This is a genomic window from Dubosiella muris (assembly GCF_004793885.1).
Classification (GTDB): Bacteria; Bacillota_I; Bacilli_A; order Erysipelotrichales; family Erysipelotrichaceae; genus Dubosiella; species Dubosiella muris.
In genome coordinates this window covers 1-52260 of record NZ_SRYG01000021.1, presented here as the reverse complement: position 1 = coordinate 52260, position 52260 = coordinate 1, and the positions used below count along the sequence as shown (strand labels likewise).

Here is a 52260-nt window from a genome sequence, read left to right as displayed (position 1 = left end):
GGTACACTTTAAAATGTATCCTCTAAGACTGCCATTTCTTAACTAAATGACATTGCGCTGCTCGGCTCTTTTTTTTATTTGGCAAACAAAAAGGTGAAGCGTTATTTTGCTTCACCTTTTTTGCATGAAAGAGCGGAAATAAAAAAGCCGATGGGAACCCATCAGCTCATAGAGATTTCCAGCACGTGTTTTGACCATTGCTCAAGACTTTCTTTCGTATCGGGCCAGACAATCAATCCGGTTTCCTCGCACAAATCAAAAAAATCTTGCGAATGCTGGTTGAAGTTGACTAGAACCGCTTGCACGCCCGAAGCGTGAAGCTGATCCACGACTTGAGCCAAATCCTCGAAATTTGCCTCCTTGTCCGCTGTTTTTCCATCCGCCGGCAGTTTTAAGCCTTTTAAAGCCGTTGGCTGACCATTCAAAAACACTCCGAGATCCGGATGGAACGATAGATCCTTGATTCCAATCGTCGCTTCTTTGGCGGCGATCACGTTGCCGCCTTCCACCAGTCTCGCTTCCACGATATATAAATAAGGGTCGGCGATCCCGTTCCATAAATTTGGACGCTCGAGAGTCAGCGACAGCTTTGGCGACGCGCTGCACACGCTTGACACAATGCGGTTTTCATCGTCAAACAAGCGGACTTCGATCATGTGGTTTGACGTGTTGGCTGTCCACCCTGTTTCAATGGATAAAACCGCGTGATCCCCTTGCAAAACAGATGAAACTTCAAGACGGTTATTTTTCATACTCTTAAGAACTCCTTAATTAATCTAAAAACCATTGTAGAGGAAGCGGAGAGGATTCGACATTGCGAAAATTGAGATAGAGATTGTTGAAATTGCTATTCAGATAGAAAAATAACATCTTTTCACACAGTTTTGATTCTTTCTAAATCTTGCTTTAGCTTATAATAAAGAGGAATGGGGAATCGCGTTTTTATCAAAGCGACTTTCGCAAAAAACGCAATGTTCTCCACAAATTAAACAATTTTAAGAAATTGGCTTGCGACCTATACTAACAGTGTAATGAAAGCGCAACCAACAGGAGGTTTAAAAAGAATATTATGGAAATGACATTAAGATGGTATGGACCTGGACACGACACGATTTCGCTGGAGCAAATTCGACAGATTCCAGGCGTAACGGGCGTTATCACAACGCTGTATGATAAAATGCCAGGTGAACTGTGGACGCAAGAAGAAATTCACGACTTGAAACGTTATGTAGAAGAGCATGGACTGAATTTGTCAGGAATTGAATCGGTCAACGTGCATGATTCAATCAAAACCGGCGCACCGGACCGCGATAAATACATCGACGCCTACATTGAAACGTTGGAAAACTTAGGAAAAGAAGACATTCATTTGGTTTGCTACAACTTTATGCCTGTTTTCGACTGGACGCGTACCGAGCTTGCCCGGGTGTTGCCGGACGGTTCGACGGCGCTGGCCTATAACCAGACGACGGTTGACAACATGGATCCAGCCAACATGTTTGACTCGATTGCCGGGGATATGAATGGAACGGTTATGCCAGGATGGGAACCGGAACGGATGGAGAAAATCAAGGAACTCTTTGAAATGTACAAAGACATCGACGAGGAAAAACTGTTTGAAAATCTCGTTTACTTCCTTGAACGCATCATGCCGGTTTGCGACAAATACGACATCAACATGGCGATCCACCCGGATGATCCAGCTTGGCCGGTATTCGGACTGCCACGCATCATCACGAGCAAGGAAAAAATTCTTCGCGTGATGAAGGCGGTCGACAACAAGCACAACGGTGTGACATTCTGCGCGGGCTCGTACGGAACGAACATCAAAAACGATTTGCCGGAAATGATTCGCGCGCTCCCTGGCCGTATTCACTTCGCACACGTGCGCAACTTGAAATTCAACAGCTTCTCGCCGCTTGATTTCGAAGAAGCACCGCACCCAAGCCAATGCGGAACGTTCGACATGTATGAAATCGTCAAAGCGCTGCATGACATCAACTTTGACGGTCCGATCCGTCCAGACCATGGACGCATGATCTGGGGCGAAGTCGGCATGCCAGGATACGGATTGTACGACCGGGCGCTGGGCGCGACGTACATTCTCGGATTGTGGGAAGCCATTGAAAAAAACCAGAAATAATTGATCAAAAGCATTGAGTAAGAAAGAAGGCAAAATACGATGAAATTATCAAATACAGGATTAAAAGACCGTCAGCCTTGGATCGAAGCCGGATACGATCTTCCGACTTACGACCGCGAAGCGATGATCGCCAAAACAAAAGCGGAGCCAACCTGGATTCATTTTGGCGCCGGAAACTTGTTTAAAGCCTACCAGGCCAACGTAGTGGAAACCCTTTTGAACGAAGGCGTTTTGGACCGCGGACTGATCGCGGTGGAAGGATTTGACGAAGCGATTCTGCAAAACTTCCGCGACCACGACACGCTCGCGCTGCTCGCCACGCTCAAATCCGATGGAAACGTGCAAAAGACGGTCATCGGCTCGATTGCCGAGTCCGTTTTCCTCGATCCGAAAAACGAGGCGGAATTCGCCCGGATGAAGGAAATCTTCCGCGCTCCAAGCTTGCAGATGGCGTCGTTCACGATTACGGAAAAAGGCTACGCCCTCACCAACGCGGCAGGCGAAACGCTCGAACCAGTCAAAACCGATTTCGAGCAAGGACCAGCCATGCCGGTTTCCTACCTGGGAAAAGTGTGCGCTCTGCTTCTGGAACGCTACAACAACGGCAAGCTGCCAATCGCGATGGTCAGCATGGACAACTGCTCGCACAATGGCGAGAAACTGAAAAACGCGATCATGGCTTACGTCAAAGCATGGAACGAAAACGGCTTTGTCTCCGATGAATTCGTACAATATGTCGACGACGAGAACCAGGTAAGCTTCCCATGGTCGATGATTGACAAAATCACGCCTAGACCGGATGACAAAGTGAGCGAAATCTTCAAAAAAGACGGAGTCGAGGACATGGATCCAGTCAAGACATCGCGCGGATCATTTGTCGCGCCGTTTGTCAACGCGGAAGAAACCGAATACCTCGTCATCGAAGACCAGTTCCCGAACGGTCGTCCGGCGCTCGAAAAAGGCGGGCTGATTTTCACGGATCGCGAAACCGTCAACAAAGTGGAAACGATGAAAGTCACGACATGCTTGAATCCGCTGCATACGGCTCTGGCCGTGTTTGGATGCCTGCTCGACTACACGCTCATCAGCGCGGAAATGCAGGACGCCGATCTGGTTGGCTTGATCAAAGCCATCGGCTACAAAGAAGGACTGCCGGTTGTCATCAACCCGGGCATCCTGGATCCAAAAGAATTTATCGACACAGTCATCAACGTGCGGTTCCCGAACCCGTTCATGCCGGACGCTCCACAGCGAATCGCAACCGACACGTCGCAGAAATTAAGCGTTCGCTTTGGTGAAACAATCAAATCGTACGCGCAGGACGAAACGCTCGATCCAGCGAACCTGGAAGCCATTCCACTGGTGTTTGCGGGCTGGCTGCGCTACCTGATGCAAATCAACGACAACGGAAACCGGTTCGAAGCCAGCGTGGATCCGCTGCTTGACGAGCTGTATCCACTCGTATCCGGCATCCAGCTTGGCGATGTGGTCACCGTCGAAGATCTCAAGCCGATTTTGACGAACGCCAAAGTGTTTGGCATCGACTTGATCGAATACGGCATGGCCGACAAAGTCGTTGCACTGTTCAATCAAATGAACGCAAAAGAAGGCGCGATTCGTTCGACGCTCCACGAAGTGGTGGAAAAGGTGAGCAAATAATGAATAAAACTTTACAGCGATTCAACGAAATCGGGATCATCCCGGTCGTCGTTCTCGACCATAAGGAAGACGCCGCGCCACTAGCCAACGCCCTGTGCGAAGGCGGTCTTCCCGCCGCGGAAGTGACATTCCGCACCCGTGAAGCCGCCGCCTGCATCGAGGCGATGAAAGCCGCCCGTCCCGACATGCTCGTCGGCGCAGGTACGGTTTTGACGACAAAACAAGTCGACGAAGCCATCAACGCGGGCGCGCAGTTCATCGTTTCCCCCGGATTCGATGAGGAAGTTGTCAAATACTGCATCGAAAAAGACATTCCGGTCACACCGGGAACGTGCACGCCAACCGATGTCCAAAGAGCGTACCGCCTTGGACTCGATGTCGTGAAGTTCTTCCCGGCCGAGCCGGCAGGCGGTCTGGCGATGATCAAAGCGATCGCGGCGCCTTACAACATGATGAAATTCATGCCGACCGGCGGCATTTCCGAAAAGAACATGGATGCCTATTTGAAAGAGGACATCATTCTTTGCATCGGCGGCAGCTGGATGGTAAAGAAAGACTTGATCGAGGCGAAAGCGTTCGACCAGATCGAGGAAATGACGCGGCAGGCAGTCAAAAAATTGAATGAGGTAAGAGGATAAAATGAAAAAAGTCATTACATTCGGAGAATTGATGCTCCGGCTCGCGCCGGCAGGCTACACGCGGTTCGTGCAGGCCGACAGCTTTGGCGCGACCTACGGCGGCGGCGAAGCCAACGTCGCGGTATCGCTGGCCAACTACGGCCACGACGCGCATTTCGTCAGCAAACTGCCAGCCCATGAAATCGGGCAGGCGGCGCTGAACTCGCTGCGCAAATACGGCGTGAATACAAGCGACATCGTGCGCGGCGGCGAGCGTGTCGGCATTTACTACTTGGAAAAAGGCGCTAGCCAGCGTCCAAGCAAGGTCATCTACGACCGCAAGGACAGCGCGATCGCGAAAGCAAGCCCGGAAGACTTCGACTGGGATCAAATTTTGGACGGGGCTGAATGGTTCCATACGACAGGGATCACGCCGGCGCTCAACGACGAGGTGGCGGACATCACGTTGGAAGCGATGAAGAAATGCCATGAAAAAGGCATTCCGGTATCGTGCGACTTGAACTACCGCAACAAGCTGTGGAGCAAGGAAAAAGCCAACAAAGTGATGAGCGAGCTGGCGAAGTACATCGACGTGTGCATCGCCAACGAAGAGGACGCTAAAGACGTGTTTGGCATCGAAGCGGCGAACACAGACATCCATGGCGGCCAAATCAACCACGAAGGCTACAAAGACGTGGCGAAACAACTGATGGACACGTTCGGCTTCCAGAAAGTGGCGATCACGCTGCGGGAAAGCATTAGCGCCAACCGCAACTTGTGGAGCGCGATGCTGTATGACGGCAACGAGTACTGCTTCTCGAAGAAATACGATTTGAACATCGTGGACCGCGTAGGCGGCGGGGACTCGTTTGGCGGCGGATTGATCCACGCCTTGATGGAAGGCAAAAACAGCCAGGACGCAATCGAGTTTGCGGTGGCGGCCAGCGCGCTGAAGCACTCGGTGGAAGGCGACTACAACCTGGTGTCGGTGGACGAGGTCGAAAAGCTCGCCCAGGGCGATGGTTCGGGACGCGTTCAGCGATAAGAAAACCGAAAAAAAACAAAAATACCAGCTCTAACGAGCTGGTTCTATTCTATGTTTTTCCCGGAACTCTTTCGGGGACATTCCATATTCTTTCACAAAGGCCCGGTAAAAGTTGGAGTAGTTTTTAAAACCGGCCTGTTCGCATGCTTTAGTGATGTCGGTGTCGGAAAGAATGGCGCCACACACTAAATCCAATCGTTTCTTAATGATATACTGATGAACCGACATCCCCACGTGGGACTTGAATAAATGCGAGATGTAGTATTTTGAAATATAAAAGGTTTGCGCCAGCGACTCGAGCGAGATGTCTTCGTCGATGTGCATTTTAATGTAGTTGAACAAGCTTTCCGCCAAACTTTGTCCTTCTTTTAATTCATAAGGATGGTCTTGTTCGTACAGCATTTGATTGATGGTGAGCAGCACGTCGCAGCAGCAAAGACGCTCCTGCACATGTTTGCCGAACTCGTCGTAATGCATGCTTTCCAAAAGGCGCAAGATCTTGGACTGGATGTTGTACGAAGTGATTCGGTCGAGGTGGTAATGGTAGCGTTTCTCGTGAACGACCGGTTTTTCCAAATAGCCAAAGCTTTGATCCAAGCCGACCATGCGTTTAAAAAACGGCTCGGAAATCCAAAGCGTGAAGCGACGATACGGGGTTTTGCTCGTGTCGATGTGGGAATAATGGAAAATTCCGGGAGGGACGATGACCAAATCCCCCGGCTCGAGTCGATACGTCGAATCGCCGACAACGGTCGTTACGCTCCCTTCCAGAAAAAAAAGAATCTCGTAATAATCATGTTTATGCGTGCTAACCCGGTGAAGATTGTTGTCCGTATAGTAATACAATTCAAAATCCGGCTCGATCATATTTTGCCGCTGGTTAAATTCAGTTCGAAGTTTTTCTTTCATAACCCTATCTTATCAAAAAGACGGGATGAATATCATTAAGGTGCACACATGAGGTAAAAAAGTGAAAAAAGCAAGTGAAGAAATCAAAATATACCACAACGAGAACGGGCCGACGATCACGACGGTCGACCAGCCGGTTCTTGAAGCCGACGGGTTGTTTTTTAAAGACCTGGACGGCAGCGGCGAGTTAAAAGTCTTTTCCGACTGGCGCAAAAGCCCGGAAGAAAGAGCGCAGGCGCTCGTTGACGACATGTCCGTAGAGGAAAAGATCGGCCAGTTGTTCGTGACGAGCCGCAACCCGTTCACAAAGGAAATCGGCCAGCTGGAAAAAAGAATGGCCAAAGAAAAAGGCGTTGATCCGGAAAGCATCGTGAAGGTATCCGATGAAACAGGTCTGCTTGATGAGAACACGCTGGAAAACGCGTCGATTTTCGCCGGATACACGATTCCGGGCACGACGCAGTCGATCCGGGAAGACAAGATGCGCAACTACATTTTGCGTGACAACCCGCAGCCGGACCACTTGACGGACTGGTTGAACGAGCTGCAAAAAACAGCCGAAAACAACGGGCATTTCATCCCGGTTATGGTAACGACCAACTCCCGTAACGAAAACGGAAAAGTCGTGTTCGGTATGAACGACGCGGTTGGCGTGTTCCCGGCATGGCCTGGCACGCTTGGTATCGCGGCGGCGGTGCTTGGCGCCAACGACACGGGCATCGTCAAGGAATTTGGCGAGGCAATCCGCCACGAATGGAACGCGGCCGGTTTGCGTAAAGGCTACATGTACATGGCCGATGTTGTGACGGACCCAAGATGGCAGCGAATTTACGGTACATTTGGCGAAAATCCGGAACTGATCGCGAAGATTTTCGAAGCCCTTGTACCAGCGGTGCAGGGCGGCGAGAACGGCGTGACGACGGATGGCGTGGCGCTGACGGTAAAACACTGGCCGGGTGGCGGCGCGCGTGAAAACGGCTTCGACCCGCACTACAAAGAAGGGCAGTGGAACGTGTACGCGACGGAAGACTCGCTGACAAACTACCACACGAAAGGGTTCATTCCGGCCATCGCGCACAACGTGGCGTCGATCATGCCATACTACGCGAAGCCGTGCAAGGAGAAATCGGCGGCGCAGCATGGATTGAACGGCGAGGAGATCACATGGACTCCGGTTGGATTCGCGTTCAACCACTATATGATCCAGGAGCTTTTGCGCGATCAGTTTGGTTTCAAAGGCTACATCAACTCGGATTCGGGTATCATTGACAACATGAGCTGGGGCGTGGAAGCGCTCGACCGGCCGGAGCGGGTGGCGCTGGCCATCAACAACGGCGTCGACTTGATTTCGGAATCATATGGTGTTGAACTGGCAAAAGAGGCATACGCCCGCCGCACAAACGGCTACTACGACACGCACGCCATTCCGGAAGGCTACACGCTCAAGCAAATCACGCTGGATGACGCGGCTATTTCCAGAGCGGCAAAGCGCACGCTGACGGAGAAGTTCGCGTTGGGCATGTTCGAAGATTCGTACCGCGATCCGAAAGAGTCGAAGGCGGCCATTTCGGAAAGCGAGGACTGGGAAAAGGCGATGGAAGTACACCGCCAGTCGGTTGTCCTTCTGAAAAACAACGGCGTCCTGCCGCTGGAAACGGAAGGCAAGAGCGTCTATGTCGAAGGCTTCGACCAGACGGAAAAAGCGAGCGAGGCGTGGACGAAGGCTCTGCGCGAAGAGCTGGCCAAGGAAAACGTGACGCTGACAGACGACTATACGAAAGCGGACGTGGCGATCCTTATGGTTTCGCCACAGTCCGGAAACTACTTTACGGCGACGAAAGGCTTGCTGGAAATCGACCTTTGCGAAAACAAAGTCGTAGCCGACTTTAGCGAGGAAGGTTTGCCTCTGGAAACGACGCACGAGGAAACGACGGCGGCCGGCATCGGACGCGTGAAGGAAATCAGCGAGAACATCCACGCGCGCGGCGGAAAAGTCGTGGGAACGATCAACATCACGATGCCTTGGATCGTACAAAACCTCGAGCCGTATTGCGATGTGCTGATGGCTGGTTTCGACACGTACACGAAAGCGTACTACGACGTGCTGTTCGGCCGGTTCGCGCCGGTTGGCAAGCTGCCGATGACGCTGCCGAAAAACGACGAAGTCATCGCGGTCAATGAAAAAGGCGTATGCATCACGCCAAACGACTTGCCAGGCTACGAGAAGGACAAGTACCTTCCGGATGCCTTGAAAGACGAAAACGGCAAAGGCTACGCCTACAAGGACGCGGCCGGAAACTACTACGAGTACGGTTTCGGTTTGACGCTGTAGTCGATACAATACAACAAAATAAGCAAAGAAATGGTGGATAGACAATCCACCTTTTTTTGTTAATTAGCCACAGTTATATACTGATGCAATAATCGTTGCAAATTTATGACATATATAAAAAGTTAAAAAAGAATTGACAAAATAAAACAAAGACAGTTAAAATTACGGTATAAAATTAAATGAATTGTAGGAAACCTACAATCAGAAAGGAAAATTGAGTATGGGAAACATGAAAAAACTGACCGGCGCGGCCCTGGCGCTGACGATGTTGTTGGGAGGCACGCCGATCTGGGCGCAGACCGATGACAGCTCGACAAGTACGGATGTGGACAAATCCCCGACCATTACCGATTTGAAGCAGAACACGCCATACGGAACCGGAACTACAGTAGTGGATGCCGATGGAATGGAAACAACGACTCTTTTATTCAAAAAAGATGTTTCTGAAAAGATGTATGAGGAGTTACAAAAGCCAAACGCGGTAAGAGACATTATCGAAAAGGCGGGATTTGATGTCCCGAAAGACGCGAATGTCGTTTTGCTTGGCGCCGGAGACTATGAGAGTTATGTTCAGAAACTTCCTGCAAATCGTCCTGTCGGCGTTGGATCGACCAGTGCCGAAAAAGTGGATCTTCCGGAAGGCGGCATGGACTTCGAGTTTAACGTATGGCCGCAATACCAGGAACTTTGGAAAGGCTTGAAGGCCGGTGACACCATTTATGTCATGCACCAGTTGAAAAACGGCGCCTGGGAAGTGATGGAAGCCACGCTGGAAGAAACTGAAGGAGAAGCGGCCATTGGTACGCAAAAAGGCTTGAAGTTCAAACTTCATTTAGACAGCCTGTCCCCAATCGCGTTCGTCAAAGTCATGTCCGATGGCACCGTTGTGAAACTAGACAAAGAGGAAGTGGAAAAACCAGCGGATTCGTTGGCCGGTTCCACGAAACCTACGAGTGCCAAAAAACTTGTTTCTGTGAAGAAATCGCCAAATACCGGTTTCTAAAATCAATGTTCGAAATCATCTACCGTTAAGACCTTGGTTGTCGTCAAGGTCTTTTTGGTTGCTTGTTGTGTAAAGAAAGAAAGGGAAGAGAACGATGTTGTTTCCAAGTGAGATTTTTTTGTTTCTTTTTCTGCCGCTTGTTCTCGTCCTGTACTTTGGACCGTTGCGAAACAAGCCGCAAGGAAAGAACTGGCTTTTGTTGGCGGCCAGTTTGTTGTTTTACGCGTACGGCGAACCCGTGTTCGTGCTGTTGATGCTCGTCATGATCGGGATTCATTACACGGCCGGATGGCTCGTATGGAAGATCCGGGCCCGACGGTTGAATCTTTCACCGCGTCTTGTCATCTTTTTGACCGTGGTGCTCGACCTGCTTATTTTAGGCTACTTCAAATACGCCGATTTTCTCATCAGCAATTTGAACAACATGCTTGGATGGAATTTGGAATTGATCGGCAACCGCATTCCGGTCGGAATCTCTTTTTTCACGTTCCAAGCCATTTCGTTTGTCGTGGATATGGCAAGGGATCCAAAGCCGAAAAAGCCGCTCATTCAAGATACGGCGCTGTACATCTCGTTTTTTCCTCAGCTCATCGCCGGGCCGATCGTGCGCTACAACACGGTCGCCGAAGAAATTCGCGAACGCCATGAAAACCTCGACGACTTCGCCCGCGGCGTGAACCGCTTCATCATCGGTTTGGGGAAAAAGGTGCTGCTCGCCAACCAGTTCGCCGTCGTCGCCGACGCCGCGTTCGCTACCAACGCCGTCAATTCCGTTTTAATGTTTTGGCTAGGCGCGTTTTCCTATACTCTCCAAATCTTTTACGACTTCGCCGGGTATTCGGACATGGCCATCGGTTTGGGCTGGATGTTTGGATTCCACTTTGAGGAAAATTTCAACTATCCGTACTTGTCCCGCTCGGTTTCGGAGTTCTGGCGCCGCTGGCACATGTCGCTTCAGACGTGGTTTCGCGACTACGTGTACATTCCGCTGGGCGGCTCGCGCGTCAAGACCCGTTCCCAGCTCGTGTTCAACTTGTTTGTCGTCTGGCTGCTCACCGGCATCTGGCATGGCGCCAACTGGACCTTCATTTGCTGGGGACTCATGTACTTCCTGCTTTTGCTGCTGGAACGCTTTACGAGCATCCAGCAACGACTCGGCAAGTTTTCCTGGCTGTACACGTTTTTGTTCGTCATGCTCGGCTGGGTGCTTTTTCGAAGCGACTCCATCACCCAGGCCATCCATTATTTGGGCGGAATGGCCGGCCTCGGCGCGAAAGGCTTTATGGGGGAGGCGTTCGTGCAGTATTTGCGCCAGTACGGCATTTGGTACGTGGCCGGCATCGTGTGCTGCTGTCCGGTCTTTCCCGTCATTGAACGAATGTTCCGCAAAAAGCCGGCCTACCAGCTCGTCGCCGGACTGGCCACGCTGGCCATTTTCGCAGCCAGTGTCCTGTACATCTTTTCCAACGCGTACAACCCGTTTATTTACTTTAACTTTTAGAAGGGAAAACAGAAAATGAATCCAACGAAGAAAAAGAAACTCCGTAAACGAAGCACACCGGGCGAGCGCATCGTCAGCCTTTGTTTTTGCGTGTCCATCGTGTCGCTTGGCGCGTTCACCCTCGTCAGGCAGGGCCTTTCCATCTTCTCGCCTGCGGCGGAAAAGAGCGCGGTCGTCGCCGGCCATGAGATAGAACAAGCCAAACAGGAAGAAGAAAAGGGAGAAGGCGCCAACGGCATGCAAAAGTTTTTAAACGGCTTTTCCGAAAACATTCCCGGCAAGGAGGAGGGCGCCAAATTCACGACCAAGCTGACGAACGCCTTTTCCGGCAACACGTTCATCGAATCGACCCGCGTACTCCTTGGCAAGGATGGCTGGCTCTTTTACAAAGCGACCGACGACGGCGATCCGGTTTCGGATTTTCAAGGCGTCAACCGGTATGCCGAAAGCGATATGGCCGCCATCGCCGCCAAGTTGTGCGCCGAACGCGACGTCATCGAAGCCAAAGGCGTGCAGTTCGGCATCCTGTCCATTCCGAACAAAGCCAATGTGTACCCGGAACTCATGCCGGCAACGATCACGCGCGACAACGACGTCTCGCGCACCGACGAGCTGTTCGACTATTTGGCGAAAAACACCGACTTGCGCGTCGTCAACGCCAAAAACTCGCTGATGGATGAACGACAAAACCATCAGCTCTACTACTCGACCGACACGCATTTCAACGCCATTGGCGAGTTTGTGACCGCCATGGACGTCCTGAACTTGTTCGGGCAGCCCGCCGACTCGCTCAAAAATGTGAAGTTCAACGAGCTCTACAACAACTACGCCGGGGATCTCGCCCTGCTTTGCGACATGCAGTCCGAATTCGCCCAGGATACGTTTTACGAGCTCGATCCGTCCAGTGAAAATCCCGAAGCCAAGTCCACGAAAAACGTTTTGATTATCGGGGACTCGTTTGGCGAACGGCTTGTCAACACGCTCGACGAGTATTATGGCGACGCGACGTACGTGAACATTTGGTCGTTCACCCCGGACATGATTGACGAGCTACATCCCGACATCGTGCTGTGGGAGTGTGCCGAACGCTACACCGACCGCCTGAACTGGGTATCGCTAATATAGAATCCGAATATGGTGGATACGCTCCGCCATTTTTTATTTGAAGCCTTTTTTGATAGGATGAGTGATACTTATATCACAGTAGTTGTTCGGTTTATTATTTCTATAAAAAGTCAAAAAAGTATTGACAAAATCAACGGGGGGGGGGGGTAAAATTTTTTTATCGAAAACAGAATTGTATCGCGCATACAATCAGAAAGGAAAAGTGAATATGGGAAGCATGAAAAAACTGACCAGCACTGCGCTGGCGCTCATGATGCTGCTTGGAGGCACGCCGATCTGGGCGCAAACCGACGACAGCTCGACAAGTTCGGATGTGGATAAGTCGCCAACGATCACAGACTTGGCGCAAAACGCGCCATTTGGTGAAAGCAACAAAGTCGTCGATGAAAACGGGCAGGGAACGGTCACGGTTGTGGACAGCGTCGCCATTTCCGAAAAGACGTACGAGGAACTCACAAAACCGGACGCGATGAAAAACATCATCGAGAAAGCCGGGTTCGACGTGCCAAAAGACGCGAATGTCGTCCTGCTGGGCGCGGGTGATTATTCCGCGAAGGAATACTTTTGTTCCGGGAACACGTATTACGGGTATGGAGAGCCAGTCGAAATTCCGGAAGGTGGAATGGACATTGAATTTCGAGCGTATCCGGAGTATGACGAACTTTGGAAAGGTCTGCAAGACGGCGACTCCATCTACGTGCTCCACCAGTTGAAAAACGGTACGTGGGAAGTCGTGGAGACGACGGTGCAGCTAAACCAGGACGGGGTAACGGACGAATTGTCCTTTACCATTCGTTTGGACAGCCTCTCGCCAATCGCGTTTGTCAAAGTGATGTCGGATGGCACGGTAGTCAAACTCGACAAAGAGGAAGTGGAACAAACGGGCACAACGTTGAAGCCGGGCTCCAGCTCTGCTGTGAAAAATATGAGCACGACAAAGCAACAGCTTTCTGTGAAGAAATCACCGAATACCGGTTTCTAAAAAATATTCTAAATCATCTACCGATTCGATCCTGGTTTGCCGCCAGGATCTTTTTTCTTTTTCGAGAATGTGAATATAATGTTATACTGAAAGGCAAGAAAGAAAGTTTCACCCATAGAAAGAGAGAAATCAGAGATGAGAGTGATGCCTTATTCTTTATACGACCGCCTGCTTCCATGTTTGACGCGAAACGCCGACTCCAACCAGGCCATCGCGATGTATGTGCTCAAGCATTTGTCCGAAATTCCGACGTGCTCGATTTTTCAGCTTGCCAAACAAAGCCACGTGTCGCCATCGTCCGTATCGCGGTTCGTGCAAAAGATTGGCTTTGAGGACTACACCGAATTTCGCGACTACGTGGAAGAGGAACTTGGCCGCAACGACGTCTACAGCTTCAGCCATCCTGTCGAGAACCGGCCGTTTTCGCCTCCCTATTCGCGAGAACAGCTCACCGCGTTTTTTCAAACGCTTCCCGCCATGCTGGAACACGCGTTTTCCACCCAAACGTGCCGGATGATCGAAACATTGTGTCAGACGATGAAAGCGAAGCCAAACGTGTACTTTCTTGGCTTGCGCAGCATGCGGATGGTCATGGAGCACATCGCCAACGAGCTCATGCCCTTCGGGCTGGTCGCCACGATGATTGGCGAACCCAAGGAAATCACGACGCCAAGGGAAACGAACGCGCTCGTGCTCTTCTCGATGCATGGCCACTATTTCCGGCTCAAACCGCCCCAAAAGAAACAAGAGCTAGTCGAAAAAAGCGACGCGGTCTTTGTGATCTCGCAAACCGGAAACGCCCAGGGGCTGCCGCTCATCCGGCTTGGCAAGTGCGCCACGTCGTGGGCGGACTCGATTGTCTGGACTCTACTTGCCGAACAAGTCGTTTACACGTATAAATTTCTGGCATAATATTCAATTTCAACTTATGAAACATGGCTGATTTTCCGCTTTTTTCCTCTATAATGAAGGCGTGAAAGCGCTAACACATAAAAGGGAGAAAGAGGATAAAACTATGAATGCTCGATTTTTTAAGCTGCTGGCAAGCGCCGCGCTGGCCTTGTCTTTGACGGCTTGTTCGAACACGACCGAAACGCCGAAAGAGGAAGCGCCAAAAGCCGAGGAGCTTGTGCGCGCCACCGAGTACGGCAAGGTCAAAGGCGTCGAGGAAAACGGCGTCGAAGCGTATTACGGCATCCCGTATGGAAAGGAACCAGTCGGCGACTTGCGATGGAAAGCGCCACAGGATCCGGACAAATGGGACGATGTGAAAGACGCGACGCAGAAAGAGGAGGTGGCGATGCAGTCGACCTCCACGACCAACGAAAAGGGAGAAACCGTTGTGGAGGCGACCGGCTCGACCGACTGCCTGAATTTGGATGTCTACACTACAGAAGACGCCAAAGACAAGCCAGTACTCGTATACATCCATGGCGGCAACAACCAGACGGGCAGCTCGTTTGAGATTCCGGGCTTCGACATGGTCGAAACCGACGATCTTGTGTATGTTTCCGTCAACTACCGGCTTGGATTGCTTGGCTTCAACAACTTGCCGGCGCTGCTGGACGACGAAAACAACACCGGCAACTTCACGATGCTCGATTTGGCCAAAGCGCTGGCATGGGTCAAGGACAACATCGCCAACTTTGGCGGCGATCCAAACAACGTCACCGTGTCGGGATTTAGCGCGGGCGGCCGCGACGTCATGGCCATGCTCGTCTCGCCAACGTTCGAAGGTTTGTTCGACAAAGCCATCGCGTTCTCGGGCGGCATGACGATTGCCGAGGAAGACGCGTCCATCCAAAAAATCGCCGAAACGATTGCGCCGCTCGTTGTCGAAGATAAGGAAGCGGACAACGAGGAAGAGGCCGCAAAGTGGCTCATGAGCGACGACGAGAAAGTCCGCGACTACTTGTATTCGATTGATTCCGAACGGCTCGTGAAGCTGTTCCCGAACGCGGGCATCCGCATGGCGAAGTTCCCGCACTTGTACAACGACGGCGTCGTCATTCCGAAGGAAGGCTTCGACAGCGACTACGTCAACGACGTGCCGGTCATGATGGTTACCGGTTCCGAGGAGTTCACGATGTTTGGCGGCTTCGATCCATCCATTGAAAAGATGAAGGATCCGGATGCGGCGCGTGCGTTTATCGCGCAGTATGGCGGCGACTTCTACCGGATTTTCAACACGCAGCTGTCGGCTGAAAAGATGAGCGATACCTACAAGTCGAACATCTACTTGTGCCAGATCAACTATGGCGACCGCAACTCCGACCATCCGATCGAGGCGCTTGGCTCGTTCCACGGCATTTTCGTGCCGGCCATTTCGCCAACTCAAAACAACTACGCGGAAAGCTACGATTTCACCGAAGCGGGCTATGTGGCGATGGCCAAGGACTTCAACGAGTATTTGGCAAGCTTCGTCAAAGACGGCACGCCGGTGAGCGCAGACGCGGGCGTGGAATGGACGCCATGGACCGCCAAAGATCCGATGACGCTCGTGCTGGACGCCAAAGACGACAAAGCGGTTGTGAAGATGGAAGACGTGTCGACGACAAACGAAGCCATTATCGAGGCGATCGAGAGCGACAAGCTGGATGACGCCGACAAACAAACAATCGTTTCCACGATTATGAACGGTCGCTGGTTCTCGAGCGATCTCGACGAACATTTTAAAACACCAAGTCTTTGGTAAATCAAATTTGTGTTAGCGCGAAAGATGCCGAAAGGCGTCTTTTTTCTTATAATGAGAAAAAACGGAGGAGATCTATGCATTTCATAACGATTATGGGCCTGTTGTGGCTCGTCTCCATCGGGGTGTTTTGGGGTGTCATGAAATACAAGCCCCGAACATTGTGGAGCGGTTTTTCCTTTTTCTGGATGCTCGTTTTTAGCGGGCTGCTCGTGGTGACCATCGGATTCCAGTATTCGGATTGGATCGTACGCCATCAGGCGCTGTTTATGGCGTTGAGCGTTTTGCTTGGCGTCGTCGTGCTCGGGCTGCTGTTTTTTCCATTCGCGGTCATTCTCACCTTTTTTGTCCAAGGCATCCGTATTTTGTTTAAAGAAGGGTTTCGATGGAGCAACTTTCTATCGTTGGCGTTCGCGTTCGGACTTCTTGTTTACGTCGTCGCGTTTCCATTGGCTTTTTCCGGCGCGAGCAGTCCGGTTGGCGTCCTGGTTTACGGGGCGGTTGGCATGGCGGTCACGTATTTGCTCAGCGTGCTGACGATTTTTTGTTTTTCCGCGATGCTCAATCTCATCCATTGGAAAAAGCGGCACGATCTGGATGCGATCATCGTGCTTGGCGCGGGCATTTTGCAGGAAAAAGTGACGCCGCTGTTAGCGAGCCGCATCGACCTGGGCATCAAGCTGCTTTACGAAAATCCCCATGCCGTTTTGATTTTGTCGGGCGGCCAGGGCGAGGGGGAAACGATTTCCGAAAGCGAAGCGATGTATGCATATTGCGTGGAACGAGGCGTCGATCCCAACCGGATGCGCCAGGAGTCGAATTCCAGAAACACCGAACAAAATCTGGCGTTTTCCTACGCCCTTCTCGACGATCCGAAGGCGAACATTGCGATTGTGACAACCCGCTACCATGTGTTCCGCGCCCTCGCCCTCGCCCGCAGAGCCGGTGTCGACTGCGTGGGATACGGTTCGAAGACGAAGTGGTATTTTACGTTGAACGCCTTGCTTCGCGAATTCGTCGGGTATTTGGCCCTGACGTGGCGCAGCCATTTGCGCATGCTGGCCGTTTTGGAAATCCCGTTTCTTCTTGTGTTTTTGATGGCGGGACTCTTCAACTGAGCCGCACAAGAGATTTCGCTCCAACGAGGGGATCTCTTTTTTTTTGCGTCAATTTTTGCACATTATAAAAATTGTTTTATAATCGCTTAACTAAATAGGCAAAAGCCGCTTTAAACCGCTTACATTGCGTTTATGTATGTACTTATATTGCAAAACATGTGCACAATTTTTGCAATATGCATAACAAAAAACGCAGTATTCAATTCGGACGAATTCTAGTATTGTATCTCATGTGCTCGTCGTGTTAGCGCTTTCAAAAGAGACGCGAAGTCTGGCTTTCTTTTGAAGACGTTAACCAAAGCGGGCCGGGAAACATAGAAAAGGAGATTCAAAATATGATCAATGTTTCAGATGCGAAAGCAAAAGCGGCGCTTCGTCAGGAAGAAGAGCGCGCCGCGCATAGACCTTTTGGCTGGAAAGATAAAATCGCCTACATGTGCGGGGATTTCGGAAACGATTTCTTCTTCATTTTGGCATCCAGCTTCTTGATGGTGTTTTATACAAACGTTCTTGGAATTCCGGGCGCTTTAGTCGGTACGCTGTTTTTGGTGAGCCGCTGCGTGGACGCCTTCACCGACATCGGGATGGGACGGATCGTGGACCGCAGCCAGCCAACGGCCGCAGGGCGTTACCGTCCATGGATCAAACGGATGATGATTCCTGTCGTGACGGCCGGTGTTTTGATGTTCGTGCCTTGGGTGGCCAACCTGCCTTACGGCGTGCGTGTCGCCTACATCTTTATTACTTACATTCTTTGGGGAAGTTTCTGCTATACGGGTATCAACATTCCGTACGGCTCGATGGCTTCGGCCATTACCGACAAGCCGGGCGAGCGCGCGATGCTTTCGACATTCCGTTCGATTGGCGCGTCCCTGGCGGGTATGTTTGTCGGATCGCTGACGCCGTTGTTCGTGTATACGACAGATGCGGCGGGCAACCAGGTGCTGCAAGGAAACCGCGTCTTCATCGTGGCGTGCGTATTCGCCCTTCTGGCACTCATCTGCTATACGATTTGCTATAAATGGTCGACCGAGCGCATTGTCGTGGACAATTCGAGTCAGAAACAGCTGTCCGCAAAAGACCTTGTGAAGGCTCTCGCGACCAACCGCGCCCTGCTTTCCATGATCGCGGCTGCCATCGTTTCGCTGCTTTCCATGCTTTTGGCGCAGTCGATGAATATGTACTTGTACATGGATTACTTTAAAAACATCGGCGCGATGTCCGTTGCCGGTATGATGATGACGGTTTGCACGCTTTTGCTTGCGCCATTCTCCGGAAAGATCGCCGCGAAATTTGGCAAGAAGGAAGCGTCCGCGGTCGGACTGCTGTTCTCGGCTGCCATTTACGCCTTCTTGTTTATCGCCCGCATTCAAAACGCGTGGGTATATTGTGGAATTCTGCTGTTCGCCAATTTGGGATCGGGAATTTTCAACTTGATGTTGTGGGCGTTCATTTCCGACGTCATCGACTACCAGACGGTGCAGACAGGTTCTTGCGATGGCGGAACGGTGTATGGCGTGTACTCGTTCTCGCGTAAGATCGGCCAGGCGCTTGCCGGCGGATTGGGCGGTTTCGTGATCAGCGCGATTGGCTATCAGGTAAGCACAGGACAAGCCATCGTGCAAAGCGCCTCGGTAACGAACGCGATTTACTCGGTCACGACGGGTGTTCCGGCCATTGGCTTTGTGATCATTGCGCTGATTTTGATCTTCTGGTACCCGCTTTCGAAAAAGAAAATGGCGGAAATCAAAACTAAGCTTGACGCGATGAATAAGGAAGTTTAAGGAAGTCATTTATAAATACCGCGGATCCTCATACAAGGGTCCGCTTTTTTTACAGATTGTTAAAATTGTTTTAGATCACTTAAAGTAAAAAGTTAAACAAATATAAAAACCACGAAGAAAAGGCAGGATTCAGAGTATAAGTATATATATTTAATAATTACTTAATGAACAAGAAATGCAAACAGAATCGCAAGAAACGTAGTATGTTTAAAGTTTCACAAGTGATATTCTAAATGTGTTAACGATGTTAGGGCTTTCACAAAGAGAAAGAGGGGTTCCTTTGTGAATTTGCTTCAATTAAAAATGAAAAGGAGAATATAAATTATGCTGAATGTTTCAGATGCGAAAACAAAAGCCGTGCTCCAGCAGGAAGAAGAGGCGGCTCAAAAGCCATTCGGATTGAAAGACAAAATCGCCTACATGTGTGGAGATTTCGGAAACGATTTCTTCTTCATTATGGCGTCCAGCTTTTTGATGGTATTTTACACTAACGTATTGGGAATTCCGGGCGCGCTGGTCGGAACGCTGTTTTTAGTAAGCCGGTGCGTGGACGCGTTCACCGACATCGGTATGGGTCGTATCGTCGACCGCAGCAAGCCGACAGCGGAAGGACGCTACCGTCCGTGGATCAAGCGCATGATGCTGCCAGTCGTGGCGGCGGGCGTGCTTCTGTTCGTGCCTTGGGTGGCGGAACTGCCATATGGCGTGCGCGTAGCGTACATCTTCATCACATACATTCTTTGGGGAAGCTTCTGCTATACAGGCATCAACATTCCGTATGGTTCGATGGCTTCGGCAATCACCGACAAGCCGGCAGAGCGTACAATGCTTTCGACATTCCGCTCGATTGGAGCCGCGCTGGCCGGCATGATCGTCGGTTCGGTGACGCCGCTCTTTATTTACACGACAGATGCGGCTGGCAACCAGATCCTGCAAGGCGACCGCGTGTTCATGGTGGCTTGCGTATTTGCCATCCTGGCGCTGATCTGCTACACGATTTGCTACAAGTGGTCGACTGAGCGGATCATCGTGGACAACGCGGATCAAAAACAGCTGTCCGCGAAAGAGCTTGTGAAGGCGCTTGCGACAAACCGCGCGCTCGTTTCGATTATCGTGGCGGCGATCGCGTTGCTGCTCGCGATGCTCATGACGCAGTCGATGAACATGTACTTGTACATGGACTACTTCAAAAACATTGGCGCGATGTCCGTTGCCGGCTTGCTCGGAACGGCTTGCACGCTGCTGCTCGCCCCATTCTCCGGCTGGATCACGGTAAAATTTGGCAAGAAGGAAGCGTCCGCAGCCGGACTGCTGTTCTCGGCCGCGATTTACGCCATCTTGTTTTTCTCGAAAATCACGAACGCCTGGGTATACTGCGCGTTCCTGCTGCTGGCCAACTTGGGCTCCGGTTTGTTCAACCTGATGATTTGGGCGTTCATCTCCGACATCATCGACTACCAGACGGTACAGACCGGCTCTTGCGATGGCGGTACGATTTACGGTGTATACTCGTTCTCGCGTAAAATCGGTCAGGCGCTTGCCGGCGGACTGGGCGGATTTGTAATCAGCGCCATCGGCTATCAGGTCAGCACGGGCGGACAGGCTATCGTGCAAACCAAGGAAGTCACAGACGCGATCTACGCCGTGACAACCGGTGTGCCAGCCGTTGGATACGCTTTGATCGCATTGATTTTGATCTTCTGGTACCCGCTTTCGAAAAAGAAAGTGGCTGAAGTCAAAGCGAAACTCGACGAAATGAACAAGGAAGTCGAAGAAAGCCTTTCTTAATCCAAATGAATTGTAAGCACCCGCTTCGGCGGGTGTTTTTATTATATATACTTATAATATTTATGGATAAAAGCAAAAAAGAAAACAATCATTCTGTATTTATGGTATGATTGTTTCAACAAGGAAGAGATAGGAGGGGATTCTTTATGAACAAACACAAACCAAGCCGGAACAGGATGAGGAAAGGACGGGATGAATGATGGCATTTCCGTTTGCGGCAACATCAAGACCATCCTTTATCCGGGAGGATGTGGTATTGTATGGATGGAAGAAAAACTCGCTTTCCGAAAGTTTGGATAGCACCGAGTACCGGGCGGCGTACGACGCGGCGTGCAAGCGGCTGTTGTCGGAAAAATCGGTTTTGGCCCGGATCGTGAAAGCGTGTATTCCGGAATTTAAGGATATCGACGTCGAGGACATCGAGTCGTTCTATATCGAAGGGACGCCGTATGTGAGCGCCGTCCCTTTGCATCGGGACACGTCGCGGATCGTTGGGATGAACACGGAAGACGCGAGCGTTTTGGAAGGAACGACCGCTTTCGACATTTTGTTTCATGTGCTGCTTCCAAAAAGCCGAGAGAGAGTCAAGGTTTTTGTCGATCTGGAAGCGCAAAACAAGTTTTATCCGGGCTATCCGCTGGAATCGCGGATGGTGTACAACATGTGCCGGATGGTTTCGCGCCAGTATGGAACGGAGTTCAAAAACTCGCGCTATGGAGAGATCAAAAAGTGCTATTCGATTTGGATTTGCAACGATCCGGCGCAGGAATGCGCGAACAGTATGAACCATTACCATATCACGGAAGAACGCGTGGCGGGGAACATGAAAAGAAACCCGGAAAACTACGATTTGATTTCGGGGATCCTGATCACGCTGGGCGATGAAAAACAGGAAAGATACGAAGGGATTTTCAAGATGCTGGATGTTTTATTGTCGAACACGATGGAAGCGGCCGACAAGAAAAGGATCCTGGAGGAAGAGTACAAGATCCCAATGACGGAGAAATTCAATAAGGAGGTAGAGGATATGTGCAATTTGAGCATGGGCGTGTATGAATCCGGACATGTGGATGGGTATGAAGATGGATATGAGAAAGCTATGTTCGCCACGGCTCGCCGGATGTTAAAGCGCAATCGGTTGACGATTGAAGAAATCGCGGAAGATACCGGGCTTTCAATCGAAGATGTGCAGGCTTTGAAGAAAGAAATGGAGCAATCGGAATATCACAGCAAAGTGATCCAATAAGAAGGGGAAAGATATGTGCAATTTGAGCATGGGCGTGTATGAGTCCGGCTATGAGAAAGCTGTGTTCGCCACAGCTCGCCGGATGCTGGATCTAAAGCAATTTACTGTTGAGGTCATTGCGAAAGTAACCGGGCTTTCAGTCGAGAAGGTCCAGGCTTTGAAGAAGGAAATGGAATCTTTGCGTTAAATAGGATGGAGTATCGAATCGCTCGTCGCTTGGCGGGCGATTTTTTACGTCATCAAAAAAGACCGTCGTTTTAACGGTCTTATCGCCGGGGTGGTTGTGGATTTCCAAAACCACCTTGCGGTCCCGGTCCTTCCTGCACGTTTCCAATCGTGTTGACGCCTTGCGACAACGTCACCGATTCGCCAAGCACCGAAAGCGAGTCGCCCGTCTGGAACTGTCCATCGTATACGAGCAGCACTTCGAAAGCGTGCGTCGGGGTAAACGAAAGCAGGGATTTTCCGTTTTGCTCAATTTGCACGTTCGAACCAGCGCTTTGCGGCAAGCCGGCCATCAGCGAAGGGAATTCGCTATCCAGTGTTTCCACCATCCCCGCATATCCGCTCGCGACCAGCGTGCCGCCCGTAAACGTGCCTTCCTGGTCGAAGTCGAGCGCGAAATCGCCGCCGCTTTCCGGGCCATACACGAAGGTCGTGCCACCCGATACCCGCAGCGAGCCATTTGAATCCAGCCCATCGCCATTGGCCGTCACGCTCGTCTGCCCGCCCGTGATCTCAATGAGACAATCCGAAGACGACTGGGAAAACGGATCCATGCCGTCTGTATCTTTTCCGTCTGGATCGCTGGCGTTGATGCCGTCGTCTGCGGCCGTGATCGTCGTGTTCCCGCCATGGATCGCCACTGTCTGGCCTTCGATGCCTTCCTGCGCGCTGTCAATCGTCAGCGTGCCACCATTTACGACGACCGGGCCAGTCGCGTGCAAGCCGTCACCTTGCGCGTTCAGCGTCAGCGTCCCGCCCTCGATCGAGATGGAGCCAAGCTCGCCATCCTTGTTTTTCGTGGACGCGATGGCGTGGTCGCCCGATTCCACGTTGATCGCGCCATTCTGGATCGTTACGCCATCCTTTCCCTTGATGCCGTCATTGGCGCACGAAATGGCGTACGTTCCCGACTCAATCGTGATCGTGTCTTTGGAAAACACGCCATGGTCGGCCGCGCCCTCGATCGTCAACGATCCTTCTCCCTTCAACACAAGCGGGCAGTCGGCATAGATGGCCGCCTTCGCGTCCTCCTCTGAACTGGATCCGCCCGTCGCGGAACGCACGATCGAATCGCCCTTTAAAACGATGGTCGCGCTTTTCGCGTTTTGGATCATAATCGAATCCACATCCGCGTCCTCCAGCGTGACCGTCACATCGCCCTCGCTGTCGATAACGACCGGTTCTTCCACGGTGCCGGAAAGGGTGCGGCTGTTCGCGGATGCGGTTTCGTTCGATGGGGTTTGTTCCGTTGTTGTCTGGCTTCCGGTTGCCGGCGCGGCGCATCCAGCCAGGGCGAGCAGCGCGATCAACCCGAACTTTTTCATAGCGATTCCTCCATCGCCACGGCGGTGTACAAGGAAATCGGCAGGTTGCCGTTGCATATGCGCAAGTCGTCGATCAGCGCCTTGGACGCCACGTTCTTTTTTAAATCGACTTCGTATTCCGCCTCGAACAACGAGCCCAGGTTGCTCGTCTTCAGGCGCCGCAAGGAAAACGACGTCGTGTACTCGCGCAGCACCGAATCGAACACGTCCACCGACTCGATCGTTTCCGGCATCGTGATTTTCAGCGTTTTGCGCCTTGCCGGCGTTTCGCCAAAGCGGGAAAGGTGGAGGACAACGGACAGCGCGCTCATCGCGGCCGTAAAAAACAAGGCGAAGCCGATTTGCCCCATACCGGTCGCCAGGCCAACCGCCATCGCTAAAAAGATCGTCGACATTTCCTTGCTCGTGCCCGGGGTGCTGCGAAAGCGGACAAGCGAGAACGCCCCCATGATCGCGACACCCGTGCCAAGATTTCCATTGACGAGCAGAATAATCGTCTGGATGATGGCCGGCAGCAGGACGATGGACGAAATGAAACTTTTTGAATACGTGTTTTTAATCGTATACGCGCCGGCAATCACGAAGCCGCAAAACAAAGACGCGGCCAGACACGTTGCGAACTGTGTGACCGTCAGCGCGTTGGAATCAATGAAACTGGTGAACATACACCCTCCTTTGCTAAATAACGGGAATAAATCATGCCATATTTGGAGCATGAACATGGAAAGATTTTCAGCGCGCTTAAAATTTGGCCAAGCCACACCGGAATGGCGTTTTTTGTTTTGATTTCCATAATGATTTCTTCCTGTTCAAACAAAAGCCGTTCCGTGTCGTGAGGAAGAAAATCAAACGTGTCGCATTGAAACCGGACACGAGCGTCGAACGTGATGCGCAAATCGGGATCGTCCGCTGAAACGAACGCCTGCCGGTCGTAGCTGATCGCGACTTTTGGAAGCGCGTGCGTGGTGTTTAAAAACCACTCAATCTCGCGCTTGATTTGCCGGATGGGCGCGTGCGTAAGCATCCGCCGCTTGTACACGGTTTTTCCCACTTTCTTTTTCAGTTCGATGAATACGTACGGCGAGCCCTCGTATTGGCGCATTCGCAGCTTTTCCTTGTAGCCAGGCTTGGATAAGGAACGGCGGATCATCGCGAAGTCATCCGTATCGTAATACACGTTGCGGACGACATAGCGTCCGTACCGGTCTTCTTGCAGGCGGCCGCGCAAAGCGTGCATGAGCTGCTGAAAGGCGTTTGGAGAAAGAATGTATTTTTGCTCATAGCGCTGAAAAATCGTTTCCATACCTGTACTGTAAGCCAAAAACCTTAAACGGAACTGAAAAAAGCGCCAGTTTTTAAAATTACTGGCGCGTGGAATTGACGATTTTGCGGATCCGGGTAAAGTACTCCGGATTCGAATCGGTTTTGATGGCGTACAACGTGAACAGCGTGTCAATAAGCATGAGATGGGAAATGCTGCTCGAAATGGCTTCCGGCCGGTATTTCGTCTCCTCGCTGACGCAAAAGAGGAACACGTCGCATTTACGGGTGAGCGGCGCCGAGGCGCTGCTCGTCACGACGATCGTCGGCACTTTGTTTTCGCGCAAAATATCCGCGATCCGCAAAATATCCTTGTTGCGCCCCGTATGGGAAATGACAAGCGCGCAGTCTTGCGGCGTCAACGTGCCCGACAGCATCAGCTGCATGTGGTAGTCGGCGAAAAAGCGGGTATCGAGCGATGTGCGCAAAAAACGCTGGCACGCCGCCTCGCCCATGATTTTGGAGGCGCCCAGTCCGAAGATGCCGCATTTTCTCGCGTTCGTCAAGATGGCGAGCGCCCGCGTCAAAGAGTCCTCGTTCAAAATGGCCAGCGTCGACGACAAAGAGCTGATGCCGTTTTGAAACGACGCCTTGGCGATGTTCATGATCGAGTCGGTTTCGTCGATTTCAGGAAAAAACACCTCTTTCGTATTTTCCTGCGTGTCGGCGAGCATCAGCCGCATTTCCTGATAGCTGTTGAAGCCGACGCGCTTGGTGAAACGCGAGATGGCGGAAGGGGAAACGTCGATGGCTTTGGCGAGCTCCTGAATGCTTAAATAGCACGTGTTGGCGTCGGCGTCTTTTAAATAGTCCGCGATTTTCCGCTCGGTCGGGGACATGTCTGGATAGATGGAATCGAGACGGCTGTAAAATTCTTTATTCATGATTTTGACTTCCTTTTCCGTTTTGAAAATTTTTTTCTTTTTTTTAATTCCATTGAATTATATTTTCGTCTTTTCATCGCAAAACGTTGAATATCTGAAAATAATTTTTATATTAGAATTTTAACCCGAAAAACCCGTTTCGTCTATCAAAATAATTGAAAAAAATTTTTAGTCATATGAGTATACAACATAAAAACTTTTTTTATAATAAACAGTGTAAGCGGTACCACTGAATGAATGAAGGAGGGAGATCAATCATGAAAGTACGAATGATCGGTCTTGGAAAAATGGGGCTGAACATCAGCCGGAACATGTTGGAACACGGCATCGACGTCGTCGGATTCGATATCGACGCCCATTCGCGCGACGAAGCGAAAAAAGACGGGATTGCCGTGGCGGAAAGTGTCGAGGCGCTGCTGGACGGCAGCGAAAGAAACATCGTCTGGTCCATGCTGCCAGCCGGTGAAATCACCGACGACATGATGCGCAAGCTGGCCGAACTTTTGAAGCCGGGCGATATCGTCATCGACGGCGGCAATTCCAACTACAAGGATTCGCTAAAACATTACGATTTGCTGAAGGAGCACGGCATCTATTTCCTGGACGCCGGGACTTCGGGCGGCATGAGCGGGGCGCGCTATGGCGCCAACTACATGATCGGCGGCGATCCGGAAGCGTTTGAAGTGGTGGAAGACGTTTTCCGAAAGACCGCGGCGCCCGATGGCTACTTGTACACGGGCAAGCCGGGCAGCGGACATTATTTGAAAATGGTGCACAACGGCATCGAATACGGCATGATGCAAGCCATCGCGGAAGGCTTCGACGTGCTCGAGCACTCGCGATACGACTATGACAACGCCAAAGTGGCGAAACTGTGGAACCACGGCTCGGTCATCCGAAGCTGGCTCGTCGAGCTCATGGAAGAAGCGTTCCAGGAAGATCCGAATCTGGAAAGCGTCAAAGGCGTCATGTTCTCCAGCGGCGAAGGCCAGTGGACGATCGAGGAGGCGCTGGATTTGAAAGTGCCGGTTCCTGTCATCGCGATGGCGCAAATGATGCGCAACCGCAGTTTGGAAGACGACACGTTCACCGGCAAAGTCGTCGCGTCCATGCGCAAAGGATTTGGCGGGCATTCCATCGTCAAAGAGGAAAAGTGACATGACGAAGCCTCATAAAATCGCGCTCGTCAACTCGAGCAGCTTTGGACGAATCTTTCCCGAACATGTGAAGCGGCTGGAAAAAATTGGCGAAGTCAAGCGGTTCACCGTTGATCAAAACATTCCCGGCGAAGAACTGGCGCGGCTGCTGGACGGATACGACTTGATCATTTCCAGCGTCACCCCGTTTTTCGACAAGACGTTTTTCGAAAACAAGGACAAGCTGCTGTTGATTTCCCGTCACGGCATTGGCTACAACAACATCGACTTGGAGGCGGCCAAAGCCCACGACACGCTCGTTTCGATTGTTTCTGCCTTGGTCGAGCGGGACGCGGTCGCGGAAAACAACGTCGCCAACTTGCTGGCGCTGATGCGCAAGACGTGGCAGTCCGCCACCGCCGCCCGAAACGACCGCTGGAAAGAGCGGGCCCAATACGTCGGCCACTCGCTGCTCCATAAAAAAGCCGGCCTGATCGGAATCGGCAACACCGGCAGTCTGGTGGCGCAAATCTTGCGCGGCGGATTTTTGTGTGAGGTGTGCGCGTACGATCCCAACGTGGACCAGCTGACGATGGACACCTACGGCGTGAAAAAAGTGGAACTGGATGAATTGCTTCGAACAAGCGACGTCATTTGCCTGTGCGCCAGCTTGAACGAAGACAACTATCATATGCTTTCTTTTGAAGAAGTGGAAAAAATGAAAAACGGCGTGTACATCTCCAACAGTGCCAGGGGGGCGCTTGTGGATGAACAAGCCGTCGTAGAAGGGTTGGAATCAGGAAAGATCGCGGGATTCGCGACGGATGTCCTCGAAGTGGAACCGGGACATGCCGACCATCCGTATTTGCGTTTCGACAATGTGATCGTGACGCCCCACACGTCTGCCTATACGATGGAGTGTCTGGAAAACATGGGCCTGAAATGCGTGGATGACATCGAAAAAGCGGTAAGGGGCGAATGCCCGGACCGCGCGGTCCAGCCTGTAAGCTCTTCTGTACTCCCACTATAGCATATTCATCGAAGAAACCCATCATAAAGAACCAAAGAAGGAAAAAAATATGCTGAACAATATGAAAATCAAATGCGGCCCTGAATACTACATGTATTGCGACAAGGCGATCGAAAACGAAGTGCCAAGTCTGCTGAAAGAACATCAGGCCAAAAACGTGCTCATCGTGCACGGAACGCGCTCCTGGCAAGTCGCCAAGCCGTTTCTCACCTTTTTGAACGATCCGAATTATCGTTTCGTCTATCACACCTACAGCGGCGAATGCAGCTACCAGGAAGCGGGCGTCCTCGACCAAATCATCCAAGACAACAACATCGACTTCGTCATCGGAGTCGGGGGCGGCAAGCTGTGCGACCTCGTCGGCGTCACCGGCCATCTGTCCAACGTGACGTATGGCGTCATCCCGACGCTGGCCAGCAACTGCGCGCCATGGACGCCGTTGTCCGTCATGTACAAGGAAAACGGGGAAGCCGAAGGCAAATCCGAACACTACAAGCGGCAGGCGGCGTTCCTGATTACCGATCCGAATCTCGTCATCGACTCGCCGGTTGAATACTTTATCGCCGGACTGGCGGACACGCTGGCGAAATGGTACGAGTCGGTCGCCATCCTCGAGCAGTCGTCGCTGGAAAACGAGCCGTTCCTGCAAATGGCCAAAGCCGCCACCGAAGTGTGCCGGCAAGCCATTTTGAACGATGGCTCCAAAGCGATCGAGGACATGAAACACAAAGTCGTTTCCGACGAATTCGTCCGGTTGTCGGAAATCATCATCGCGGTGGCCGGACTGGTTGGCGGTCTGGGCGACAAGTACGCGCGCAACGCCGCGGCCCACGCCTTGCATGATGGCATGGGCAAATACATCCCGGCCAGCCACGAGTACTTGCATGGCGAGAAAGTGGCGTACGGCATTTTGTACCAGCTCGCCCTGGAAGACAAATGGGACGAAATCGACGCGCTGATGCCGATGTACAAAGAGCTGAAGCTGCCGCTTTCGATGCATCAAATGAACTTGTATCCGCAAGACGAGCAAGTCGTCGACCAAATCGTCGCGTTCATGGATGGCAAGGAAAAAGTCCACCTGATTCCAATCGAAATCAATCCAGCCATTTTAAAAGACAAGCTGTTGCGGCTGGAAGACTACATGACGCGCTATCAATAAGAACAATAGAGAAAAAACAAAATCATAGGTAAACACATATGGAAACACTTAGTATCACTCAAAGCTTGATTATCGCCCTCTGGGTCGCGGCGGTCATGTCCCGATGGCTGCTTGGAGGCGCCACCCTTACCCTTCGTTTTAGTCCGTTGATGACCGGTCTGATTTGCGGCGTCGTCATGAATCAGGTCAAAGACGCCATGATCGTCACGGCCGCTTTGCAGCTCATTTACATGGGCGTGTTCTCGCCAGGCGGCTCGATGCCAAGCGAGCCTTGCGTCGCGGCGGCCATCGCGGTGCCTGTCGCGCTGTTAGGCGATTTGGACGCCACCGAAGCCGTGGCCATCGCCGTGCCGGTTGGACTGCTTGGCGGCTACTTGTACCAGTTCCGCTTCTTCCTGAACACGTTTGTCGGCCAGGCGACGGACCGGGCCGTGGAGAAGATGGACGAGAAAGCCATTTCCCGCTCGATCATCACGTATCCGACGATCGTGTCGTTCGTGTTGTACGTTCCGCTGATCTTTATCGCCTTGTACTTGGGCGTTCCGTTGATCGCCAACGCGATCGCGGCGCTGGAAGGCACGGCGTTCATCCACATTTTGCAGGTGGTAGGAAACGGATTGGCCGCGATTGGTATCGCGACGACGATTTACGTCATCGGCCGCAAGGACTTGATGGTGTTCTTCTTCCTCGCCTACTTTATGTCGGTTATTTTCGCCTCGCTCAAGATCACGATGGTAACCTACGCCGTTCTTGGCGTCATTATCGCGGTGATCTACTCGCAGCTGAAACGCCAGCCGGCCGCCAAAGCGGCTACGGAAATGGTAGTCGAAGGCGTGATCGAAGACGATGACGACGACTACGACGATGGTTTTTAAGGAGCAAACGTATGAACACAAACAATAATATAGATCAAAAACCTGAAACATTGACGAAAAAGGATATCACCCGCACGTATGTGCGCTGGCACTTTGCCAACGAGATCCCGCACTCGTTTGAAAAATACGTCGCGCCATCGCTGTTGTATGCGATGATGCCGATTTTGAAAAAGCTGTATAAAGATCCGGAAGAGCTGAAAAAGGCGTACAAGCGCCAGCTGCTGTTCTTCAACACCCAGCTGTCGTGGGGCGGCGGCGTCATCACCGGCCTGATGGCGAGCATGGAGGCGCAGCGCGCCGCCGAGCAGTACAACCACGAGGACATTCTCATGTCCGACGACTTGCTTTATAACACCAAGGCGGGCTTGATGGGCGCTTTGGCCGGCATTGGAGACGCCATCGACTCGGGTACCGTGCAGTACATCTTTATCGCGATGGCCATTCCGTGGGCGCAGCAAGGCAGCCCGATGGGCGCCATCTTCCCGTTCATCTGTTTCGCGACGTACCAGCTGGCGCTTGGCTTGTTTTTGGCGCACCAGTCGTTCAACATGGGACGCAACGCGACTGGCTTGCTTCAAAGCTCGGCGATTCAGTCGGCGATCGAAATGCTGTCCGTGCTTGGTATGTTCATGATGGGCATCCTGGCCGGAAACTACGTCAAAGTCACGTCGTCGCTGGCGTTCAACTTGTCCGGACGTGAATTCGTGCTCCAGGAACTGCTGGATTCCATCATTCCGGGCATCCTGCCGCTTGCCGTCGTCATGGGCGTTTACTTCTTCTATCAGAAGAAAGGCTTGAAAGTCACGCACGGCTTGCTGTGGCTGACATTGATCCTGATCGTTTTAGCCGCTATTGGTATTTTGTAAAGAAGAAAAAACATAATAAAGGAGTGTATCATGGGAGAAATCAATTTGGCTCGGGTGGACGAGCGTTTAATTCACGGGCAGGTTATGACGACGTTGTCGCAAAAAGCGGGTGTCAATTCCATCTTCGTGGTGGACGAAGTCGTGGCGAAAGACAAATTCATGCGCGGCTTGTACAAGAGCGCGGGCGGACGGACCGGACAAAAGACGATCGTCATCACGCCGGACAAGGCGAAATACTACTGGGACGAGTTCAACTTTAAAGATTACAGCTGTATTTTGATCGCCAAGACGGTTGGCGTCATGTACGAGCTTGTCAAGCACGGCGTGCCAATGAAGGAGCTAAACATCGGCGGCATCGCGAAAAAGGATCCGGCCACCGATTTGCCGGTCACCAAGGCGGTGTATTTGAACAAGAACGACGCGCTGCTGCTGAAGGAAATGAACGAGAAATACGGGGTGGAGGACATTTACTTCCAAGCCACGCCGTCTCTTCCAAGAACGGAATTGAAGGAAATTTTGAAGAAGTTCGACTTGTAGAAAGGAGCGCGTATGGAAGCGGAAAAACGATCCGAACGCTGGAACGACTGGCTGTTTCACTACCAGTACTTGTTTCGGCAACGGTACACGAAACGTCAAAAGCGAAAATTCGTCCGGGCGCTGGCGACCGATTTGCAGGCGCTCGACGCCGATGTGCGCGTCGAGAACACCGGCACGAAAAAAGAGCCGGCATACCGTGTCGTCGTGCATGATCCGGCAAAGGCGGACCAAATCATCGTGACGTACTTCGAAGGCGCAAGACCCGTGCTTGGCGATTTGGACTTGCTCGACGTACAGGACGTGAAACGAAAGACGATGCGCAAACTAGGACTTGATATCGCGTGCTGGCTTGTCGCGACGATCGCGCTTGCCGGGATGTTCTTCCGTATGAAAGTCCAAGGCGTTGGCGTCGTGGTTTTCGGACTCGGCTTTCTGCTTCTGTTTGGATGGGCGCGGATGATCCGCGACGGATCGTCCGTCTCGCCTTCGCTTGTGCGTAACACATCCTCGATTTTGGCGATGCTCAACATGGTGGAATGCGCGCCAAAATCGACAGCGTTCGTCTTTGTGGAGAGGGCGCACGGCTCGTTTAAAGAATTGAAAAAAAGCCTGAACGCGAAAAAAGGATGCCGGCTCGTTTTTCTGGATTGCGTAGGAGCCGACGCGCCGCTGCATCGAGTCAGTCAGGAGGGCGTGGAGCGCGTGTTTGCCGCCAGCAAGCAGGCAGACCGCTACGTGTTGAGCTCAAAACAGCTTCACGCTAAAACAATCAACCAAAACAATATCGAGCAAGTCACGCGGTGGCTGGCTTGAACAGGAAAGGAATCGTATGTTAGGAATCGTACTTGCCGCTCATGGAAACTTGAGCGAAGGATTTAAAAGCGCGGCCCAGGTCATTTTCGGGGTCACAGACAATATGGAATGCGTCAACCTGAATTTAGGGGACGACGTGGAGGCGCTGGGCGCCAAAATCAACACGGCGGTCGACAAAGTCGACCAGGGCGACGGCGTCATCGTCATGACGGATTTGCTGAACGCGAGCCCTTACAACCAGTCTCTGCTGATCACGAATCAAATGGAGGAGACGCGCAAAGACAACGTGTATGTGTTAAGCGGATTGAACATGCCGATGGTGCTGGAAACGATCAACCATCAAATCATCGGCACGCCGTTTCACGACATTCCCGACCTCGTTTCGTACCAGGGCAAGGAGGGCGTCAACGTCTGGCACCACTCCCCGATGGATCTGGCCGAGGAAGATATGGATTTTTAAGGAGAAAGACAATGGGTAAACTGGAAACGATACAAACGTTAAAAAAGGAAAAGCTTGTCGCGGTCATCCGCGGCGCCGGCTTTGAGGAAGTAAACAAGATGGTGGACGCCATTTACAAGGGCGGGATCCACCTGATGGAAATCACGTTCACGATCCCGCACGCCGAGCAGGTCATCGCCAAAATCAAGGAGGCCAACAAGGACAAGCCGGACATGGTCGTCGGCGCCGGCACGGTGCTGGACATCGTGAGCGCCCGGCTCGCCATTTTGGCCGGGGCCGACTTTGTGGTGTGCCCGCATTTTGACAAGGACATCATGAAGCTGTGCAACTTGTACCAAATACCGTGCTTCCCGGGCGCGGTGACGGTCAAGGAAATCGCGGACGCGCTCCAATACGGGGCCGACATCATCAAGCTGTTTCCAGGCGAGCTGTATGGCGCCAAGGCGATCAAGGCGTTCCACGGCCCGCTGCCGCAGGCGCAGTTCATGCCGACTGGAGGCGTGAGCGCCGACAACTTGAAGGACTGGCTCGACCAGGGCGCCGTGGCGGTTGGCCTTGGCGGATCGCTGACGAAGGGCGCGAAAACAGGCGATTTCGACGCGGTGACGAACGAGGCGAAAAAACTGGTGGAGATCATTGCGGGTTATCGTGCGTGACAAATGTGGTATCCTTCAGGCGGGGAGGTTTGCTTGATGGAAAAAAACTGGAGAGAGGACTACGACACGTTCATTTTCGACATGGACGGGTTGCTTGTCAATAGCGAGGATATTTACCGGATTGGCTGGAAAAAGGCGTTCGAGGCGTATGGTTTGCATGTGGACGACGCCATTATCGCTTCGTGGAACGGGAAAAGCGCGATGTCGTGCGAGCAGTTCATTGTCGACCAGTTCCACGATCCGACGCTGTATGGCAAATTGTTTCAAGTGCGGGAGGATTTTATTTACGAATCGCTGGACAAAGGCGACTTGCACTTGCTGCCGTACGTCAAGGAAGTGCTTGAACAGCTGAAAAAAGATGGAAAGAAAATCGCGCTGGCGTCCAGCTGCCGTAAAAAACGTGCCACCGATATTTTGAAAAAGACCGGGGTCTTTGACTTGTTCGATGTCATGGTCAACGCCGACGATGTCGAGCATGTCAAACCGGCGCCCGACATTTATGAAAAGGCGCTCGCGCTCACCGGCACCCCGAAGGACAAGGCGCTCGTGCTCGAGGACTCGTCCATTGGCGTACAGGCGGCAAGGAACGCGGGACTGGATGTCGTGCAAGTCATCGAGGATCGACGGGTCGATCCAAGAATTGGGGAAAAAATCGAGAAGGATATGTCGTTTTTGCTGAAAAACGAATAAAACGGGAGCCCGCGTTTGGCGGGCTTTTGTTGTGCTTTTTGTTGAAATATTTTATGATGGACGTGAAAACAATATTCATGGGCTTGCTGGACATGAAATTTCGATACGGAGGCGGCAATGGAAAAAACGATAATGGACACGATTTGTTCAAGCTATGATTCTTTTTTCGAATCGGAGAAGAAGATCGCGAAATATATGATCAACCACTATGATAAAGTGGTTGATATGACGGTGGGAGAGCTGGCGCAAGCGTCCGGATCGAGCGAGGCGTCGGTTTCCCGGTTTTGCAGGAAGATCGGCGCCAAGGGATTTCATCATTTGAAAATATCAATAGCGAAGGAAATGGTGGACGCCCATCTGACCGATACGAATTTGTCGAATCGCATTTCGGCGCGCGAGATGGAGCAGTCGCTGCAAAATATTTTGGCGAATAAAACGGAAGAGCTCAAACAAACCGTTTCGATGATGGACCCAGCCGTGCTGGATGCGGTTCTTACGCGCGTCAATCAAGCGCGAATTGTGCAGTTTGTCGCGGCCGGCAACACGATTCCGGTCGCACTCGACGGCGCGTTTAAGCTGAATCAAATCGGCATTCTGGCGGTCGCGCAGACAATTTGGGAAGCCCAGGTCGGCTTTACGTACAATTTAGGGAAAGAGGATGTGGTGATCGCCATTTCCAATTCGGGAGAATCGCGCGAAGTCGTCATGACGATTGAGGCGGCGAAAGAAAAGGGAGCGACGGTGGTCGCGATTACGAACAACGAACAGTCGTCGGTCGCGAAACGCTGCGATTTTCATATCACGACGGCGACGCGTGAAAAAGTCTTTCTTGACGGATACTGCTTTTCGCGGGTATCAGCGACTCTGGTGGTGGAAATTCTCTATCTTTTCCTCACTTCGATGCGGCCGGACGCGTACGCTTCGATTGCCAGACATGAAAACGCGATCGCGGGCGATAAAAACTAGTCGGATTTTCCGGCTTTTTTTTGCTTTGAAAAGAAAATTAATTTCATTTAAAGATAATTGACGAAAAATATATGTCATGATATATTGTGTATGGAAATAAATTTCATGAAAGGAGATATCGTGAAAATGATATACACAGTAACGATGAATCCGGCGTTGGATTACGTCGTCACCGTCGAATCCTTTGCGGCGGGCGAAGTCAATCGGGTGAAGACGGAACATGTATATTTTGGCGGCAAGGGAATCAACGTTTCGAAAATTTTGAAGGAGCTTGGACTGGAAAGTCAATGCTTCGGCTTCGTAGCCGGCTTTACCGGGAAAGAGCTGGCGCGCGGAGTCGAGGAGGAACTGGGGCTTTGTTCAAGGTTTATCGAAGTGGCGGACGGGATGACGCGAATCAACGTGAAAATGCGCGGCGATCAGGAAACGGAAATCAACGGCATGGGGCCTGTCGTCAGGGATGGAGATGTTGAAAAACTGCAGACTCAGCTTGAGGCGTTAAACGATGGCGATGTCCTGATTTTATCGGGCAGCGTTCCGCAAACAATGGATGCGAAGATTTATGCGGGCATCATGAAACCACTGCAATCGAAAGAAATCAAAGTTGTTGTGGATGCGACAGGAGAACTGCTGTTGAGGACATTGTCGTACAGACCGTTTTTGATCAAGCCAAACAAGGACGAACTGGCGGATCTGTTCGAGGTGGAAATCCACACAATCGAGGAAGTCGAGCGATATGCCAGAAAGCTGCAGGATATGGGTGCGCAAAACGTGTTGATCTCGATGGCGAAAGACGGCTCGCTGCTGATTGATGAAGATGGCCAGTCGAATCGCATCGGTGTATGTCAGGGCGAGGTCGTCAACTCGGTTGGCGCGGGCGATTACATGGTCGCGGGTTTTGTGGCCGGGTGTTTATCCGGCAAATCTTACGCGGATACGTTGAAGCTGGCGACCGCGTGTGGCGGGGCGACCGCGTTTAGCCGGGATTTGGCCAAACGGGAAAAGATCGAAGAAATGGTAAAGCAATGGGCTTAGAAAGACAAAGGAAATTGAAAAATAGGTGCGCGAAAGAAGCGCTGGGCTTGATCGAGGACGGAATGATCGTTGGTCTTGGCGGCGGAGGCACCGTGCAGTGCCTGGTGGAGTTGATCGGGGAAAAGGGACTGGACATTCAAGTGGTGTCGCCTTCCTTTCAAACGGCAAGCCATTGTGTCGCGCGTGGCTTGACTGTGGTTCCGACCTGGTCGGTGGAAAATGTGGATATCGCCTTTGACGGGTGCGACGAGGTGGACATGCATTTGAACGCGCTTAAGTCGGGTGGCGCGATCCATACGAAGGAAAAAATCATCGCGTCCATGGCGAAGCGTTACGTGCTGCTGGTGGATGAGTCCAAGGTGTTCGAGCGGTTACCGTTTGCGCACAGCGTCACGATCGAAATCGTTCCGGAAAGTCTTGGTTACGTAAGGAAAGAGCTGGCAAAGCTTGGGGCCGACGTTTCCATGCGGACGAGCGCCGCCAAGGACGGGTATACGATGAGCGATCATGGCAATATGATCATGGAAGCGAAATTTGACGGAGTGGAAGATCCAAAGCGGCTAAATCGTCAACTTTGCGGGATAACGGGAATCGTGGACACTTCGCTGTTTGTCGGCAAAGTGGATCTGGTTTTGTGTGTGGATGAAAATGGAACGAGATGGATTCAAGAGGAGGTAAAATGAAAAAGCTAAACTGGGGAATTATCGGTACGGGATGGATCGCCACGGAGATGGCGGAAGCGTTGAACCGGGTCAACGGGGAAATTTTCGCGGTGTGCAGCGGGCGCGTGAAGTCCGCGCAGGCATACGCGAAACGGTACGGCGTGCAAAACGTATATGAAACCGCGGAGCAAATGCTGGCGGATGATCGTGTGGATATCGTGTATATCGCCACCCCGCACAATTTACATTACCGGTATTTGATCCAGGCGCTGAAGGCGGGAAAGCACGTGTTTTGCGAAAAGGCGATCACCGTCAACGAGGCGCAGCTGGAAGAGGCGGTTGCGATCGCCAAAGCGAAAAATCTTGTGATCATGGATGGAACGACTTTGTTCCATATGCCTTTATTTAAAAAGCTGAAACAAATCGTGGACGATGGAATCATCGGGGACGTGAAGATGGTGCAGGTCAACTTTGGCAGCTGCAAGGAGTACGACGTGACGAATCGCTTTTTTTCGAAGGAGCTGGCGGGAGGCGCGCTGCTCGATATTGGCGTGTACGCGACAAGCTTTGCCCGATACTTCATGTCGGGCAAGCCGAATCTCGTGTTGACGACGGCGAATTATTTTGAAACGGGCGTCGACGAAACCTCGGGAATCATTTTGCGCAATCCGGAAGGCCAGATGGCGGTGATGGCGCTGACGATGCGCGCCAAGCAGCCCAAACGCGGCGTGATCGCGGGCGAGCTTGGCTATATCGAGGTGAGCAACTACCCGCGAGGCGACAAGGCTACGATCACGTATACCGCCGATGGACATGTGGAAACGATCGAGCTTGGAGAAAGCGCGTACGCGCTCGACTACGAAGTGCGGGACATGCAGGAATACGTTCGCAATCGCGGGGGAGAGGAAAACCTGCGGTATATCCGGGACGTGATGGCGACGTTGACGGAAATTCGAAAACAATGGGGAATGATCTACCCGTTTGAATGATGATCCCCGGACGGAGCGTGAATGGATTGGATTCACGCTCCGTCTTTTCGATTCAAACGATTCACAAGGTCGCGCGTTTGGGCTTCGTAGTCGTCCCGGATCACATGCACCGTTTCGCCGGCTTCTTGAAATCGTTGGATGAATGCGGCGTTTTCGCGCATCAACGCGGTTTTTGTCAGGCCGGAATCGTCCAGGCGCGTCTCGATGTCGTTGGCGTGGCGGACGATGGCGTCAAAATGCATGTCGATGTACGCCGGATCGAGGGCGATGGCGAGCATGCGGATCGTTTTTTGCTCGTCGGGCGTGAAGTCGTTTCTCCATGTACACGGGAAGTAACACCCTTCGATGATAAGATCCTGGTCGTTTTCCAGGGCGGTTTTGGCGATTTCGCGCACGATCGGCCACAGGCATGCGGTGAGATTCTCGTCGTCCTCGACAGAAAACGGAATCGTCCGGGTGCGGATGAGGCCCATTTTGAGATGGTCGATGGACAAATACGGAATATGCAGGCGTTCCAGGAGCTTCTGGGCGAGTTTCGTTTTTCCGGTATGCGTCGGTCCGGTGATGAAAATGATCATACAGTCTCCTTTTTCTTTCCTATAAAGGTATCAAAAAAACTAGGTGAATGCTATAATCAAATGAAAAGGAGAGAAAGAAAATGAAAGATCTTGAAATGTTTTCAATCATTGAAAAAGAAGCGGGAAGACAAACGAAAAATGTCGAGCTGATCGCGTCGGAAAACTTCGTGTCGCACGAAGTGCGCGAGGCGCAAGGATCGGTTTTAACAAATAAATACGCGGAAGGCTATCCGGGCAAACGCTACTATGGCGGCTGCGTGTACGTCGACGAGGCGGAAACGCTGACGATCGAGCGGGCGAAAAAGCTGTTCGGCGCCGAATACGTCAACGTCCAGCCGCATTCGGGATCACAGGCGAATATGGCGGTATACAATACGATTTTGGAACCGGGTGACAAGGTGCTGGGCATGGATCTGGCGGCCGGCGGCCACTTGACGCACGGGCATCCGCTCAACTTCTCGGGCCGGACGTACGAGTTTATTCCGTATGGCGTCGACCGAGAAACGGAAACGATCGACTACGACGAGATCGAGCGGCTCGCGCTCGAGCATCATCCAAAGCTCATCGTGGCGGGCGCCAGCGCGTATCCGCGCGTCATCGACTTCGCACGGTTGCGCGAGATCGCCGACAAAGCGGGCTGTTATTTGATGGTCGACATGGCGCACATCGCCGGTCTTGTGGCGACTGGGCTGCATCCGTCGCCGATTCCCTACGCGGATTTCGTGACGACGACGACCCACAAGACGCTACGCGGTCCACGCGGGGGCATGGTGTTCTGCAAGGCGGAATTTGGCAAGAAGCTCGATTCCCGCGTGTTCCCGGGTATGCAGGGCGGTCCGCTCGAGCACGTCATCGCCGCCAAGGGCGTTTGCTTGTGGGAGGCGAGCCAGCCGGAATTTAAAACGTACATGGAGCAGGTGCTCAAAAACGTGCAGGTTCTTGTGAAAAAATTCAAGGACGCCGGATGGCGCGTGGTGTCGGATGGCAGTGACAACCATTTGATCTTGCTCGACACGATGTCGTCGCTTGGCATGACGGGAAAGGACGCCGAGAAGCTGCTGGACGAGGCGGGTATCACGTGCAACAAAAACACGATTCCGTTTGAAACGCAAAAACCGTTCGTGACTAGCGGCATCCGTCTGGGAACGGCGGCCATGACATCGCGCGGATTCAAGGAAGCCGAGTTCGAGCAGGTGGGCGACTGGATCGTCGACGTGCTGACCAACGGAACGGCTGAACATGCGCAGGCGGTTCGCAACGATGTGCAGGCGCTAACGGCCCGGTTCCCGGTGGAGGCGCAAATTTGAAGCTGATCGCCATCGGGCGCAACAAGGACAAAGCGCTACTGGCGCTCGAAAAGGAATACGTCAAGCGTCTGGGCGCGTTTACGAAAATGGAAGTCATCGAGGTGAAGGATGAAGCCAACGACCACATCGAGCGCGAAGCGGAAATGACGATCATCAAAGACAAAGAAGGAAAGCAGGTGCTGGAAAAGATCCGCGACCAGGATTTTGTGATTCTTCTGGATTTGCATGGCGCGATGGAGTCGAGCGAGAGCTTTGCCGCCAAGCTCGAACAGTGGCAGACGCGCTCAGGAAATTTAGTGTTCGTGATCGCGGGCAGCCTGGGACCTTCCAAAGCGCTTCTTTCCCGCGCCAACGCGCGCTGGAAGCTGTCGGATTTGACGTTTACGCATTTAATGACCCGTGTGCTTGTGCTCGAGCAGGTGTATCGGGCGTTCATGATCAACAACCACCGAAACTATCATAAATGAACCGCTTTTTCGCGGTTCTTTTTCGAAAGCGGAACAAGTGGTTGAAAATCCAGACCAAGTGGACAGGGAAACGTCTTATTTTTATTATCATGAAATGATATAATTTCTTTACTATAACAAAAGAGAATTGGGAGGAGATTATGATTCGCATTAGCAAAAACGACGTGTATATCGACCGGCCGAAGCGCAAAGTCGACTTACGCGATATTGAAAAAATCGAAGTGGTTGTTCCAGTGATCCGAAAAGGCGGCTCCAAAGTCACGGTGGACGCCATCACCCACATGCTTTCGTCCAGCGTGGCCCACGGCAACGAGATCGTCAATGTGCTTTTGAAGCTGACGATGCGATCGGGCGAAACGATTGAGGCGAAGGTGAACGACCGCATCCTGACGAAAAACTCGCTCGAGTACCACGCGTGCGTCAAGCGGGCGCGCGAACTGGAAAACGAGCTGCTCAAGGCGAAGCAGCGTTAGGGGAAAAGGGATGACGAAGAAAAAACAGAAAGTCAAATTCGGCTGCCTGCTGCTGGCTGTGCTGGCGGCGACGGGATGCTCGAAAACGGAGGTGGCCGAAAAGGAACCGCAGCCGCCAGTCGTGGAGGAAAAAAAGAAGATCGACCTCAACGACCAGGTCAACCGGAACGTGGATTTCGAGACGCTCAACGCCGCCAACGAGGACGTGTACGCCTGGATCTCGGTACCGGACACGAATGTGGACTATCCGATTTACCAAAGCAAGCCGGACATGGAGGAGGACTACTACTTGCTCCACAAGCCGGATGGCACGTATGACGAGGCGGGCTCGCTGTACACGCAAAAGGAAAACACGCGCGATTTCAGCGATCCGGTCACGGTCGTTTACGGCCATACCGCGTTCGCGCCAGGCTACGAGCCGATGTTCTCCGAGCTGCACAAGCTGGAGGATCTCGATTTTTTTCAAGCGCATCCAAACTTTTACGTGTACACCGAGGCGGGTAAAGGGCTTCGCTACGAGGTGTTCGCGGTGACCGAGTTTGACGACCGGCTCATTTTGGGCAGCGAGGATTTTAGCGATCCGGCCAAGTTGAAGGATTTGATTGCCGAGATGCAACAGTCGGCCGGCGAGCGGGTCCGCCCGGTGGAAGAAGACGATCCCGATGTGCTGATTTTGTCGACGTGCGTAGGCGTGGGTAGCAGCCGGCGCTTTCTTGTGGGCGCCCGGCTCGTGGAGCAAACGGACACCCCGTCCGAAATGTAAACGACGCGTATCCGCCTGAAAGGGCGGATCTTTTTGTTTTGGGGAAAAAGAAAGCTGTTCCATTGTGTGAAAAAATGCACAAATAAGGTAGTCACGATTTTTCGCAAGTGGTATAATATAGCCGATTGAAATTCATAGGAGGAATTGTTAATGGCTAAAAAGACTGTCAAAGACCTTGACGTTGCTGGAAAAAAGGTCATCGTTCGTTGTGATTTTAACGTGCCTCGCAAAGACGGCGTGATCACAAACGACAATCGAATCATTCAGGCGCTGCCAACAATCAAATACTTGTTGGAGAACAACGCGAAAGTAATTTTGATGTCGCACCTGGGCAAGGTGAAAACGGAAGAGGACAAGGCGAAAAACAACCTGGAGTGCGTTGCGGTTCGTCTGGCCGAGCTTCTGCCTGGAACAAAAGTGACATTCTGCCCGGTTACGCGCGGCGAAGAGCTTGAAAAAGACGTGGCGGACTTGAAAGATGGGGAAATCCTGCTCGTGCAAAACACGCGTTACGAAAAAGGCGAAAGCAAAAACGATCCGGAACTTGGAAAATACTGGGCGAGCCTGGGCGACGTGTTCGTGGAAGACGCGTTCGGTTCGGTTCACCGCGCCCACGCTTCAACGGTAGGCATCCCTTCGAACATCGCGGAAAACGCGCTTGGATTCCTGGTTGAAAAAGAAGTCGACATGCTTGGCAAAGCGGTTGACGAGCCGGCGCATCCGTTCGTGGCGATCATTGGCGGCGCGAAAGTATCCGACAAGATCGGCGTGATCGAAAACATGCTGGAAAAAGCCGACAAGGTCATCGTTGGCGGTGGTATGGCGTACACGTTTGAAAAAGCGCTTGGACACAAGATCGGAAACTCGCTGTGCGAGGACGACAAAGTGGAACTTGCCAAAGCGACGCTGGAAAAAGGCAAAGGCAAAATCGTTCTGCCAGTCGACACGGTGATCGCGGACAGCTTCTCGAACGACGCGAACACGGAAATCGTGGAAGGCGACATCCCGGATGGATGGATGGGTCTTGACATTGGACCAAAATCAATCGAATTGTTCAAGGAAACGCTCGACGGCGCGAAGACGGTCGTATGGAACGGCCCGATGGGCGTATTCGAAATGCCAAACTTCGCCAAAGGAACGCTTGCGGTATGCGAAGCGATCGCTGAACTTCCGGATGCCATCACGGTGATCGGCGGCGGCGACTCGGCAGCGGCAGCGATCCAGCTTGGATTCAAAGACAAGTTCTCCCACATCTCGACAGGTGGCGGTGCGTCGCTGGAATACATGGAAGGAAAAACCCTGCCAGGTATCGCGATCATTTCGGAAAAGTAGAAAGAGGAACAGAGCATGAGAGATATCATTATCGTTGGAAACTGGAAAATGAACAAAAACAACGCGGAGACGAAAGCGTTCTTTGAAGAAGTCGACGGCGTTGCGAAAACGGATAAAGGCTTGTATGGTGTCGGCGTTCCTTTTACGGATCTTCGCACGGCGCTTGACAACGCGGAAAACTTGATCGTTGCGGCGGAAAACTGCCACTTCGAAGATTCCGGCGCGTTCACAGGTGAAGTATCGGTTCCAATGCTCGAGGAGCTCGGTGTGAAATACTGCATCATCGGTCACTCGGAACGCCGCCAGATGTTTGGCGACACGGACGAAACCGTGAATAAAAAAGCGAAGAAGCTGCTCGACGCGGGCATCACGCCTATTCTTTGCATCGGCGAGACCGAAGCGGAATACGATGCCGGCAAGACAAAAGACGTCATCACGGCGCAGCTGAACGGCTCGCTCAAAGACATTCCGGCGGAAGCGTACGAAAACATCGTGATCGCCTACGAGCCAATCTGGGCGATCGGTACCGGCAAATCGGCTTCGGTTGAAATCGCGGAAGACTGCTGCAAGCTCGTTCGCGACGTTGTGCGCGACATGGTTGGCGACGAAGCGGCAGACAAGGTTCGCATCCAGTACGGCGGAAGCGTAAAACCTGGCAACATCGTCGAATACATGGCTCAGGAAGACATCGACGGCGCTTTGATTGGCGGGGCAAGCTTGAAGCCGGACAGCTTTATCGAAATCATCGAAAAAACAAAATAATTCCATTTATTTTTAAGAAGAAGCGACGGCTTCTTCTTTTTTTGTCGAAATCGTGTTATTTTTTGATTGGAAAATGCAAGAAAAAAAAGAGAAAGTTCGTTAAGATGGAGGAAAGAGTATGAAAATGCTGGCAAGCGACTACGATGGCACATTGCACTTTAAAGACGGCTACCATGCCGAAGATCTGGAAGCGATCCGCCGGTTTCAGGCGGCGGGAAACAAGTTCGGGTTGTGCTCGGGACGTCCGATGAAAAACCTGCTGGAACTGGAAACAAAAGACATCCGGTTCGATTTTGTGATTGGGGCCTCCGGCGCGGCCTTCGCCGACAAGGGGAAGATCGTGTACGAGAAAACCATTCCCTACCCGACATTTGAAAAGATCTATTCGTTGATGGACGGACACAACTTGTTTGTTTCGACAAAGACGGGCATGTACGGTTCGCTGGCGGACATCGGGTTTTTGACGGGCTGGTGCGAACTGGCAGACGATTTGGCTTCGCCCGACTTGGTGCAAGACCAGGACATCGTCCACGTGTCCATCGAGTACGAAACGCTGGAAGAAATCGAGGCGGTCCTGCCGCGGCTAGAGGCGTTGAGAAACGAAGTGGCGTTTTATCAAAACGGTCCATCGGTTGATTTTGTTCCGAAAGGATATTCGAAGAAGCGAGGAATCGACTTCGCGGCCTCGTTTTACGGGCTGGAAGCCGGGCAGGTCGCCTGCATTGGCGACAACTACAACGACTTGCCGATGATCGAAGGCGTGCCGGACAGCTACACGTTTGATTTCGCGCCGGCCGGGATCCAAAAAAAGGCGAAACATGTCGTTTCATCGCTGGCGCAATGCATTGCATACTTGATGGAGGAAGACAATGAAAATACTGGCGAGTGATTTTGATGGAACGTTTTATGTGGATTCCGCGTTTGATCCGGCGGATTTGGAGGCGGTCAAAGCCTTTCAAAAGGCGGGAAACTTATTTGGCTTTTGTACGGGTCGTCCGCTTAACGGCATCACGCCGTTTTTTGACCAGTGGGACTTCCGACCCGATTTTTACATTGTCAACACGGGATCGGTCGTTTTGGACAAAGAAATGCATTACTTGCTCCAAAACCGAATCGACACCGGTCTTGTCAAAGACCTTGTCCGGGAATACAAAGACGAGCATTTCTTCATCCACTCCAAAGACAACTACTTCACGACGCTGCCAAAGCGGCCCGGGGACAAGGATTCGATGATTACCCATATCGAGGACGTCCGCGCGCTGGACGGGGAGTGGATCAACAGCTTTTCGTTTTTTTTCGACACCGAGCAAAGCGCGCGGGCCCACAAACAAGAGGTGGAAGAAAAGACAGGGCTTTCGGTTTATATCAACAACACGATTTTGGACTGCATTCCGAAAGGCTGTTCCAAGGCGACCGGTCTGGATGTGCTTGTCCGCCATTTGGGCGTGTCTGCTGCCGATGTGTACACGATTGGCGACTCGTTTAACGACTTGCCTATGATCGTCTACAACGAAAACGGGGCGACGTTTCATCGTTCGCCGCAAGAAGTCCAGGCGCAAGCCGGCGCGGTGGTGGGTAGCGTGGCCGAGTGGATCCACCGGATTTTGGAAGCGGATTCATAGAGCGTATCGGTTTACTATCGTGACTGAAATGTGTATAATAGGCACCATGGAGTTTTGCGAATCGGGGACGGCGTCGTCCGAAAAAAATTTGATTCTACCTATCAAACGTGGTATTCTAAGTATGAATTAAGATTAGGTTGATTAGTGAATTGTATGTAGTATGTAGGGGAGGTCAGAACCGAAATGAACTTTGTTGAAAACAATGGTAAAAAAGTTGCCGCCGTGCTTTGCGTCGCTTCGTGTTTTCCGGTCGTTGCGACAGTGTACGCGATGGAAACGCAGCCAGGCTGGCATGGCGATAAATATGTGAACAACGATTCAACAGTAGCAAAAGGATGGCAGGAAATCGAAGGAAAGAGCTACTATTTTTCCGAAGAAGATGGAACAGTCGATGCGGATGCTACAGAGAAAGCAACCGCTGCTAGTGTTTCTTCCAACATTATGGGAAATGTGAAGGAAACAGTAACAGAAGTCAGCAAGGCTGCTGTTGAAGAGGAAATCAACAAACAGGCCGAGGAAACGCCGGCACCTGTCGAAGCCGCTCCAGTGGAGGTGGCAGTTGCCGCGCCGGTTGAAACGGCACCGGCTCCTGTAGAACAAACCCCAGCGCAGGAAGCCGCCGCGGAAGAAGCCGCACCGGTCGTTGAGGAAACGCCGGTTGTCGAAGAAACGATCACGACACCGGTTGTGGATGAAACGACACCGGAAGTGCCTGTGGAAAACGTGAATGTTGAAACCCCGGTTGTTGACAATACCGTTGTCGAGCAAGCGCCGGTTGAAGAAATTCCAGCGGATCAAAATGTCGTGGAAGAACCAGCACCGGAAGCCCCGGTGGTTGACGAAACACCAGTCGTAGACGCACCAGTGGTTGATGAAACGCCGGTCGTAGACGAGCCGGTTTATGAAGAACCAGTTGTAGACGAACCAGTGGTCGAAGAGCCGGTTGTCGACGAACCGGTTTACGAGGAACCAGTCGTGGACGAGCCAGTGTACGAGGCACCGGCGCCGGAAGCGCCAGTGGAAACGCCAACGGACAGCTACGCGGATTTGAACGCTTCGATCGCTGCCAACGCGCAGACGCTTGTTGGCGTGACGGATGGCTTGCAGTGCACGCAGGTCGTTCAGCAGGCTCTTGCGATGTCGGGCGTGAGCGACGCGTACCAGTTATGGCCGGATCAATACGCGGGTCAGTATGGATATTACACGGATACGCCAACGGCCGGAAACTTGATTTATTACGATAATGGCGGCCGTGGTGTCGACCATATCGCGATCTATATCGGAGATGGACAGGCGGTTCATGGCAATTACAACGGGCAGACTGTCATCGCTTCCGTATACGATGGCGGTGTTGGAGCGCCTCAGTACATTCAAGTGCAAAGATAAAACCATAAAAGCCTGACGGTATCGTCGGGCTTCTTTTTTTAAGGAGGAGTGGCAATGTTGCGAATTGGACAAGCGATCGACATTCACCCGCTGAAAGAAGGCCGGGACTTGATTTTAGGCGGGGTGAAAATCGACCATGAAAAAGGACTGGACGGGCATTCGGACGCGGATGTTCTCGTCCACGCGGTGGCGGAAAGCGTGCTCGGCGCGCTCGCCCTTGGGGATTTGGGAGCGCATTTTCCGGACACCGATCCGAAATACCGTGGCATATCCAGCTTGAAACTGCTGGAACACGTGTATACTTTAATGAGAGAAAACGGATACGAAATCGGCAATGTGGACGCGACGATTATGGCGGAACGGCCCAAGATGGCGCCGCACATCGCAACGATGCGAGAAAACCTCGCCAACGCCCTGCATTGCGAGATCCAAAAAATTTCCGTGAAAGCGACTCGGGGCGAAAAGCTCGGATTCGTTGGCCGCGAGGAAGGCATGACGGCGCTTTGCGTCTGCTTGCTGGAGGAACGGCGATGAAAGTTGTGCTTCAGCGGGTGAAGGAAGCCTCGTGTACGATTGATGGCGAAACGACAGGACGCATCGGAACCGGATATATGATTTTGGTCGGTTTTTGCGACACCGACACCCGGGAAACCGTGCGGCGGATGGCGGAAAAAATCGTCAAGCTGCGCGTGTTCGAGGATGAAGACGGAAAGATGAATCGCTCCTTGCTGGATGTGGAAGGCGAGATTCTCTCGATTTCCCAGTTCACGTTGTACGCCAACGCCAGAAAAGGAAACCGTCCCAGCTTTATCGAGGCGGCAAAGCCAGCCGTTTCGCAACCGCTTTACGACGACTTCAACGCCGCGCTTGGCCGTTATGTGCCCGTGCAAACCGGCGTTTTTGGAGCCGATATGAAAATTGCGCTCATCAACGATGGGCCTGTCACGATCGTTTTGGATAGTAAGGAGATGTTTGCATGACAGTATTGTATGGAAATCAGTTAGCAGATACAATCAAGCAGGAAATAAGAGGAAAAATCGACCAGCTGCGGGAGGATGGAAAACGGATCCCGATGCTGGCTGTCATTTTGGTCGGCGACGATCCAGCCAGCGCCACCTATGTGCGTTCCAAGGAAAAAGCGTGCAAAAGCGTGGGAATGGAAGCGGCGATGATCGAGATGGATCGGACGGCGACGACCGAGGACGTGCTGCGCGCCGTAAAAACATGCAACGAGGACGCCGATGTCGATGGCATTCTCGTGCAGCTTCCACTGCCCGCGCACATTGATCAAAACAAGGTCATCGCCGCGATTGACCCGAACAAGGATGTCGACGGTTTGACGCCGGTGAACGCGGGCAAGCTGCTGCTCGGGCAAAAAGGTCTTGTGCCTTGCACGCCGAAGGGCGTCATGGCGATGCTCGCTTCGATTGGATTGACGGATTTAAGCAAGAAGAGAGCCGTTGTGGTGGGGCGTTCGATTTTGGTCGGCAAACCGCTGGCTTTGCTTCTTCAGGCGAAAAACGCCACGGTGACCGTGGTGCATTCGCAAACCGTGGATCCGGAAAAGATTTGTCACGAGGCGGATATCGTCGTGGTCGCGATCGGCGTGCCGAACTTCATCACGAAGGGTTGGATCAAAAAAGGCGCGGTCGTTATTGACGTTGGAATCAACCGGGTGGATGGAAAGCTCGTTGGCGATGTCGATTTCGAGAGCGTCAAGGACAAGGCGTCCTACATCTCGCCGGTGCCAAAAGGGGTTGGTCCCATGACCGTATGTATGTTATTATCGAATACGCTGGAAGCGTATGAAAGGCGGGAAAAGGAAAATGACGGAGATCGAGTACGGTCTAAATGACATCGTGGAGATGAAAAAGGAGCATCCGTGTCATCTTTCCAAACAGTGGAAGATCATCCGGATGGGCGCGGACATTCGCATCAAGTGCCTGGGATGCGGAACGAGCGTTTTGATGCCACGCCAGAAATTTGAGAAAAAATTAAAAAAAGTCGTGGAAAAAGCGGCGGAATAAAAGGAAGGAATTGACATGCCATTAACAGCAGGAATTGTCGGGTTGCCAAACGTCGGAAAATCGACGTTGTTCAACGCGATCACAAAATCACAAGTCGAAGCGGCGAACTATCCGTTTGCGACGATCCAGCCCAATGTCGGCGTCGTGGAAGTGCCGGATCATCGAATCGACCGGCTCGTGGAGCTTTTTCACCCGAAAAAGACGATTTACACGACTTTCGAGTTTACCGATATCGCCGGCCTTGTCAAAGGGGCGTCCAAAGGAGAGGGGCTTGGAAATCAGTTTTTGAGCAACATTCGACTGACAGACGCCATTTGTCACGTCGTTCGCTGCTTCGACGATCCAAACATTACCCATGTGGAAAACACGATCGACCCGGTTCGCGACATCGAGATCATCAACCTTGAGCTTATTTTGGCTGACTTGCAGACGGTTGAAAACCGGATTTCAAAAGTGGAGCGCAAGTCGAAATCGACCGCTGACAAAGAGGCGAAAGCGGAAATGGCGCTGCTTTCCAAACTTAAGCCGCATTTGGAAGCGGGCGAACCTGCCCGTTCGCTGCAGCTTAGCGAAGAAGAGGCGCTGCTGGTCAAAAACTACAACCTTCTGTCGTCCAAGCCGGTCATTTATGTCGCCAATATGGACGAGGAAGGCGTGATGGATCCCGAATCGAATCCGTATTATCAAAAGGTGACAGCGTTCGCGGCCAAAGACCATAGCGAAGTGGTGGCGTTGTGCGCGAAAATGGAGGAAGAGCTTTCGTCTTTGGATGCCGAGGAAAAGGCGGTTTTCCTGGAAGAACTTGGTTTGCCGCAATCTGGTTTGGATCGGCTGATTCAAAAAGCGTATCGCGTGCTTGGTCTTTGCACGTTCCTGACGGCCGGCGAGGACGAATGCCGGGCGTGGACGTTTAAGGCCGGTATGAAGGCGCCGGATTGCGCGGGTGTCATCCATACCGACTTTAAGCGCGGATTTATCCGGGCCGAAGTGTACGCGTTCGAGGATATGGACGCGCTGGAAAGCGAGCACGCGATCAAGGAGGCCGGCAAACTGCGCCTGGAAGGAAAGGACTACGTCGTGCAGGACGGTGACGTGATGCATTTCCGGTTTAACGTCTAATGCGTTTGTTGAATATGTCGATCTCGTCGATCGTGATCATGGTGATTGCCGTAATTTTAAGTATGAGCGTGCATGAAGTGGCCCACGGTCTTGTTTCTTATTGGCTGGGCGATCCGAGCGCGAAATACGCGGGGCGGCTTTCGCTCAACCCGTTCCGGCACATTGACTGGCTTGGCTTGTTTTGCTTGCTGATGTTCGGCTTCGGGTGGGCCAAACCGGTTCCGATCGACTCCCGTTACTACAAGGATCCGAAGAGCGGCGTGATTTGGACGAGCTTCGCGGGACCGCTGGCAAATTTCATTTTGAGCTTCGTTTGCGTGCTTTTGTATTATTTCATGATCAAGGCCGCACCCGCGTTTTTTTTTGGAACGGTTGGGCAATGGATCGCGCAGACGCTGGCGGTCACGGCGTCGATGTCGATTGGATTCGGGATTTTCAACTTGATCCCGATTCCGCCTTTGGATGGCGCGAAGATCTTATGGAGCTTTTTGCCGGACGAGCTGTATTATAAAATCAACAATGGCGCGTGGTGGGTGAACATCCTGTTTTTCGCGTTGCTGTTTAGCGGACTGATCAGCGGACCGATGGGAATGCTGCGTTCAACGATCATCGAGTGGTTTTCGACCGTGGCGATTCATTTATTTGGATTATAAGGCAGTCGAGGACTGCTTTTTTTATGGTTTCCTGATATTTAAGAAAAGCTTAAGGAAATAAATGTATCGTAGAGCCATGGAAAAGGAGAACAAAAATGAAAGATTTTTATTTGAAACATAAGAAACTCGTTTTGACAGGAGGATTTGCGCTGACATTTCTTGCGGGCGGGTTGTGCGGCGCCGGTGTTGAAAAACTGGAAGACCATAAAGAAAGCGGCTACGCGATGCATGAGGAGAGAAGAAGGCCGGAACGGGAACACCGACGCGACTTCGACAGGGACGTGGAATGGAAAAAGGAAGACGACGGTTCCAAAAAAGAAGAGAGCGAAAACAAAACGGAAAGCAGCACAAAAGAAGAAAGTGAATCAAAAAAAGAAAACGATGGATCCAAAGACGAAACGACGAAAAGCGGGGCGACGGTCTAGATGGAAGTCCATCTTTTTTTTGTTTGAAAATGGAAGTTGAAAGCGTTCAGGCGTATGATGAAAAAAAGGAGTTTTCTTTTGGAGGTAGTATTCATATGGCTTGTACGACAATTTTGGTCGGAAAAAACGCGTCTTACGACGGTTCTTGCATGATCGCGCGCAACGACGACTCGGGTGCCGGTAGCTTCACAGTAAAAAAGTTTGTGGTGGTCCAGCCGGATGCGCAGCCGCGCGAGTATAAATCTGTGCTTTCGGGCGTTTGCATTCCGCTTCCGGACGATCCGATGCGCTACACGGCGTGCCCGAACGTGATCGAAGGGAAGGGAATCTGGGCGGCTTGCGGCGTGAACGCCGCCAACGTCGGCATGAGCGCGACGGAAACGATCACATCCAATCCCCGGGTGCTTGGCGCCGATCCGCTCGTGGAAGGCGGCATTGGCGAGGAGGACATCGTGTCGATCACGCTGCCGTATATTCACACGGCCAGAGAAGGCGTCGAGCGGTTGGGTTGGCTGCTGGAAACGTATGGAACGTACGAAATGAATGGAATCGCCTTTTGCGATGGTAAGGAGATTTGGTGGCTGGAAACGATTGGAGGCCATCATTGGATGGCGCGGCGCGTACCGGACGACAGCTATGTTGTCATGCCAAACCAGCAAGGCATTGACGCGTTTGATTTCAAGGACGCGTATTCGAAGCAGAAAAACAATTTGTGCTCCAAAGATTTAAAGCAATTTGTCGAGGACAATTTTCTGGATTTGTCGATGGACGGAAAGTTTGATCCGCGGGCCGCGTTTGGCTCCCATGACGATGCCGACCATGTGTACAACACGCCGCGGGCGTGGTATATGCTGCGCTATTTCAATCCGAAAGCGGGATGCTGGGATGGCGAAAACGCGCGCTACACGCCGCGATCGGATGATTTGCCTTGGTGCATGGTCCCAGAAAAGAAAATCACGGTGGAAGATGTCAAATACATTTTGAGCGCGCATTTTCAAGGAACGCCTTACGATCCATATTTAAGCTACGGCGATCGTTCGATGGCGGGAGAGTTCCGCTCGATTGGTGTCAACCGCAACTGCGTTCTGGGGCTGATTCAGACGTTTGAAAACCGCGACGCGCTGGAGTGGATCGCGTTCGCGTCCAACGTGTTCAACGCGCTCGTGCCTTTTTATACGGATGTGGAACAAACGCCGGCGTATATGGCGGATACGACGCAGAAAGTGTCGACCAATAGTTTTTACTGGTGTTCGCGTTTGATCGCGGCGATGGCGGACGCCTCGTACAAAGAGTCGTTGATTTGGATTGAACGATACCAAAACAGCGTGGCGGCCAAGGCTCACGCTTTGTTAAAGGAGTATGGCCGTCAAATCGAGCAGGCGCCAGAAGAAGAGAAAACCGCGTTACGGCAAAAAGCCAACCAGGCGATAAGCGATATGGTGGAAGCCGCGACGGTCGATACGCTTGACCAAATTTTATTCGAATTAAGCAGCCGAATGAAAAACGCCTACGCCCGAAGCGACGCGTAGAGGAAGCGAGAGGATCCTGTGGGGTCCTTTTTTTATAAGAAATCGTGTATTGGATCCAGGCAAACCCCTTCTTGATCACCTCTTTTTCCTGTTTTATCTGTCATCTAAATTCCTTTAAAAAAGATATAAAAAGTAGTTGACAGTTGATGGGGAGTGCGGTATGATAAGTGAGCGTTAAGGAAACGCCTCCCGAAAACGAACCGCTTGTTAAAAAAGTCAAAACAAGGGTTGACGAACGGGAGAAA

55 protein-coding genes are annotated in these 52260 nt (G+C 52.0%); 48 read left to right on the top strand and 7 right to left on the bottom strand.

The genetic code is table 11. The annotated features are described in order from the left end of the window. Positions 1–161: 161 nt before the first annotated feature. Positions 162–752, bottom strand: coding sequence for a glycoside hydrolase family 2 protein (locus E5336_RS09960; protein WP_135980972.1), 591 nt, complete (start codon positions 750–752; stop codon positions 162–164). A 323-nt stretch (positions 753–1075) separates the two neighbouring features. Here E5336_RS09960 and uxuA point away from each other — a divergent pair, with 323 nt between their 5' ends. The 4 genes from uxuA to E5336_RS09940 are packed head-to-tail and all read left to right on the top strand — an operon-like array spanning position 1076 to position 5464. Next, positions 1076–2143: a mannonate dehydratase gene (uxuA, locus tag E5336_RS09955; protein WP_277820850.1), complete on the top strand. Its 1068-nt coding sequence runs from the start codon at positions 1076–1078 to the stop codon at positions 2141–2143. A gap of 39 nt (positions 2144–2182) precedes the next feature. After that, positions 2183–3802, top strand: a complete 1620-nt coding sequence (locus E5336_RS09950; RefSeq protein ID WP_135980970.1) for a mannitol dehydrogenase family protein — start codon at positions 2183–2185, stop codon at positions 3800–3802. Then, the gene (locus E5336_RS09945; protein WP_135980969.1) at positions 3802–4440 is read left to right on the top strand and encodes a bifunctional 4-hydroxy-2-oxoglutarate aldolase/2-dehydro-3-deoxy-phosphogluconate aldolase; all 639 of its coding nucleotides are present in this window, start codon (positions 3802–3804) and stop codon (positions 4438–4440) included. The genes E5336_RS09950 and E5336_RS09945 overlap by 1 nt, the downstream gene beginning before the upstream one ends. Before the next feature lies 1 nt (position 4441). After that, a complete protein-coding gene (locus tag E5336_RS09940; RefSeq protein ID WP_135980968.1) occupies positions 4442–5464 on the top strand; it encodes a sugar kinase in 1023 nt (340 codons plus the stop codon). A 30-nt stretch (positions 5465–5494) separates the two neighbouring features. Here E5336_RS09940 and E5336_RS09935 read toward each other — a convergent pair whose 3' ends face one another. Further along, positions 5495–6373: a helix-turn-helix domain-containing protein gene (locus E5336_RS09935; RefSeq protein ID WP_135980967.1), complete on the bottom strand. Its 879-nt coding sequence runs from the start codon at positions 6371–6373 to the stop codon at positions 5495–5497. 61 nt (positions 6374–6434) lie between these two features. Between E5336_RS09935 and E5336_RS09930 the strand changes: the two genes are divergently transcribed. The 13 genes from E5336_RS09930 to E5336_RS12455 all read left to right on the top strand — a co-directional run bounded on the left by E5336_RS09930 (position 6435) and on the right by E5336_RS12455 (position 22131). Continuing rightward, complete coding sequence (locus tag E5336_RS09930; RefSeq protein WP_135980966.1) at positions 6435–8705, top strand: glycoside hydrolase family 3 protein; 2271 nt, start codon at positions 6435–6437, stop codon at positions 8703–8705. A 220-nt stretch (positions 8706–8925) separates the two neighbouring features. Beyond that, complete coding sequence (locus E5336_RS09925; RefSeq protein ID WP_135980965.1) at positions 8926–9708, top strand: hypothetical protein; 783 nt, start codon at positions 8926–8928, stop codon at positions 9706–9708. Positions 9709–9802: 94 nt separating this feature from the next. Beyond that, a complete protein-coding gene (locus tag E5336_RS09920; RefSeq protein WP_135980964.1) occupies positions 9803–11209 on the top strand; it encodes an MBOAT family O-acyltransferase in 1407 nt (468 codons plus the stop codon). Positions 11210–11224: 15 nt separating this feature from the next. After that, the gene (locus E5336_RS09915; RefSeq protein WP_135980963.1) at positions 11225–12334 is read left to right on the top strand and encodes an alginate O-acetyltransferase AlgX-related protein; all 1110 of its coding nucleotides are present in this window, start codon (positions 11225–11227) and stop codon (positions 12332–12334) included. 9 nt (positions 12335–12343) lie between these two features. Beyond that, positions 12344–12484, top strand: coding sequence for a hypothetical protein (locus E5336_RS12620; RefSeq protein WP_277820849.1), 141 nt, complete (start codon positions 12344–12346; stop codon positions 12482–12484). A gap of 58 nt (positions 12485–12542) precedes the next feature. Then, positions 12543–13316 carry a hypothetical protein gene (locus E5336_RS09910; RefSeq protein ID WP_135980962.1) on the top strand — a complete coding sequence of 258 codons (774 nt, stop codon included), beginning with the start codon at positions 12543–12545 and terminating at the stop codon, positions 13314–13316. Between the two features lie 144 nt (positions 13317–13460). Then, a complete protein-coding gene (locus E5336_RS09905; RefSeq protein ID WP_168353637.1) occupies positions 13461–14228 on the top strand; it encodes a MurR/RpiR family transcriptional regulator in 768 nt (255 codons plus the stop codon). 103 nt (positions 14229–14331) lie between these two features. Further along, entirely contained in the window at positions 14332–16011 is a 1680-nt protein-coding gene (locus E5336_RS09900; RefSeq protein WP_135980960.1) for a carboxylesterase family protein, read from the top strand. 74 nt (positions 16012–16085) lie between these two features. Next, the gene (locus tag E5336_RS09895; RefSeq protein WP_135980959.1) at positions 16086–17126 is read left to right on the top strand and encodes a YdcF family protein; all 1041 of its coding nucleotides are present in this window, start codon (positions 16086–16088) and stop codon (positions 17124–17126) included. A 335-nt stretch (positions 17127–17461) separates the two neighbouring features. Further along, on the top strand, positions 17462–18910 hold the full coding sequence (locus E5336_RS09890; protein WP_135980958.1) for an MFS transporter: 1449 nt from the start codon (positions 17462–17464) through the stop codon (positions 18908–18910). A 324-nt stretch (positions 18911–19234) separates the two neighbouring features. Continuing rightward, positions 19235–20698, top strand: coding sequence for an MFS transporter (locus E5336_RS09885; RefSeq protein WP_135980957.1), 1464 nt, complete (start codon positions 19235–19237; stop codon positions 20696–20698). A gap of 196 nt (positions 20699–20894) precedes the next feature. Then, positions 20895–21944, top strand: coding sequence for a hypothetical protein (locus tag E5336_RS09880; protein WP_135980956.1), 1050 nt, complete (start codon positions 20895–20897; stop codon positions 21942–21944). Positions 21945–21972: 28 nt separating this feature from the next. Continuing rightward, a complete protein-coding gene (locus E5336_RS12455) occupies positions 21973–22131 on the top strand; it encodes a hypothetical protein (protein ID WP_168353636.1) in 159 nt (52 codons plus the stop codon). A 79-nt stretch (positions 22132–22210) separates the two neighbouring features. On the opposite strand, the gene E5336_RS09875 is transcribed toward E5336_RS12455, so the two are convergent. From E5336_RS09875 to E5336_RS09860, 4 genes are read right to left on the bottom strand one after another with little or no spacing between them, the layout of a single operon-like run. Further along, on the bottom strand, positions 22211–23494 hold the full coding sequence (locus E5336_RS09875) for a carbohydrate-binding domain-containing protein (RefSeq protein WP_168353635.1): 1284 nt from the start codon (positions 23492–23494) through the stop codon (positions 22211–22213). Next, entirely contained in the window at positions 23491–24159 is a 669-nt protein-coding gene (locus tag E5336_RS09870) for a DUF4956 domain-containing protein (protein ID WP_135980954.1), read from the bottom strand. Before E5336_RS09870 ends, E5336_RS09875 begins: the two co-directional genes overlap by 4 nt. Beyond that, entirely contained in the window at positions 24126–24797 is a 672-nt protein-coding gene (locus E5336_RS09865) for a polyphosphate polymerase domain-containing protein (protein WP_135980953.1), read from the bottom strand. The genes E5336_RS09870 and E5336_RS09865 overlap by 34 nt, the downstream gene beginning before the upstream one ends. 58 nt (positions 24798–24855) lie before the next feature. Further along, positions 24856–25698, bottom strand: coding sequence for a MurR/RpiR family transcriptional regulator (locus tag E5336_RS09860; protein ID WP_135980952.1), 843 nt, complete (start codon positions 25696–25698; stop codon positions 24856–24858). A gap of 257 nt (positions 25699–25955) precedes the next feature. Between E5336_RS09860 and gnd the strand changes: the two genes are divergently transcribed. From gnd to E5336_RS09790, 14 genes are all read left to right on the top strand, one after another. Further along, positions 25956–26855 carry a phosphogluconate dehydrogenase (NAD(+)-dependent, decarboxylating) gene (gene gnd / locus E5336_RS09855; protein ID WP_135980951.1) on the top strand — a complete coding sequence of 300 codons (900 nt, stop codon included), beginning with the start codon at positions 25956–25958 and terminating at the stop codon, positions 26853–26855. 1 nt (position 26856) lies between these two features. After that, positions 26857–27864, top strand: coding sequence for a D-isomer specific 2-hydroxyacid dehydrogenase family protein (locus E5336_RS09850; RefSeq protein ID WP_135980950.1), 1008 nt, complete (start codon positions 26857–26859; stop codon positions 27862–27864). A 49-nt stretch (positions 27865–27913) separates the two neighbouring features. Beyond that, positions 27914–29023, top strand: a complete 1110-nt coding sequence (locus E5336_RS09845; protein ID WP_135980949.1) for an iron-containing alcohol dehydrogenase family protein — start codon at positions 27914–27916, stop codon at positions 29021–29023. 38 nt (positions 29024–29061) lie between these two features. Next, positions 29062–29898 (top strand): PTS mannose/fructose/sorbose/N-acetylgalactosamine transporter subunit IIC, encoded by an 837-nt coding sequence (locus tag E5336_RS09840; RefSeq protein WP_135980948.1) that lies wholly within the window; start codon positions 29062–29064, stop codon positions 29896–29898. 11 nt (positions 29899–29909) lie between these two features. Beyond that, on the top strand, positions 29910–30764 hold the full coding sequence (locus E5336_RS09835; RefSeq protein ID WP_135980947.1) for a PTS system mannose/fructose/sorbose family transporter subunit IID: 855 nt from the start codon (positions 29910–29912) through the stop codon (positions 30762–30764). A 30-nt stretch (positions 30765–30794) separates the two neighbouring features. Next, positions 30795–31301 carry a PTS sugar transporter subunit IIB gene (locus tag E5336_RS09830; protein ID WP_135980946.1) on the top strand — a complete coding sequence of 169 codons (507 nt, stop codon included), beginning with the start codon at positions 30795–30797 and terminating at the stop codon, positions 31299–31301. A gap of 12 nt (positions 31302–31313) precedes the next feature. Next, positions 31314–32114, top strand: coding sequence for a hypothetical protein (locus tag E5336_RS09825; protein ID WP_135980945.1), 801 nt, complete (start codon positions 31314–31316; stop codon positions 32112–32114). A gap of 16 nt (positions 32115–32130) precedes the next feature. Continuing rightward, a complete protein-coding gene (locus tag E5336_RS09820) occupies positions 32131–32574 on the top strand; it encodes a PTS sugar transporter subunit IIA (RefSeq protein ID WP_135980944.1) in 444 nt (147 codons plus the stop codon). A gap of 11 nt (positions 32575–32585) precedes the next feature. Then, positions 32586–33230, top strand: a complete 645-nt coding sequence (locus E5336_RS09815; protein WP_135980943.1) for a bifunctional 2-keto-4-hydroxyglutarate aldolase/2-keto-3-deoxy-6-phosphogluconate aldolase — start codon at positions 32586–32588, stop codon at positions 33228–33230. Between the two features lie 36 nt (positions 33231–33266). Next, positions 33267–33920, top strand: coding sequence for an HAD family hydrolase (locus E5336_RS09810; RefSeq protein WP_168353634.1), 654 nt, complete (start codon positions 33267–33269; stop codon positions 33918–33920). Positions 33921–34037: 117 nt separating this feature from the next. Beyond that, positions 34038–34886 carry a MurR/RpiR family transcriptional regulator gene (locus E5336_RS09805; protein ID WP_135980941.1) on the top strand — a complete coding sequence of 283 codons (849 nt, stop codon included), beginning with the start codon at positions 34038–34040 and terminating at the stop codon, positions 34884–34886. Positions 34887–35012: 126 nt separating this feature from the next. After that, on the top strand, positions 35013–35921 hold the full coding sequence (gene pfkB, locus E5336_RS09800) for a 1-phosphofructokinase (RefSeq protein ID WP_135980940.1): 909 nt from the start codon (positions 35013–35015) through the stop codon (positions 35919–35921). A 14-nt stretch (positions 35922–35935) separates the two neighbouring features. After that, on the top strand, positions 35936–36604 hold the full coding sequence (gene rpiA, locus E5336_RS09795) for a ribose 5-phosphate isomerase A (RefSeq protein ID WP_277820848.1): 669 nt from the start codon (positions 35936–35938) through the stop codon (positions 36602–36604). Then, positions 36601–37572: a Gfo/Idh/MocA family protein gene (locus E5336_RS09790; RefSeq protein WP_135980938.1), complete on the top strand. Its 972-nt coding sequence runs from the start codon at positions 36601–36603 to the stop codon at positions 37570–37572. The genes rpiA and E5336_RS09790 overlap by 4 nt, the downstream gene beginning before the upstream one ends. A 32-nt stretch (positions 37573–37604) precedes the next feature. Here the strand turns inward: E5336_RS09790 and E5336_RS09785 are convergent, their stop codons facing one another. Then, complete coding sequence (locus tag E5336_RS09785; protein ID WP_135980937.1) at positions 37605–38150, bottom strand: P-loop nucleotide/nucleoside kinase family protein; 546 nt, start codon at positions 38148–38150, stop codon at positions 37605–37607. 80 nt (positions 38151–38230) lie between these two features. Between E5336_RS09785 and glyA the strand changes: the two genes are divergently transcribed. The 17 genes from glyA to E5336_RS09700 all read left to right on the top strand — a co-directional run bounded on the left by glyA (position 38231) and on the right by E5336_RS09700 (position 52015). Continuing rightward, positions 38231–39457 carry a serine hydroxymethyltransferase gene (gene glyA / locus E5336_RS09780; RefSeq protein WP_135980936.1) on the top strand — a complete coding sequence of 409 codons (1227 nt, stop codon included), beginning with the start codon at positions 38231–38233 and terminating at the stop codon, positions 39455–39457. After that, positions 39454–39924: a 23S rRNA (pseudouridine(1915)-N(3))-methyltransferase RlmH gene (locus E5336_RS09775; protein WP_135980935.1), complete on the top strand. Its 471-nt coding sequence runs from the start codon at positions 39454–39456 to the stop codon at positions 39922–39924. The genes glyA and E5336_RS09775 overlap by 4 nt, the downstream gene beginning before the upstream one ends. A 140-nt stretch (positions 39925–40064) precedes the next feature. Continuing rightward, positions 40065–40397, top strand: a complete 333-nt coding sequence (locus E5336_RS09770) for a hypothetical protein (RefSeq protein WP_135980934.1) — start codon at positions 40065–40067, stop codon at positions 40395–40397. A 10-nt stretch (positions 40398–40407) separates the two neighbouring features. Then, positions 40408–41160, top strand: a complete 753-nt coding sequence (locus E5336_RS09765) for a class B sortase (protein ID WP_135980933.1) — start codon at positions 40408–40410, stop codon at positions 41158–41160. A gap of 150 nt (positions 41161–41310) precedes the next feature. Further along, positions 41311–42492: a phosphoglycerate kinase gene (locus E5336_RS09760; RefSeq protein WP_135980932.1), complete on the top strand. Its 1182-nt coding sequence runs from the start codon at positions 41311–41313 to the stop codon at positions 42490–42492. Positions 42493–42507: 15 nt separating this feature from the next. Beyond that, on the top strand, positions 42508–43254 hold the full coding sequence (gene tpiA / locus E5336_RS09755) for a triose-phosphate isomerase (RefSeq protein ID WP_135980931.1): 747 nt from the start codon (positions 42508–42510) through the stop codon (positions 43252–43254). A 118-nt stretch (positions 43255–43372) separates the two neighbouring features. After that, the gene (locus tag E5336_RS09750; RefSeq protein ID WP_135980930.1) at positions 43373–44143 is read left to right on the top strand and encodes an HAD-IIB family hydrolase; all 771 of its coding nucleotides are present in this window, start codon (positions 43373–43375) and stop codon (positions 44141–44143) included. After that, entirely contained in the window at positions 44124–44876 is a 753-nt protein-coding gene (locus E5336_RS09745) for an HAD-IIB family hydrolase (protein WP_135980929.1), read from the top strand. The genes E5336_RS09750 and E5336_RS09745 overlap by 20 nt, the downstream gene beginning before the upstream one ends. Before the next feature lie 183 nt (positions 44877–45059). Continuing rightward, complete coding sequence (locus tag E5336_RS09740; RefSeq protein ID WP_135980928.1) at positions 45060–46262, top strand: NlpC/P60 family protein; 1203 nt, start codon at positions 45060–45062, stop codon at positions 46260–46262. 54 nt (positions 46263–46316) lie between these two features. Then, on the top strand, positions 46317–46796 hold the full coding sequence (gene ispF, locus E5336_RS09735) for a 2-C-methyl-D-erythritol 2,4-cyclodiphosphate synthase (RefSeq protein WP_135980927.1): 480 nt from the start codon (positions 46317–46319) through the stop codon (positions 46794–46796). Then, a complete protein-coding gene (gene dtd / locus E5336_RS09730; protein WP_135980926.1) occupies positions 46793–47242 on the top strand; it encodes a D-aminoacyl-tRNA deacylase in 450 nt (149 codons plus the stop codon). Before ispF ends, dtd begins: the two co-directional genes overlap by 4 nt. Then, a complete protein-coding gene (folD, locus tag E5336_RS09725; protein WP_135980925.1) occupies positions 47239–48117 on the top strand; it encodes a bifunctional methylenetetrahydrofolate dehydrogenase/methenyltetrahydrofolate cyclohydrolase FolD in 879 nt (292 codons plus the stop codon). Before dtd ends, folD begins: the two co-directional genes overlap by 4 nt. Further along, positions 48089–48289 (top strand): DUF951 domain-containing protein, encoded by a 201-nt coding sequence (locus E5336_RS09720; protein WP_135980924.1) that lies wholly within the window; start codon positions 48089–48091, stop codon positions 48287–48289. The genes folD and E5336_RS09720 overlap by 29 nt, the downstream gene beginning before the upstream one ends. 15 nt (positions 48290–48304) lie before the next feature. Then, positions 48305–49408, top strand: a complete 1104-nt coding sequence (gene ychF, locus E5336_RS09715) for a redox-regulated ATPase YchF (protein WP_135980923.1) — start codon at positions 48305–48307, stop codon at positions 49406–49408. Beyond that, a complete protein-coding gene (locus E5336_RS09710; RefSeq protein WP_277820847.1) occupies positions 49408–50061 on the top strand; it encodes a site-2 protease family protein in 654 nt (217 codons plus the stop codon). The genes ychF and E5336_RS09710 overlap by 1 nt, the downstream gene beginning before the upstream one ends. A gap of 95 nt (positions 50062–50156) precedes the next feature. Continuing rightward, positions 50157–50486 (top strand): hypothetical protein, encoded by a 330-nt coding sequence (locus E5336_RS09705; RefSeq protein ID WP_135980922.1) that lies wholly within the window; start codon positions 50157–50159, stop codon positions 50484–50486. A 95-nt stretch (positions 50487–50581) separates the two neighbouring features. Further along, positions 50582–52015 (top strand): C69 family dipeptidase, encoded by a 1434-nt coding sequence (locus tag E5336_RS09700; RefSeq protein ID WP_135980921.1) that lies wholly within the window; start codon positions 50582–50584, stop codon positions 52013–52015. Positions 52016–52260 lie beyond the last annotated feature (245 nt).

What these genes read in the sequence shown, in the direction of transcription:
- E5336_RS09960 (WP_135980972.1), bottom strand. Translation starts at nt 752, where the DNA reads ATGAAAAATAACCGTCTTGAAGTTTCATCTGTTTTGCAAGGGGATCAC.
- uxuA (WP_277820850.1), top strand. Translation starts at nt 1,076, where the DNA reads ATGACATTAAGATGGTATGGACCTGGACACGACACGATTTCGCTGGAG.
- E5336_RS09950 (WP_135980970.1), top strand. Translation starts at nt 2,183, where the DNA reads ATGAAATTATCAAATACAGGATTAAAAGACCGTCAGCCTTGGATCGAA.
- E5336_RS09945 (WP_135980969.1), top strand. Translation starts at nt 3,802, where the DNA reads ATGAATAAAACTTTACAGCGATTCAACGAAATCGGGATCATCCCGGTC.
- E5336_RS09940 (WP_135980968.1), top strand. Translation starts at nt 4,442, where the DNA reads ATGAAAAAAGTCATTACATTCGGAGAATTGATGCTCCGGCTCGCGCCG.
- E5336_RS09935 (WP_135980967.1), bottom strand. Translation starts at nt 6,373, where the DNA reads ATGAAAGAAAAACTTCGAACTGAATTTAACCAGCGGCAAAATATGATC.
- E5336_RS09925 (WP_135980965.1), top strand. Translation starts at nt 8,926, where the DNA reads ATGGGAAACATGAAAAAACTGACCGGCGCGGCCCTGGCGCTGACGATG.
- E5336_RS09920 (WP_135980964.1), top strand. Translation starts at nt 9,803, where the DNA reads ATGTTGTTTCCAAGTGAGATTTTTTTGTTTCTTTTTCTGCCGCTTGTT.
- E5336_RS09915 (WP_135980963.1), top strand. Translation starts at nt 11,225, where the DNA reads ATGAATCCAACGAAGAAAAAGAAACTCCGTAAACGAAGCACACCGGGC.
- E5336_RS12620 (WP_277820849.1), top strand. Translation starts at nt 12,344, where the DNA reads ATGGTGGATACGCTCCGCCATTTTTTATTTGAAGCCTTTTTTGATAGG.
- E5336_RS09910 (WP_135980962.1), top strand. Translation starts at nt 12,543, where the DNA reads ATGGGAAGCATGAAAAAACTGACCAGCACTGCGCTGGCGCTCATGATG.
- E5336_RS09905 (WP_168353637.1), top strand. Translation starts at nt 13,461, where the DNA reads ATGCCTTATTCTTTATACGACCGCCTGCTTCCATGTTTGACGCGAAAC.
- E5336_RS09900 (WP_135980960.1), top strand. Translation starts at nt 14,332, where the DNA reads ATGAATGCTCGATTTTTTAAGCTGCTGGCAAGCGCCGCGCTGGCCTTG.
- E5336_RS09895 (WP_135980959.1), top strand. Translation starts at nt 16,086, where the DNA reads ATGCATTTCATAACGATTATGGGCCTGTTGTGGCTCGTCTCCATCGGG.
- E5336_RS09890 (WP_135980958.1), top strand. Translation starts at nt 17,462, where the DNA reads ATGATCAATGTTTCAGATGCGAAAGCAAAAGCGGCGCTTCGTCAGGAA.
- E5336_RS09885 (WP_135980957.1), top strand. Translation starts at nt 19,235, where the DNA reads ATGCTGAATGTTTCAGATGCGAAAACAAAAGCCGTGCTCCAGCAGGAA.
- E5336_RS09880 (WP_135980956.1), top strand. Translation starts at nt 20,895, where the DNA reads ATGATGGCATTTCCGTTTGCGGCAACATCAAGACCATCCTTTATCCGG.
- E5336_RS12455 (WP_168353636.1), top strand. Translation starts at nt 21,973, where the DNA reads ATGGGCGTGTATGAGTCCGGCTATGAGAAAGCTGTGTTCGCCACAGCT.
- E5336_RS09875 (WP_168353635.1), bottom strand. Translation starts at nt 23,494, where the DNA reads ATGAAAAAGTTCGGGTTGATCGCGCTGCTCGCCCTGGCTGGATGCGCC.
- E5336_RS09870 (WP_135980954.1), bottom strand. Translation starts at nt 24,159, where the DNA reads ATGTTCACCAGTTTCATTGATTCCAACGCGCTGACGGTCACACAGTTC.
- E5336_RS09865 (WP_135980953.1), bottom strand. Translation starts at nt 24,797, where the DNA reads ATGGAAACGATTTTTCAGCGCTATGAGCAAAAATACATTCTTTCTCCA.
- E5336_RS09860 (WP_135980952.1), bottom strand. Translation starts at nt 25,698, where the DNA reads ATGAATAAAGAATTTTACAGCCGTCTCGATTCCATCTATCCAGACATG.
- gnd (WP_135980951.1), top strand. Translation starts at nt 25,956, where the DNA reads ATGAAAGTACGAATGATCGGTCTTGGAAAAATGGGGCTGAACATCAGC.
- E5336_RS09850 (WP_135980950.1), top strand. Translation starts at nt 26,857, where the DNA reads ATGACGAAGCCTCATAAAATCGCGCTCGTCAACTCGAGCAGCTTTGGA.
- E5336_RS09845 (WP_135980949.1), top strand. Translation starts at nt 27,914, where the DNA reads ATGCTGAACAATATGAAAATCAAATGCGGCCCTGAATACTACATGTAT.
- E5336_RS09840 (WP_135980948.1), top strand. Translation starts at nt 29,062, where the DNA reads ATGGAAACACTTAGTATCACTCAAAGCTTGATTATCGCCCTCTGGGTC.
- E5336_RS09835 (WP_135980947.1), top strand. Translation starts at nt 29,910, where the DNA reads ATGAACACAAACAATAATATAGATCAAAAACCTGAAACATTGACGAAA.
- E5336_RS09830 (WP_135980946.1), top strand. Translation starts at nt 30,795, where the DNA reads ATGGGAGAAATCAATTTGGCTCGGGTGGACGAGCGTTTAATTCACGGG.
- E5336_RS09825 (WP_135980945.1), top strand. Translation starts at nt 31,314, where the DNA reads ATGGAAGCGGAAAAACGATCCGAACGCTGGAACGACTGGCTGTTTCAC.
- E5336_RS09820 (WP_135980944.1), top strand. Translation starts at nt 32,131, where the DNA reads ATGTTAGGAATCGTACTTGCCGCTCATGGAAACTTGAGCGAAGGATTT.
- E5336_RS09815 (WP_135980943.1), top strand. Translation starts at nt 32,586, where the DNA reads ATGGGTAAACTGGAAACGATACAAACGTTAAAAAAGGAAAAGCTTGTC.
- E5336_RS09810 (WP_168353634.1), top strand. Translation starts at nt 33,267, where the DNA reads ATGGAAAAAAACTGGAGAGAGGACTACGACACGTTCATTTTCGACATG.
- E5336_RS09805 (WP_135980941.1), top strand. Translation starts at nt 34,038, where the DNA reads ATGGAAAAAACGATAATGGACACGATTTGTTCAAGCTATGATTCTTTT.
- pfkB (WP_135980940.1), top strand. Translation starts at nt 35,013, where the DNA reads ATGATATACACAGTAACGATGAATCCGGCGTTGGATTACGTCGTCACC.
- E5336_RS09790 (WP_135980938.1), top strand. Translation starts at nt 36,601, where the DNA reads ATGAAAAAGCTAAACTGGGGAATTATCGGTACGGGATGGATCGCCACG.
- E5336_RS09785 (WP_135980937.1), bottom strand. Translation starts at nt 38,150, where the DNA reads ATGATCATTTTCATCACCGGACCGACGCATACCGGAAAAACGAAACTC.
- glyA (WP_135980936.1), top strand. Translation starts at nt 38,231, where the DNA reads ATGAAAGATCTTGAAATGTTTTCAATCATTGAAAAAGAAGCGGGAAGA.
- E5336_RS09770 (WP_135980934.1), top strand. Translation starts at nt 40,065, where the DNA reads ATGATTCGCATTAGCAAAAACGACGTGTATATCGACCGGCCGAAGCGC.
- E5336_RS09765 (WP_135980933.1), top strand. Translation starts at nt 40,408, where the DNA reads ATGACGAAGAAAAAACAGAAAGTCAAATTCGGCTGCCTGCTGCTGGCT.
- E5336_RS09760 (WP_135980932.1), top strand. Translation starts at nt 41,311, where the DNA reads ATGGCTAAAAAGACTGTCAAAGACCTTGACGTTGCTGGAAAAAAGGTC.
- tpiA (WP_135980931.1), top strand. Translation starts at nt 42,508, where the DNA reads ATGAGAGATATCATTATCGTTGGAAACTGGAAAATGAACAAAAACAAC.
- E5336_RS09750 (WP_135980930.1), top strand. Translation starts at nt 43,373, where the DNA reads ATGAAAATGCTGGCAAGCGACTACGATGGCACATTGCACTTTAAAGAC.
- E5336_RS09745 (WP_135980929.1), top strand. Translation starts at nt 44,124, where the DNA reads ATGAAAATACTGGCGAGTGATTTTGATGGAACGTTTTATGTGGATTCC.
- E5336_RS09740 (WP_135980928.1), top strand. Translation starts at nt 45,060, where the DNA reads ATGAACTTTGTTGAAAACAATGGTAAAAAAGTTGCCGCCGTGCTTTGC.
- ispF (WP_135980927.1), top strand. Translation starts at nt 46,317, where the DNA reads ATGTTGCGAATTGGACAAGCGATCGACATTCACCCGCTGAAAGAAGGC.
- dtd (WP_135980926.1), top strand. Translation starts at nt 46,793, where the DNA reads ATGAAAGTTGTGCTTCAGCGGGTGAAGGAAGCCTCGTGTACGATTGAT.
- folD (WP_135980925.1), top strand. Translation starts at nt 47,239, where the DNA reads ATGACAGTATTGTATGGAAATCAGTTAGCAGATACAATCAAGCAGGAA.
- E5336_RS09720 (WP_135980924.1), top strand. Translation starts at nt 48,089, where the DNA reads ATGACGGAGATCGAGTACGGTCTAAATGACATCGTGGAGATGAAAAAG.
- ychF (WP_135980923.1), top strand. Translation starts at nt 48,305, where the DNA reads ATGCCATTAACAGCAGGAATTGTCGGGTTGCCAAACGTCGGAAAATCG.
- E5336_RS09710 (WP_277820847.1), top strand. Translation starts at nt 49,408, where the DNA reads ATGCGTTTGTTGAATATGTCGATCTCGTCGATCGTGATCATGGTGATT.
- E5336_RS09705 (WP_135980922.1), top strand. Translation starts at nt 50,157, where the DNA reads ATGAAAGATTTTTATTTGAAACATAAGAAACTCGTTTTGACAGGAGGA.
- E5336_RS09700 (WP_135980921.1), top strand. Translation starts at nt 50,582, where the DNA reads ATGGCTTGTACGACAATTTTGGTCGGAAAAAACGCGTCTTACGACGGT.